This is a genomic window from Shewanella sp. YLB-07, assembly GCF_009377275.1.
The window spans coordinates 57,672-115,342 of record NZ_VOQB01000013.1 but is presented as its reverse complement, the minus strand read 5'-3'; the positions used below and the strand labels follow the sequence as shown (position 1 = coordinate 115,342).

Genomic DNA, 57,671 nt, shown 5'->3' with positions numbered 1-57,671 from the left:
GCTGTAAGTTAGTTTTGAGTGCGAGAAATGAGTCCAGATTACTCTCACTCGCTCACGAGGTTGCCAGTCAAGGACACGAGCCTTGCATTTTTGTCGCAGATGTCACCAGTAAGTCACAATGTCAACAACTCGTCGATACCAGTATCGAGTATTTCGGTCGCCTCGATATCTTAGTCAACAACGCGGGCATGACCATGTGCTCTAAGTTCGATGATCTCATCGAGCTTGATATTCTTGAACGTATCATGAAGGTTAATTACTTAGGCCCTGCCTATTTGACCCATGCAGCCTTACCCGAACTCAAGAGAAATCAAGGTCAGGTGGTTATCGTCGCCTCGGTAGCAGGCCTCACCGGGGTGCCTACCCGTTCAGGATATGCAGCCTCAAAACATGCGGTAATAGGCTTCTTCGATTCACTTAGAATCGAGCTTGTCGATGATAATGTCGCCGTTACCACTATTTGTCCGGATTTTGTCGTCTCTGAGATACATAAACCTGCCCTGGATAGCCATGGACAGCCATTAGGTGGTTCGACTGTGCAGGAGTCGAAGATACTCTCGGCGGAGGAGTGCGCCAAGATGATGGTGCCAGTGATATCCAGTCGAGGCCGACTACTTATCACCTCGATGAGAGGTCGTTTGGGGCGTCTGCTCAAACTGTTTGCGCCACGTTTGATAGACAAGATAGCAAGAAGTGCGGCAGCCTCCGGGCATTAGGCTCAAGAATCATAGGATTCCATATCTATGCCCTTCTGGTCAGGAAGACTAAAACTCTTCAATTAACCATTAAATGGTCATGATTTAGTTGAACGGCTTTTTATTAAAATGCTTGTAGATACAAGGCCAGATATTTATGTATCTGGCCTTGTATAATCAAAGTGATGCTACATTATTTTTTCGTCATCACTTTTTTAGTTAACAACCAAGTTTACTTTTATCAGCCACCAAGCCCTGGGTTGAATATCTCCGGCTTCGATAACGCCACCCGCGCGATATGGCTTAGCAAAATGGACTAAGGTTATTGGTTCCTTAGCTTGATAGGTACCCGCTGAGAGTGATTCATTAAAGGCATCGGTTTTATTGAAGCTTACCGTCACTTCTGAGCGTGTAGGTTGTCTGAGACCCGGACATTCATAACGAATTTTTGCTCCTACGGGATATGAAATTTTACTTCCATCGGGACAATGACTGGTATTTTGTAGTCTGACTGTCACTAAGGTACAACTCAATAAATCTTGAGGATCCTGACAAACTATCACTGTCTTAGTGGCATAACCGCCAGATTCTTGAGCGTTATCACCCATAGTTTCGGCTTCGGAGCGGGTATCAAAGGCTGAAAAGTATGTCTCATCTCCAGCAGCTACATCGATGGGGGACTTTATCGGCAACTCGTTCCCGTCGAATGTGATCACAGCTTGCTCGCCGTTGCCCTCTTCGATAGGTGATAACAGAGAAATATAATCTACTGAGTCCGGTAGATAATTATCTCCTCCGTCATCGGTGGCAGTGATAATCACGTAATTGTTAGAACGGGAACCTGGGTACTTTAGTACTCTCAAAATACCATTACTGCTTAAATCATAAACTTCCGGATTTGGGATATATGCGAACTTATAGTTCAGGATGCCGAATTGATTGGCCAGCTCAGCAGCTGGCATCTCAAGTCCTGGATAATAGCTAGCACTGGGTACCTGCTTAGCAAGGGTCAATCCTGGATGCTTAGCCTTACCGACATTAACCGTTACATTACGAGTCGTATTCTCAAAGTTGCGACTCTCTTCGGTTATCTGTACCTGAGCCGAACCAGCCCCCTGAATTGTCAGTGCACCGCTGCTCGAATCTGCGGTAACCACCTGCCTATCGCTATAATCGACAAAATATTTAATGCTGCTCTGTGTAGCGTTACCCAATATCGCAGGTGAGGTAAGCTGTTTATCCTCTTCATATACCGTATCTATGAGTGTAGAATTCAGGCTCAAGTCAACATTCTCAGCCGCCTTGGCTATCGATACTTGCAGCTGTACTCTGCGGGAGGCGATGCTCGCATTACCCGAATCTGTGAGTGTATAGTAGGTGGTGCCGGCATTTTTGATGGTGACAGTGCGGTCAACAATATTGATGCTGACGACATCAGCCGGTTGACCTCTCTCCAGCTGATAACTCAGTTGTCCAATGACTCCCGAAACTGGAATACTGATCACCTTGTTGGGGGCATAGCTTGCCGAAACGGCTGAAGCTGTCAATGAGCCATCGGCAAAACCGACATCGACAATGAAGTCCGTTGTTTGGCTTAGGTAGTAATCGTTACCATGATCGGTTGCGGTTATCCAGCCTCGACCTGCACCGGTTAATGTGATGACCTTGGTCGTCGGGTCCTGAGTTAACACATTAGCCGTCGATTTAGATGAAATCGCGTAGGTGACAAGCCCCTGATTTCCTTTAGCTACCGGCGTATAAACGGTATTCGCCACATTATTGTGCAGATCATTCTCGACACTGAACTGCTCGTTGATGAGTTTGTTGATAGTCACAAAGAAGTTTATGGTTTGCGGTAAATAGAATAGATCACCATCATCGGTGACACTAATTTCCGCTTTACCGGGTTTCAGTACCGTCATCTCACCCGATTGTGCATCTATGTTCACTACATCCGTCGCACTATCTGTTGCAAGAGAGAAGCTTAACTTGCCCTGTCTGCTTGCGACTTGAGCCGATATCACCTTGTTTTCCTGGTATGAACTCTCAAGATTGACAGAGAAGAGCTGAACCGGTTGAACGCGCTCCACTTTCACATCGGTCACAATCGACATACTCAGGTAGTTAGTGTTACCCGAATCTGTAATTTTTACTTTAGTCGCGCCTACACCGCTGAAACGATATTGTCCGGTTTCACTGTTGATAAAGTTGATCACATCGGTCGACTCGCCATCGAGAATCTCGAAAGTGAGTGTTCCCTGAACGCCGGTTGTTTGCAGTATTAGTTCATCATCAAATCCATAAGGAATGGTCAGAATGCTGGCCTTAAAGCTAGTGTTATTGGCTTTGTTTACCTTGACTTTGAAGCTTTGTTTTGCAATATCTTGATGGTTATCTTCAGGTGTCTGGCTGACGATAACTTCTGTCTCACCGGCTCCCTTAATATTCATCACACCCGTAGTTGGGTGTATCTGCACTACATCTTGATTGGCGTTCTCGGCGACAGTGAAGCTTATCTCATTAGTCGGTGAGCCGGAATAAACAGGCAGTAACGTGCCACCCAAAATTAATGGCTTATTTGTTATGTCTTGATAGGTGGCAAACTGAGAGCTTGCGGCTTCGACGGTAATGGTAAATTGGCTCTCGCTGGCCTGGTAGTTTCGACCACCGTCATCTTTGACCGTGACTTGCGTTTGTCCTGCACCCCATACTATTAACGAGCCTGCGACATCAATTTTGACAACATCATCAGGGTAACCTGGGCTGAGTTCGTAAAGTAATTGACCTTTTGTACCACTGACACCGACTTGGTGACTAGCGCCAGAATCATACTGATAAGTGTAGGGATTCGTCAGTAAAGGAGCTCGGTTGGCTTTATCAATAGTAATATTTAGCGATATGCTAGTGGCTTTATACTGGCTGTTACCACTATCGGTAGCGATTAACCTAGTTTTTCCTGCATTTAATATGGTCAGGCTATTTTGATCTACTCGCACAACGTCATTGGCTGCACCATCTGCCAAGCTGAAACTGAGGTTACCCACAGAGCCACTGAGTGTTGCTGTAAGCTTGCCATTGAGTGAGTAATCGGCTTGAATATCAGGGGCTATGAGCCCTGGATGAATAGATTTTTCTTGTATTGTCGTGCTTGTGTCATCATCTCCGCCACCGCATGCGGTAAGAAGTATGGTGATCATTATTAATAGATATCTCATCAGGCCCCCAGCCAAATATATAAGGAGCGGAAGTATACGCAGATGAAAAGTCTGTAACAATAGTGTTTTATAGTGTATTGGTGATGTTAAAATGTTCGATGTTTGTTTTTTACAATAGTTATGCACTTTGAAGGTATATTAAAATTACGGCTGTTATTTAACCCTTAAAAAACAAAGCACCTAGTAACTGCAAGGTGACTTGATGCTTTGTTATGCAATAAGTGTGCATATTATTCTTGGCGTGATCTCTGTCACACTTCTAAGCGATTATTTTATAATAGATATTAACTTTCCCGTGAAATCGCACGATAAGCAATATCGGTACGGAAATAGACATCATCCCAATGGATAGTATCGACTAAGGCGTATGCGCTGGCTTGCGCCTCTGTCACTGTGTTACCTAAGGCGGTTGCACAAAGCACACGGCCACCATTAGTCACCACATGGCCGTCTTTCATGCTGGTACCGGCATGGAATATTTTGGCGTCATTGTTGCCAAGATTTAAACCTAAGATCACATCATGTTTGCGATACGCTTCCGGGTATCCCCCCGCGGCTAAGACAACGCCTACGGCTGCGCGCGAGTCAAACTCGGCAGTGACCTTATCTAGTTCACCATGTGTAGCCGCGAGGCAAAGCTCTACCAGATCGGATTGAAGACGCATCATGATAGGCTGAGTCTCAGGGTCGCCGAAACGACAGTTGTACTCTAAGACTTTAGCGCTGCCATCAGGAGAGATCATCAGGCCAGCATAGAGAAAGCCGGTATAGACGTTGCCTTCGGCTGCCATGCCATCAACCGTTGGGCGAATCACATGATTTATCGTCCAATCGTGTACGGCTTGAGTCACTACGGGCGCAGGAGAATAAGCGCCCATGCCGCCAGTGTTAGGGCCGTTATCGCCGTTATCACGGGCTTTATGATCTTGGCTGGTGGCCATAGCGAGTATGTTGTTGCCGTCAACCATGACGATAAAGCTGGCTTCTTCGCCCTTTAGGAACTCTTCGACAACCACGCGGGAACCAGCTTCGCCAAACTTGTTACCTTCGAGCATATCTTCGATAGCCGCATCGGCCTGAGCCTGATCTTCGGCGATAATCACGCCTTTACCCGCCGCTAAACCATCGGCCTTGATCACGATAGGAAAATCTGTGCTTGCTGTCATCTCGGTAACATAGGCTTTAGCCGGTTCAATTTCGGTGAAATTTGAATAGGCTGCCGTGGGGATCTTGTGACGAGCTAAGAAGTCTTTGGTGAAGGCTTTAGATGATTCCAGCTGCGCCGCACCCTTAGTCGGGCCGAAGATGGGTAAGCCGGCTTCATTGAAAGCATCAACAACACCCATAGCTAATGGCACTTCCGGACCCACTATGGTGAGCTCAATTTGCTTATCTTGGGCAAAAGCGACCAGAGCCGCAATATCTTCGACATTAATGGCCAGGTTTTCTAACTTAGGTTCAATCGAGGTGCCGGCATTACCCGGTGCGACAAATACTGTGTCAACTTGAGCCGATTGCGCCGCCTTCCATGCAAGTGCATGTTCACGACCGCCGCCACCTATAACTAATACATTCATTTTTTTATCCTTTATCGCTGCTCCATTTTCCCTATCTCAGTGTCAAGCATGCTCGTGTATGGGTATACACTGCGCGTGCTTTCCTTGACCTAGAAATAATGGCTTTGCGCTAAATATTAAAAATTTCAATTTTGTTCGAAATTCTAGGATCTAGGTAAGAGTTCCTAGGAACTTTCACCTTCTTTCAATTAATGACGGAAGTGACGCATTCCGGTAAACACCATGGCCATGCCGTGTTCATCGGCTGCGGCTATGATCTCTTCATCACGAATCGAACCACCTGGCTGTATGATACAGCTGATCCCAGCTGCCGCGGCCGCATCGATACCGTCACGGAATGGGAAGAAGGCATCGGATGCCATCACTGAATCTTGCACTTCCAGTCCTTCATCTGCGGCCTTGATGCCGGCAACTTTTGCGCTGTAGACTCGGCTCATCTGGCCGGCGCCCACACCGATAGTCATGCTGTTCTTGGCATAAACGATGGCGTTAGACTTAACGAACTTAGCCACTTTCCAGCAGAACATAAGATCTTTCATTTCGGCTGCAGTGGGTTGACGCTTACTGACAACTTTAAGGTCATCGATTGCTACCATGCCTTGGTCGCGATCCTGTAGAAGTAGTCCGCCGTTGACGCGTTTGTAATCGAGACTCTTAGTCTTAGTGCCCCATTCGCCACATTCAAGCAGACGAACATTTGCCTTAGCGGCAATGGCATCGCGAGCGGCTTGGCTGACTTTAGGTGCGATGATCACTTCGACAAATTGACGCTCAAGGATAGCGTTGGCGGTTTTTTCGTCTAGTTCACCATTGAAGGCGATGATGCCACCGAAGGCCGAAGTAGGGTCGGTTTGGTATGCACGCTTGTAGGCATCGAGTAAATCACTGCCTATGGCTACACCACATGGGTTGGCGTGCTTAACGATGACACAGGCCGGCTCACTGAACTCTTTAACACACTCGAGAGCAGAATCGGTATCGGCGATGTTGTTGTAAGACAGCGCCTTGCCTTGCAGCTGAATCGCACTGGCAACCGAGGCTTCATCGATATGAGTGTCGACATAGAAAGCGGCCGTTTGATGGCTGTTTTCGCCGTAGCGCAGATCTTGTTTCTTGATGAGTTGAGTATTGAAAGTACGTGGGAATTTAGAGTCTTCAGGACACTCGTCTTTGCTATGGGCAGGGACCATAGTCCCAAAATAATTTGCGATCATGCCATCATAAGCAGCAGTGTGCTCGAATGCGGCAATTGCTAAATCGAAACGAGTCTCAAGAGTCGTGCTGCCTTCATTGTCATTCATCTCTTTGATCACGCGATCGTAATCCCGAGTGTTAACTATGATGGTGGTGTCTTTGTGGTTTTTAGCCGTAGAGCGAACCATGGTCGGGCCGCCGATATCGATATTCTCGACGGCATCAGCCAGAGTACAGCCTTCTTTGGCGACTGTTTCTGCGAAGGGGTACAAGTTAACTGCCACAAGATCGATAGGCTTGATGCCGTTCTGTTCCATGACAAGCTCGTCGATACCGCGGCGCGCCAAGATGCCACCGTGCACTTTAGGGTGCAAGGTTTTGACACGACCATCCATGATCTCCGGATGTCCTGTATGCTCCGATACTTCAATGACAGGCACACCGTTGTCAGCCAAAAGGCGGGCGGTGCCACCAGTAGATAGTAGTTCTACGCCCTGAGCATGTAATGCTTTAGCAAACTCAAGGATTCCGGTTTTATCTGAAACGCTTAACAGCGCGCGACGAATGGGTCTGGCATTATTCATTTTGGGTACAGTGTCCAGTAGTTATATTTAAGGATCTTTCGGAAAACTCAGTGGCGTTAAGGTGTCAAACGCCTCACCACTTTCCAAAAGTCCCTCAATTCTAGCTGCTTTGATGAGCCCCTATTCGTGCGTGCACATTTTACCGTAAAATGGGTTCATAGGCTGTTTTTTTCTGCGCGATTTCACAATACGCACAGGAGAACAAGCATAGGTCATAAATAAGTCGCATAATAACCCTTGACCTTAGATTTAACTCCAAGGTTTATACTTGCCATAAAATTAGAGCCAATTGGACCAAATGGAGCCGAAACATGTATCGAATTGGAGAATTGGCTAAACAGTGTGAAGTGAAAGCCGATACCCTGAGATTTTATGAGAAGCATGGCCTGTTATCGCCATCTTCTCGCACAGATTCCGGTTATAGGATCTATACAGAAAATGATGCAGAGCGGCTGCGTTTTATTCTGCGGGCCAAGGCGGTGGGTTTTACCTTAGCCGAGATCAGCGAATTGCTCTCAATCGAGTTAGATAAATCGAATTGGGCGTGCGCCGATGTGAAGGGCATGGTGGATAGTAAACTCGCTCATGTCGAGGCTAAGATAGCCGAGCTTAAATACTTTCAGGTATCGCTGCAGCGATTATCCGATGCCTGTTGTGGTGGCCCCGAGAGCGCCGAGCATTGTTCCATATTGGAAGCGCTCGAGACCAATACAGATAATATTAAATGTGAGAATCATGACCATCACCATGATGATTCTCAGTACACAAAAAATTGCCAAAGTAAGGGTTAGGTATGTTGTTTGCGAATTTTATTGACCTCTTTTTAGATTCTGCTCCCTGGTTGCTACTGGGGCTATTCTTGGCCGGTATGCTGAAGATGTTTGTGCCCATGGAGTGGATGCAGAAGCAGCTTGGTGGCCATGGATTTAAGACCACGGTCAAGGCGGCTATTCTAGGCGCTCCCTTGCCCTTGTGTTCATGCGGAGTGATTCCTGCTGCTGTTGGCCTACGACGCTCAGGTGCCTCAAAGGCTGCCACGACTTCCTTTTTAGTCTCAACCCCGGAAACCGGAATCGATTCTGTAGCGGTATCTTATGTGTTACTCGGCCCCTTCATGGCCATAGTAAGACCCATAGCGGCCGTCGCGAGTGCGATTGTTGCCGGACTCTTAGTCGGAAGGGATGAGGATCCGTTAACAGATAAAGGTGAGGGGAAAACAAATTCAGCAAAGGTAAGTCCTGGTGCTTCGTCTTGCTGTAGCAGTAAAAAAGACAACCTTGAGCCTAAAGCTAAGAGCTCCTGTTGTAGTTCTGCTTCTAAGGCTGGAGCTAAGACAGAGTCAAAGGCGGCTCCCGTCGTGACTATGACGCCTATAGCTGCCAGTGAAAGCCTGTTGGCGACTCCTATTACGAGCCCTATGACGAACGCTGAATCGACATCTGCGCCAATAGGTAACACAGATTCATGTTGTAGCAGTAAAACTCAAACGCCAGAGAAGGAATCTTCATGTTGCAGCTCAGCCAAGAGTGAGTCGGCTAAAGCTAGTGAAGGTGATGATGAAAGCTGCTGCGAGTCGACCAAGGACATTGCCGCCGAGCTTAGGGGCACGCCTGTGATGAGCCGTATCGGCAAGGGCTTACACTTCGCTGCGACTGATCTGGTACGAGATATCACGCTCTGGTTGTTGATCGGCCTGTTCTTCGCCGCACTCGTGCAAACGTATGTGCCAGCGGATTTCATGGCGCAGTGGGGCGACGGTATCTTAGCCATGTTGGTCATGGTGGTTATCTCTGTGCCTATGTATATCTGCGCCACCGCATCTACGCCTATCGCAGCGGGTTTGTTGCTGGCGGGAGTATCACCCGGCGCCGTACTGGTCTTTATGTTGGCAGGACCTGCGACGAACATAGCCACGCTCGGTGTGGTGACCAAGGAGCTGGGTAAACGTGCGTTATTGGGTTACTTAGGTGGTGTGCTCGGGGTCGCTCTGGTTTCTGGCATCATAGTGAACTATCTGGTTGAAACATTCGGGTTCGTGGTTATGCCTCAAGTAGGTGAAAATCATAATCTGTTGCCCGACGTTATCGTCTATAGCTCAGGGATCTTACTAGCCATTCTTATGGCGAAAGTCATGCTGGAGAAACTGCCTAAGAACTGGTGGCGCAGAGATTGTTGCTCATAGTGAGTTAGCTTGTTGTTAATAGCTGCTTTCATAGCCATATCAAGCCAGCCAGAAAGCTGGCTTTTTATCGGGTAAAAATAATCAGAGATACTTGATTCTCGTATGCTGCAGCTTTTGTTCTAATTAAAAAGTTATGGCATTTATATTCGTTTTGCATTGCTTAGTAATTTCGCTATATCTACATTAGCTTATGTTTTTATCCTTATGTTTCATAAGGGGTTTAAGCTATGGTTAAGCTTCATCTCAGCGTACATTAATTGAAGCCTTTGTGTCTCAATGTCCCCCTATCTTATTAAATTTCGTAAATTTGCTTTTTTTGGTTGCTGCCAGTGATGACTTAGATAGTCCCCCCTGTTGCCTGTTTGTTTTTCGTTCGAAAATGTTATGACTTAGGTCTAGTAATCACTCAAATCATTACAAATAGTAAGGTTTATTCAATATCGTATTCCAAGGGGAGTAAAAGATCTGCATATAAAAATGATGAATTAGGAGTGGCGATGAAAGATGTTAATAAGCGCTATCTGGCGTTGATAGTGGCGGGGGCTATGGGCCTATCTGCATGTGGCAGCGATGGGAAAGATGGTTCGGACGGTGAAGACGGTAAACCAACTCCACCACCAACAGTGGAAGCATCAAGTGTGACTAACGTTGAGATGATTGCTCACACGTTAGAAGAAGGCTTGGTGAGATTTGAGTTTGAAATCACCGATGAAGAAGGCCAATTAATATCGGGTCTCGTAAAAGCCAATGCAGAAGTTGCTGAGTTAACCGAGAAAGGCATTGGTCGTAGTCGTGATGATTTTGAAGGTACGATTCTGGGCGGTAGTGCAAGTGAAGCGACTGAAGGTGCAAGCCTGACTGAAGTTGAGTCTGGTCGCTATGAGTTTGTGGCACCTATGGCTTCAGTTAATGCCGGAACTGAAGGCTTGATCCGCCTAGTTGTTGGTGGTGGGGATAACATCGCTAAGTCTCGTTATATCGTCGTTGCTAAGAGTGATGATATCCATACGACTTCAACAGCGACCTGTCATGCTTGCCATACTGACTATGCGGCATCTTCATTGAAGCATCCTAGCTATACCGCGATTAATCCGGAAGGTAAAACTGATTTAGTCGCAGGCTGTATGACTTGTCACGGTAACATAGCACGTGATGATGGTGGTTATGCGCGTAATACACTGCAGAAAATTGGTCATATCAATCACCAGGAATTTGAGAAGGACTTTGCACCATCTAACTGTTACACCTGTCATGAGAAACCAATCACAAGGGTTTATTCTATGCAGACCTGTACGGATTGTCATGATGCTGCCGATGTAGGTACCAGAGGATTAGCGACTCAGTTCAATGCCTTTAATGAAGGTGAAGATGCGCGCTTATTCCACAAGCAAGTAACCGCACGAGCAGAGTTACGTGATACTCATTATACAAGAACATTGGCTCCATATATTAATGATGGGCTGGAGTGGGAAGAGTATCCAAATGGGGGCTGGTGTACCGATGTCGCTCTCTTTAATACCGCAGCTGAATCCGAAGTTCAGCTAAATATCGCAGCCTTATATTCAGACGGTACCCTTACGTATGCCGGTGCCTATGTTCACGGTTATCAAAATGATTCGTTAGTTGGCCGTCCAAGCCCACGTGGGTCTGAGCAGTATATTGAGAATATTGATGGTAGCCGTTCAATCTGTTATCCGCATCTTGATGGTTTGGAAACTGATTACCGTCTAGCCGGGTTAACGGCCAGTACTCGAGTGACATTTAAACAGCAAGATGAAGATGGCGGTTACGATGGCGTCTCCTTCACTAGTTATTCTGATGTTGTCGATCATGCAGGTCTAAAAATCCAAGCGTTCGAGCGTCGCCACAGTGTGACGGCCGATAGTTGTACGACTTGTCACACTAACGAGACTAATTACCATAAGAATGGTAGCTATAACGAAGGTGGTAAAGACTGTGTCGCTTGTCATAACAATGGCCAAGATCGCAGCGCGAAGAACTCGGCGCCAGGTTTCGGCCCTATGGTTCATAGCATGCACTGGGGAGTGGGTAATACTGCAACCAGTCCTGAGGGTGAAGCAAACTCAGCCGCTAAGTTAAATGCTGAAAATTGTGTGTCTTGTCATGCCGAAGGCATAGACTTAGACGTTATTCCAAACCAGTATATCTTGTCAAAAGCTTATAATGGTGGTGCATCAGGTGTGATGACTAGCCCAATAACGGCTAACTGTTTTGCTTGTCATAATGATGACTCGGCGAAGAACCATATGCTTCAACAAGGTGGCGAAATCAATGTTGAGAAGTTAGAAGATTGGTACACGCTGCCAACTTCAGAGTCTTGTGCAACCTGTCATGCAGAAGGTAAATCATACGGTATCGATAAGTTCCACGTTTTTGAGCGTGCGTTGTAAGCATTGGTCCTATGGGGTGCCTCAGGGTTTAATCTCTCGGGTCCCATAAGATTACCGCTAGTCGCTAATTTGAGTGGTAAACTGGGATGGGAAATGGCTACCCTGCAGGCTGTCACTTCCATCCCCAATCTTAGTTGAGAGGGCCCTTAGGGGCCTTTTTTGTTATCGGAGCTTTACAGGTTTACACATTTTTCGGCTTGAGTATATTGATGAGCGAGTATAAATGACTCGTTTTTTTGCCTGCTATAGGCTAGCTTGCTACCTGATCACTGTATTTATATCGAGAGTTTTTATCTTCTCGTTAGGTGTTAGTGGCGTGAAGTACATGGATTTTAACGATCTTTTTCGATGAATAATTAAGAGGAACACAATGAAAAAGTCTCTTCACCTCAGCGCGCTTGCGCTGGCTGTTAGCTTAGGTTTATCAGCATGTTCTGGAATTAATACCGGAACGAACCAGGTTAATACAGGCTCAGAAGGTACTCAGCTATCTCAGCAAGGGCCTGTTCAACAATACGATGCCAAGACCTTCTTTGAGACAACCACCTATTTCGGTTCGTCTTTTTCAGCTGATGGTAAGTCGATTCTCATTGGCTCGGATCAGTCGGGTATCTTCAACTTGTATAAGCTTGATGCGGCAACAGGGGCACAATCAGCCTTAACCACATTTAAAGACACCACTTATCCAGTTTCCTGGTTCCCCAATGATGACAGAGTTTTATTGACCCAAGATAACGGCGGTAATGAGCTGTATCATCTATTTGTACGTGAGCTTGATGGCAAGATAGTCGATATCACTCCGGGTGAGGAGACTCGTTCTGACTTTGTGAACTTCACTAACGATGGTGAGTACTTCTTTGCGACAACCAACGAGCGCGATCCTAAGTTTATGGATCTATACCGTTATGATGCCAAGACCTATGAGCGCGAGCTAGTATTTAAGAATGAGCTAGGTTTTAACATTTCAGAAGTCTCGAATGATGGCCGTTTTGTCTCTTTGTCTAAGACGCACACCAACAGAGACAGCGATACTTATCTGTTAGATTTCAGGAAGCGCATCGTTAAGCCGACCATCATCAGTCAGCACTCAGATCCAGCCAACTATAATCCGATAACGTTCTCGACCGATGGCAGCGCCCTGTATTACAGCACAGATGCCAAGGGAGAGTTCTCCCAAGTATGGCAGTACGATATTGCCAGCAGTGAGCATAGTCTGGCGGTGAAAGATGACTGGAATGTCAGCTTCGTTTACTTCTCTGAATCTGGCCGCTATCGCGTGTCAGGTGTGAATGCTGATGCCAGTACCCGCATCAGTATTTTAGATACCAAGACGGGCAAAGCGCTCAAGTTACCTCAGTTACCCGATGGCGATCTCAGGAATGTGAACTTCTCTAAGGATGAACAGACCCTCGCCTTCTATATCAACTCGGATACGTCTCCGTCGAACCTGTTTGTATGGCAGCTGGGCACAGATTCTGCTAAACAACTCACCCAAGCCCTGAACCCTAAGATTAACCCAGATGACCTAGTTGCCAGTGAAGTGGTGCGTTTCAAGAGCTTCGATGGCCTCGAGATCCCTGGGTTACTGTTTAAGCCAAAGGGTGCCAGCGCAGAGAATAAACGACCCGCCGTGGTGTTTGTCCATGGTGGGCCAGGTGGCCAGAGCCGCACCGGATACAGCGCTATGCGTCAGCATCTGATCAATCATGGCTACGCCGTGTTTGCGGTGAATAACCGTGGTAGCTCAGGCTATGGTAAGACCTTCTTTCACCTCGATGATAAGAATCACGGCGAGAATGACCTGCAGGATATTATCTACGGTAAGAACTATCTGGAGACATTAGATTGGATCGATAAAGATAAGATTGGCATCATGGGTGGCAGCTATGGTGGCTATATGACGGCTGCAGCTTTGGCCTTCGAGCCGGAAGAGTTTAAGGTGGGCATCGATATCTTCGGTGTCACCAACTGGGTTCGTACTCTAGAGTCTATTCCACTTTGGTGGGAGTCTTTTAAGAAGGCGCTCTATGATGAGATGGGCGATCCCGCCACTGATGGCGAGCGTCATCGCGCTATCTCGCCTCTGTTCCACGCGCAAAACATCACTAAGCCCTTGATGGTCATTCAGGGAGCTAACGATCCACGCGTACTCAAGATCGAGAGTGATGAGCTGGTGGAGAAGGTGAAGCAAAACGGCGTGCCAGTGGAATATGTGGTATTTGACGATGAGGGTCATGGATTCCGTAAGAAGCAAAATCGAATAACCGCCTCTGAAGCTTATGTGAAATTTCTCGATACTTATCTGAAAGGTGATGCAGGTCAGCTTCCTGGTGAGAGAGTAGCGACTAAGTAGATTAAGATTTTCTACTGAATGACGAAGGCACTCTGTTGAGTGCCTTTTCCCTCTACGCCCGTTTTGCCAGATAGACTAATCGGTATTAGCTAAGCGGCAGGATAAAATCATAGATTGACGTTGCACCTATGGTCACATCGACATTGCCAGTTGTGGCTTGATGAATGAAAAATACGGGATCTGTGGCACCAGCTTGCTCCGTTTCCGGATCATCATTGTCGGCGACACAGGTAAAGCCTAACTGATAACTCCCTGCCTCGATAAAACCAAACTCATAGCTGTAACCTGTGATCTCATCTGCCTCGAGTACTGGATTAGCTCTCGCTGCAGCCAGTGGAGCCGTGAGTGTGGCTGCAGGCCTGAAGTCTTCCATCGCCTCGATTAATGTATTTTGAGGATAGAGATAGATGGCTAAGCCGAGATCACTATAGCCTGGTGAAGTGCTTTCACAGGCAGCCAGTACATCTAAGTGAACGTTTCCCGAAATTACGCCGACTTCAGTAATATTAATCAGTTGTACCGAAGTGGGTTTAAGGGTCCAGTAGGCTTTATTGCCATGGGGGGCTTGTAAGCCTTTGGCGAGATTGAATTCGGCAACGTATCTGTTGCTATCCGCGGTAATAGTGACGGCTTTATTGAGAAATAGTCGGCCCGTGTCGGGATCATCTGCACCTATTCCGCCACAGGAGCCGTTATTGTTAGTGACTAGCCCCTCAACAGCTTCACCAACTTTTACATGGGAGCTGGTTTCATCGGCGACTTCTCTGTTCTCCATGTAAATACACATCTGGTATTCGCCTAGAGGGACGCTCTCATCTGTGACTAAATTGGCCACAGTTTGTCCTTGTACTGAGAGTAGATCGACCTGACTGGCGTTGCCTTCATTGTCAGAGACATCGAATGAGATTGAACCATCCTCACCTTTTAATACGACTTGTTTAAAGGCAATATTGACCTTATCGGCCAGAGCGGGGTTATCTGAGACGCCTAGGCTAAATGTTCCTGTAGTGGGATCAGGCGTATCTGGTGTGCTGCTATCACTATCACTATCACTGCCGCCACAAGCTGTGAGCATTCCTGCCAATAAAAGATAGGGGATTGTTTTGGTATATTTCATGATTAATCTGCCACTTTTTTGGATTTGGCTTCTTCTGATGTTCTCTAAGCATTTGTGAGAATGAGTGGTAAGAGGCCTGAGATAGCTAAAGTTTAGATGAGATCAGGGAACTGCAGACTATAAGATTGTGTGGATACTTTTGAGTCTTGTTAGTGCAGGGGGATCAGCAGTTTGAAGTGGTTAACTGAAGAAGGATTCGCTGTTATTGGATAAATAACAGCGAATACAGAGACGTTACTCAGGCAACTCAGCGTTATGGTAGACGTTCTGCACGTCGTCACAATCTTCCAGAGCCGCTAAGAATTTCTCAAACTGCTCAATCACTTCAGGATCTGTGATGTCGGTAAAAGTTTGCGGGACGAAGGTGATCTCTTCCACTTCGAAGCTAATATCTGGTGTCTCTTCGGTCAGTGAGGTCTTGACCTTGAAAAACTCTGTGTGCGGCGCAAAGACACTGACGATACCGTCTTCAACTTCGATATCGGTAACATCCACATCGGCCATCATCAGGGTTTCAAGTATGGCTTCTTCATCTTCGCCCTTGAAGGCAAAGACGGCTTGATGGTCAAACATGTGGCCAACCGTACCCGGTCCACCTAGCTTGGCATCGTTCTTTACGAAGGCTTGACGCACTTCGGTGAAGGTACGCTTACCATTGTCGGTTAAGCAGTCAACGATGACCATGGCGCCACCTGGGCTGAAACCTTCGTAACGAGCTGTGACATAATCTTCGCCGCCGCCGCCTCTGGCCTTTTCGAGAGCGCGCTCGATCACGTGAGCCGGAACCTGATCTTTCTTAGCCTTGGCGATCATTTGACGAAGTGGCAGGTTGCCGTCGGGGTCGAAGCCACCATTCTTAGCGCAAACGTAAATTTCTTTACCGTATTTTGAGTAAATTCTGGTTTTTTGGCCAGCAGTTTTAGCCATAGACTCTTTGCGGTTTTGGTATGCTCTTCCCATCTTGATCTATCTCATTATGCTTAAAAAATTGTCTGCAATGTTAGCAGCTTTAAAACCATTTTTGCAGGGGAGGAGTTTTTAATTTGAGACGCAGGCTCAGATTTAGAAAAATTAGTCGATCTCGCTATAGATAAAGTGCTTTCCTCTCACTCTGCATAAAACAATTTAAACCTAAATTGGATCTATTTTTTCTTCAACTCTGCTTGAAGTATTGGACCAGTATTAACCTTCTTTGTTGATATTTTTCTCGTTTGTTTTCCTGTTTCACCTGATTTTCATGCTGTAAACCTAAGGTCATGGCCTATAAAAGTGGATAAGATCACGTGCTGGCGATGCGCTTTGATACGCTTTGGGGTAATTTGTTTTCCTCTGTACGCCTGTGTTTTGCAAAAGCGAGTTTTGTGTTGCCTGTAGGTTTAGCTTTTAGCGGTATATCTCACTATCTGGGCTTTTTATTCTGGTTGGACTTGCTTGAAATGGCGAGATCTAAGAGTGTTTAAGCCTAAATTAGAGCGTGCCAATAAAGTGAATATGAACATTTATTGTTTCTAAGTTCATCTGGGGTTCATCGAGTAAGTGACTTTAGCTGGTTTCTGTACTTGAAGATTCGCAGGTTTTGTTGGGAAAAATATCACGCCGATACTTTACGAACTGAAGGAAACAAGCATGTCTAAAAAATCCATATTAGTTGCTGCGGCACTATCGACTATGGCATTGAGCCCCTTAGTCCAGGCACAAGAATTTATTACTATTGGAACTGGCGGTGTCACGGGGATCTATTATCCTGCTGGCGGCGGCATGTGTCGCTTAGTTAATCAGAATAACCAAGAACACGGCATGCGTTGTTCAGTTGAGAGTACCGGTGGTTCAGTTTACAACCTCAATACCTTACGAGCGGGTGAGCTTGAATTCGGTATCGCCCAATCTGATCAGCAATACAATGCCATTAAAGGTAAAGGTGCCTTCGCTAATGCCGGGCCCTATGACGATCTACGCTCTGTGTTCTCCATCTACACCGAAGCATTTACTGTCGTAGCCCGTAAAGATGCCAACATTACCACTTTCAACGATCTTAAAGGCAAGCGCGTCAATATCGGTGAACCAGGCTCAGGTCAACGGGCCACAATCGAAGCCATTATGGATGCGAAAGGCTGGACTCGCAGCGATTTTCGTCTTGCATCTGAGTTAAAAGCGGCGGAACAGGCCCAGGCACTTTGTGACAACAAGATAGATGTCATGGTCTATTTCGTGGGTCACCCCAATGGTGCAGTGCAGGAAGCAACAACGTCTTGTGATACAACCGTGGTCAGCGTCGATGACAAGGAAGTTAAGCAGATGGTTGAGTCAACGCCTTACTTTGTCTCTTATGAAATCCCTGGCGGCATGTATAACGGCAACGACAAGCCCGTGACTACTATTGGTGCTAAGGCAACTCTGGTGTCGAGCGCTAAGGTCTCAGATGAATCGGTTTACTGGACGGTTAAGTCGGTATTCGACAACTTCGATAACTTCCGCCGCTTACATCCAGGTTTCGCTAACCTGACCAAAGCAGAGATGTTGGAAGGTAACACGGCGCCACTTCACCCAGGTGCAGAGAAGTATTTCAAAGAGGTTGGCTTAATCAACTAAGCCAGCGAGAAAGAACACATTCTGGTTATTTTTTAGGGCAGTGTGGAGCTTCTACACTGCCCTAGTTTGCCAGCTAGATTTCAAAGAGACTATTTTTGTGATGCCCGTCGGGGGGAGCACAATCAGTTCAAGCAGGTTATCCACATGCAAAAAACACAAGAACAAGGGGCGCTAGGGGAAATGGCCGCCAATAATGACTCCGGAGCTCGGCAATTAAGGGGATTTTCCGGCAAGCTTATCACAGGTATTGCCTTGTCTTGGGCCTTGTTTCAACTTTGGTACGCCTCGCCACTGCCGTTTATTCTAAATATTGGCATCATTAATGACACTCAAGCCAGAGTTATCCATCTGGCATTTGCCATTTTCCTCGCGTTTACGGCATTTCCGGCATTTAAATCGTCGAAAAAACACAGTGTCCCTGCTCTCGACTGGATGTTTGCCTTCGTGGGAGCTGGAGCCACCCTCTATCTTTTCTGGTTCTATGAGCAGTTATCGACTCGGCCGGGCGCTCCGATACCCATGGATATCTATGCGGCTGTTATCGGCATGGTCTTACTGCTTGAGGCGACTCGCCGCGCGTTAGGCCCACCCTTGATGATAGTCGCGGGCTTGTTTCTGGTTTATATCTTCGCTGGCCCCTTCATGCCGGAGGTGATCTCTCATCGAGGCGCGTCACTTTCCAAGGCTGCCAGCCATATGTGGATCACCACCGAAGGTGTGTTTGGCATAGCTTTAGGTGTCTCTACCAGCTTCGTTTTCCTGTTTGTGCTTTTTGGTGCCTTGCTAGAGAAGGCCGGAGCGGGTAACTACTTTATCAAGATGGCATTTTCTTTGCTGGGCCATATGCGCGGAGGGCCTGCAAAGGCGGCCGTGCTGGCATCGGGTATGACGGGACTCATTTCAGGCTCCTCTATCGCCAATGTGGTCACGACCGGCACCTTCACCATACCCTTGATGAAACGTATGGGCATGCCGGCTTACAAGGCTGGCGCAGTCGAAGTCGCCTCATCTTGTTATGGACAAATAATGCCGCCAATAATGGGCGCCGCGGCGTTTCTTATGGTGGAATATGTAGGTATCCCCTATGTCGAGGTGATTAAACACGCTTTTATTCCGGCGATAGCAGCGTATCTGACTTTCCTCTACATCATGCATCTGGAGGCATTGAAGGCTAACCTGCAGGGCATAGCGCGCACCGAACCGCCAGCGCCTTGGAAGATACGCTTGTTGCGCTTGGGTATCACCATCTCCAGCCTGATAATTCTCGCCGGTGTGGTGTATTTTGCACTGGATTTTGTCAAGGGTAATACGGGGGATGCCGCAGTTTGGATCATTTCTGTGGGCACCTTACTGGCATACATCTTTCTGGTTTCCCATAGTGCTAAGTACCCGGATTTAGAGATTGACGATCCTAACTGTACGACGCCTGTACTACCTAAGCTCGGACCTACGGTTAAGTCTGGTCTGCACTTCCTGTTACCTGTGGTCATCTTGGTCTGGTGCCTGATGGTGGAGAAGCTATCGCCTGGTCTTTCGGCCTTTTACGCCACCGCCTTTATGATCTTTATTCTGCTGTCACAGCGACCGTTATTTAGCTTCTTCAGGGGGAAAAATGGAGGAGTGAATGATATCAAGGCGGGCGTTCGAGATCTGCTCGATGGCTTAGAAACCGGGGCCAGAAACATGATTGGCATAGGCGTGGCGACTGCTGCTGCCGGTGTGGTCGTCGGCGCAGTGACTCTGACTGGTCTGGGCCCTGTGATGACCGAGCTGGTGGAGGTGATGTCCGGTGGTAGTTTAGGCTTGATGTTAGTCTTGATTGCGGTGATCAGCCTGATCTTGGGCATGGGTTTGCCGACGACGGCTAACTATATTGTCGTGTCTAGTCTGATGGCGCCAGTCGTGATTAGTTTAGGTGCTCAGCATGGCTTGATTGTGCCGCTTATCGCAGTACATCTGTTTGTATTTTACTTTGGCATCATGGCGGATATCACTCCTCCGGTTGGCTTGGCGGCCTTCGCGGCATCGGCAATATCCAAGGCCGATCCGATAAAGACAGGGGTTCAGGCCTTTAAATATGCCATGTTGACTGCGGTTCTGCCATTTATGTTTATCTTCAATACTGACATCATCTTGGTGGGCATAGACAGTATCTGGCAGATGATGTTCATCTTTAGTTATACCTTGGTAGCCATGTGCCTATTCGCTTCGGCAATGCAGGGTTATTTCGTTACTAACAATAAGCGTTATGAGTCAGTGTTGCTTATTCTGGTGGCCTTTAGTTTGGTTCGTGCCGATTTTTGGGTGGATCAGATACAGGCTAAGTTTATCGAACACCCGGGTAGTGATATCACTCAGGTTGTCGATACGCTCAAGGATGATGAACCATTACGTCTGGTGCTGGGCTATGAAACCTATAAAGGTGAGAGTAAGCAGAGGGTGGTGATACTGGAGTTGCCACAGGCAGATACTGCCCAGCAGCGACTCGATGCAGCAGGCCTGATGCTGATGAAAAATGATAAAGGCCAGACTGTTGTGGATATGGTTGGCTTTGCCAGTAACGCACAGAAGGCGGGCATCGACTTCGATCAGCAAATTCTCGCGGTACAGCAGACGAATGCCCGCTTCGCTAAAGAGTGGATATTCATTCCGGCCCTGATGCTGGCAGGATTTGTTTTCTGGCGTCAGCGCAGGCGAGCCGATGCTGCAACTGAGCTGGGCGTTGAGCCCGTGCCTGGCTACTAAGTGTGTTGACTTAACATCATTGAATCAGCCGCAGAAGTTATTATTTTGCGGCTTTTTATGCCTGTTTAAAAAGTCGGGTATTACTTTTGTGGCATTGAGATGAAGTCCGGAATTTCGAGCAGAATATTATCCGGATTTTGGCTCAGACTTTCATAGAGGAATTCGATAAACACCCGGTATTTTCTCGGTAGATAGGCTCGTTGTGGAAAGCTCATAATGAGCTTAGTCTGGGTCATGGGAAAGTCCTCCAGCAGAGGAATCAGTTGTTTATTATCTAAGGCCTGTTGGGCGATGATATTGGGCACTGTTGCTATGCCTAATCCCTCTATTGCGGCTTCTCTAGCTAAGGTTACATTGTTCACCGTCAGTTGTGCTTCTGGATCTGAAGTTACCCATTTATCTCCGTCAAACAGGGTCCAACTAGCATCTATATGAGCGGATTTTAGCTTGATGGCTTTATGTTGGTTGAGATCTTGCGGAGTCTGTGGGGTGCCATTACGAGCCAGATATTCCGGGCTCGCCATCAGGGTCTTGGCAGTAATAAGCAGATCATAACTCTGTAGCCTAGTATCTGTTGACGAGGTTATCTGAAACAGAATATCCACGTCTTCCTCAATCACATCGACTTTGCGGTTACTGAGTTCGGCCTCTATGGAGATGTCCGGATAACGCCTAAGGAAGCGGGCAAAGATTTTCCCCAAAAATAGCTGCCCCAGCTCTATGGGACAGACAATTCTGAGCTTGCCCTTGATCACCTCTTGGCTGGCGCTGAGTTGAACTTCTGCTTGCTTGAGATCCGCCAGAATACGGTGAACCCGGTTGTAATAGGCCGAGCCTGCCTCGGTCAATTTGAGTTTTCTGGTGGTGCGAAATAAGAGCTGAACCCCAGCATCAGCCTCTAATTCGGCAATCTTACGGCTCACCGTCGCCTTGGTCAGGCCCAAGGCCTTAGCCGCTCCGGTAAAGCTTCCCTGTTCGACGACTTGATCAAACATCTGTACGCGATTGAGATCCATGATTGTTACACCTGTGAAACAGTGGGTAAGATTTTAACTATCTAATAAACATATGGAGACAGTAGTAGACTATGAAATACTAATCAAGGAGTCATGTATGTCCAAGAGTAAATTATTCATTCTAGCGCCACTCTTCATCGCAGTCATAGCGGGTGGTGGCTATTACTGGTGGACTCAGGTGCGCTTCTTCGAATCCACAGATAACGCCTATGTGGAAGCGGATATTTCCAACATCAGCGTCAAGGTGCCCGGTTATGTGGTGATGACCGAGATTACCGATAATCAACATGTAGAAGCTGGCCAGCTACTGGCTCAGCTCGAAGATAATCAATATGAGGCTAAGGTCGCCCAGAATCAGGCGGAGTTGGATAGCACTAAAGCCGAGCAACAGACCTTAGTGGCTAAAGTCAGCCTGCAACAGGCACTGATCTCTCAAGCTCAGGCCGGGGTGATCGCTGCCGAGTCGGATCGTTTGCGTGCACAGCAGCAACTGACTCGTTCGAAGAAGTTAAAGGTAAAGAATTATAGTTCTCAAGACGATGTCGATGAGAGGCAGGCCGGGTTTGAGTCTGCTAAGGCGCATTTGGATGAAGCAAAGGCAGCGCTGATCGCTAAACGCAGAGAGCTCGAGGTGTTTTACGCTCAGCTCGTACAGGCCGATGCCAATGTAGTGCAAGCTCGAGCCGGATTGGATCTCGCTAAGATACAGTTGGCAGATACCCAAGTGCGGGCACCATTTTCGGGTGTGATAGGTAAGCGCGGGGCCATGAAGGGCCAGTATGTGCAGCCTGGTCAGGCGCTCTACAGTTTGGTGCCGGATGGGGCTGTTTGGATCACGGCTAATTTTAAAGAGACCCAGATCCAACATATGCAGCCCGGTCAAACGGTGAAAGTTAGTCTCGATGCGTTTCCCGACAAAACCTTTACAGGTGTTATCGATAGTCTGTCACCCGCATCCGGTGCCAAATTTAGTCTGTTGCCGGCGGAGAATGCCACGGGTAACTTCACTAAGATAGTGCAGCGCATTCCTGTGCGGATCCGTCTAGACCTCAGCGAAGAGGAGGCGAGGGTTGTTCCGGGTTTGAGCGCCGTGGTTAAGGTCGATACCCGCAGTGCTTCCCTAGAGCAGGCCCTCGCTGCTAATTTGGATCGCTAGTCATGAGCGCCGCTGTAGAGTCAGTATCAGAGCCGTCATCCACTGTGACGGTCAAGCCACAGGGCTATGAGAGGGGCAGTCGCCGAGCCTGGATTGCCGTGTTCGGTGGTCTTATCGGCGCTTTCATGGCTATTCTGGATATTCAGATAACCAATGCCTCCATGAAGGAGATTCAGGGCAGTCTTGGCGCGACCTTAGAGGAAGGCTCCTGGATCGCGACCGCCTATCTGGTGGCCGAGATGATCGCCATTCCTCTGTCTGGCTGGTTGAGCCAAGGCCTGTCGGTACGACGCTATCTGCTGTGGACCACAACCGCCTTTATCGGCGCATCGATACTCTGTTCCATGTCCTGGAATCTTGAATCTATGATCGCCTTTAGGGCCATGCAGGGATTCTTCGGTGGCGCCTTGATCCCCTTAGCCTTCAGATTGATTCTAGAGTTTCTTCCCGACGATAAACGCGCCGTGGGCATGGCCTTGTTTGGCGTGACCGCCACCTTTGCCCCGTCTATCGGCCCGACTCTGGGTGGCTGGTTGACCGAGCAATTTAGCTGGCACTACCTCTTCTATATCAATGTTCCCCCAGGGCTTCTGGTGATGGCCATGCTCGCCTATGGTTTGGAGAAGAAGCCGGTGGTATGGGATAAACTGAAAAATATGGACCTGTCTGGCATCATCACTATGGCGCTGGGCATGGGGTGTCTGGAAGTGGTGCTCGAAGAGGGCAATCGCAAAGAGTGGTTTAGCTCAGATCTGATCCGCAACCTGAGTCTGGTTGCCGCCGTCAATATCGCCCTGTTTATCTATATTCAGCTAAAGAAGAAAGAACCTCTGGTTAATCTCAGGCTACTGAGGCACAGAGACTTTGCCCTCTCGACGTTAGCTTACTTTCTACTTGGCATGGCGCTATTTGGTGCCATCTACCTAATCCCGCTATATCTGTCACAGATCCATGACTATAGTCCGCTGGAGATAGGTGAAGTGATCATGTGGATGGGCTTTCCTCAACTGCTGGTATTGCCATTTATTCCTAAGTTGATGGAGCGCTTCGATGGGCGCTATCTGGCGGCATTTGGTTTCGCCATGTTTTCTCTGAGTTACTATATGAACAGTCATATGACGGCGGATTATGCCGGTCATCAGATGATAGCCTCCCAAGTGGTGCGCGCTCTGGGTCAGCCATTTATTCTGGTGCCTATCGGTATCATAGCCACCATGCATATTAAGCCCCATGAAAATGCCTCGGCATCGACGGTACTCAATGTGATGCGAAACCTGGGAGGGGCCTGTGGTATCGCTCTGGTGGCGACCATGACAGATAACCTGTCACGGGAGCATTTGGCTCATATTAAAGAGACATTACCGGCGGTGAGTCCCTTGGCTAATGACTATTTCACTCAAACCACCAATGTGTTTATACAGGCGGGTTCAGATCCTGTGACGGCATCGGCCCAAGCCCATGCCATGCTGAGTCAGACCATGACACAACAAGCCTATATTCAGGCCTATAATGATGTGTTCTACATGTTGGCGGCTCTGCTGTTGATTGCCGTGGTGTCAGTACTCCTGATCAGAAAGCCAGGTAGTAAGGCTTAGATTGCATATTTGGATGTAATAGGCCTGTGATAGACTATTACTTCTATAACTCGGGATAAACATAATGGCTAAAGACTTAAATTTACTGCGTTTGTTGATTATTTTAGCTGAAGAGAAACAAACGGTACTAGCCGCTAAACGCATGAATTTAAGCCAACCGACGATCAGTATTATGTTGAAGAAATTGCGGGATCAATTTGACGATTCCCTCTTTATCAGAGATAAAAACTTTCTTGTGCCGACAAGAAAGTGCACCCAAATTTTATCAAGCTTACCCGATATCTTTATTCAACTAGATAAGCTGTATAGCGATAACACCAAGTGGGATATCTCAGAGCTTAGTGGGGAACTTCATCTCATTCTCTCGCCGCCTCTGATACCGACTCTTGGGGTTCATTTAATAAAAAAACTCACGTCATTAGCCCCCGAACTCACGGTGCAATGTTCCCATTGGAGTCTGAATACGCCGCAACAGCTCGAGCTAAATGCGCAGCATTTCGGCATTACCTATCTTCCCATGGAAACCAATAAGACCTTAATGGAGCAAGAGATCGGCAGCGATGAATTTGCCTTGGTAGTGAGAAAAGACCATCCCCTAAAGGAAGCGACGGTCGAAGCCCTGCTGCCGTACCCTATCTGTATTAGTATTATTCCTGGTGTCACCGGCCCGTCTAAGGCCGAGAAGCTCATTCGTCATTTCAAGCTGAAGAAAAAAATAAGCCTGAGAACCGGTGATATATCCTTGATGACCAATTTAATGAAAGAGAGTGATTATATCGGTATCATGCCGCGCTCACTGCAAGTCTCTATTGGTGACAACTTTCGTTTTCTCCCTCTTCCCCAAGAGTTAGTTCCGAAAGGCTATCAAAGAAAAATTGCATTTTTCTGTCACCAAACAAACCGTAAACAACCCTTAACCGAATGGTTAATCAGGGAGTCGAAAGAGATATTAGCCCAAATTTGCCCTTAGGTTTAGAGACATTCGGCTTCAAACAATGAAACTCGCTATCTCGTTATTTTAATTCAACTAAATTTCTCTATTTAAATTGATAATAGAGAGTATAGAGATAAATTTTAGCGAAAATACGTAAGCTACTCCTATCCACTTGAGAGGAGTAGCTTATGTTTAAGAAACGAATGACCGCCGTTATTGTGGCAACGGTCTTAATGCATTCTATGGGCGTCAGTGCTCATGAAATGAAACCATCCCCCTCGTCTGCAGCCTCCCAGATCCAAGACAATCAAGCCAGCACCTGGCTAGATCAAGAAAGTTACCTATTGGCAACCGATGCCTATTTATGGGGCTCGACCTTAGTTAGGATGGAGCAAGTTGCACGTCAATATACAGATCTATCACAGGCTCAAAATGATACTAGTTATCGTGCGCCTTTAAATCATTTTGGCCATGCCCGTCGTCTTCCTACCGATGAAGATACCGACATGCCCACCGCAAATCGCGATACCTTGTATTCGAGTGCCATTGTCGATGTGTCGACACAGCCAATGATCTTATCGACGCCTGAAGTCGATGACCGCTATTTTGTCATCGACATGTTTGATATGTGGCATAACCTGTTTAAGTACGTGGGAACCCGCACTACGGGAACATCTGCGCAGAAAATTATGATTGTGCCACCAGGTTGGCAAGGCGACGTGCCTGAGGGGGTCACGCTTGTAGAAGCGCCGACCGCTAAGGTTTGGTTATGGGGACGAACTCAGGTCTTTGGTGAAAAAGATTACTCTAAGGTTCATGAGATTCAAGATCATTACACTCTGACACCATTGAGCATGTATCTGTCAGGTGAAATTACCGACGTTACCTCTATTCCTTTATCGCCAAGAGCTGGAGCTGCTAAGGATCCTCTTAGATTCTATGAAGAGCTAGGTGTTTATCTAAAAGCCAATCCTATTCCTGAACGCCAGCAAGCACTATTGGGGCAATTCAAGAAAATCGGCCTGACTGAAAATGGGTTTGATCCCAGTAAATTAACTCAAGCGATGAAGGTGCAACTGGAGAAAGCAGTCAGAGACGGACAAAAAATTGTCGCTGCGCAAACCTCAAATCCAGTTACTCTGACTCAGAAAGATGCCTGGTTCTACTCTTTTGTGCTTGATCAATTTGGTGATGACAACGCCTTACGCTCACTTATTTCGCACCCCTACCTTGGTGGTCAAGGCGCGAAGGAAGCCATGTATCCGATCGCTTTTACCGACTCACAAGGTCAATTGCTAACGGGTAATAAGAACTACAGCATGCACTTTAGGAGTGCGCCGCCGGTTCACTCGTTCTGGTCCGTTACTCTATATGATGCAAAAACAAAGATGTTGATTGGTAATGAAATTAATCGTTTCAGCATCAGCGACCAAACCCCGCTCACCAAGAATGATGATGGCTCGTTCGATCTTGTCCTATCCCATAAAAAACCCACAGGCAGCAGACAGGTCTCCAACTGGCTACCAACAGCCAAAGGAAACTTCTATGCCATCACTCGTTTATATGTTCCATCACAACAAATTCTCGACATGAAGTGGACTGTACCAGCGATTAATCCGTCGAAATAATCGATTAATTGCAGCTATGACTCTTTAAATTTATAGGTACTACTCAATGAAAAAAACCAGCTTAGCCAAGACAGCCTTGGCGATCGCCGTGACCTCTTTTGGCGCTCATGCAGCTCATACACAACCTAACATTGTCACTATTATGATTGATGATGTTAGCCCAATGGATATCTCAGCTTATCACCGTGGTTTAGGGGCAATCGAAACTCCCAATATAGATCGGATTGCCAAACACGGCATGATGGTGAGTGATTATTATGCTCAAGGTAGTTCTACTGCGGGTCGAAGTGCCTTCATTACCGGCCAATATCCTTATCGAACGGGTCTGACAACCGTGGGGCAACCAGGCTCAAATATTGGTTTGCAAAAAGAGGATCCTACCTTGGCTCAGATGCTGAAGGCCAAAGGCTACTCGACGGTTCATGTGGGTAAGAGCCATTTAGGGGATCGTAATAAATTTCTGCCTACAGTGCATGGCTTCGATGAGTTTTACGGTTTCCTGTATCACTTAAATGTCATGGAAATGCCCGAGCAAGCAAACTTCCCTAAAGATCCGAATTTTGTCGGACGTCCACGAAATATGATCCACAGTTATGCCACCGATCATTATGATAAAACCGTACAGGCTCGCTGGGGGGAAATAGGTAAGCAACGCATAGAAGATAAAGGCCCCTTAGGCGCAGAACGCATGAAAACCATTGATGATGACTTTGTGAAGTTTTCCACGGATTGGTTAGATAAGCACGAGTCAACCCAGCCCGATAAGCCCTTCTTTATGTGGTTTAACCCATCGCGTATGCATCAACAAATTCATGTCAAAGATGAGTATTTAGGTTCGAGCGGACATACTGAATACTTCGATGCATTGAAAGAATTAGATGATCAAATTGGGGTGTTGTTAGATAAATTAGATGCCCTCGGAGAAACTGACAATACCATCATCATGTTTACCTCAGATAACGGTATTAACTTAGATCACTGGCCAATGGCGGGTTCGGCTGAGTTCCGTGGCCAGAAGGGGACAACATGGGATGGTGGTTTTAGAGTGCCTATGCTGATTAGCTGGCCAGGACACATTCCCGAAGGGAAGTACACAGGTGGCTTTATGACTTCTGAAGACTGGGTTCCTACCCTAATGGCTGCAGCCACCGGCAATACTAAAATTAAGCAGGAATTACTTCAAGGTAAGAAAATTGGCGACACAAGCTACAAGGTGCATTTAGACGGTTACAACCAATTAGATATGCTGACTAACAATGGAGCGAGTAAGCGTCACGACTTCTTCTTTTATAACGAGCAACATTTGAATGCATTTCGTGTTGACAAGTGGAAAGTGCACTTGAAAACTAAGACCGAGTGGACCGAACCTGCAAAAGCCTGGCCTCTGGGCATCATACTCGATATTAAGGCGGATCCTTTTGAGCGCAGTATCGATACCAACGGTTGGTTTCTATGGATGAAAGAGCGTTCTTGGGTGGTGCCAATATTGCAAAAATCAATTGTGGAGTACAAAAAATCATTGAAAGCTTTCCCTCCTCGCCAGAAGTCGGGTGGGATCGGCATGTCGGATAATTCAGTTAAGTAGGGTATTTGACTGAAGCCTAATCTTGAAAAAAGGAGCATTTCGCTCCTTTTTATTTCTCTTTATGTTTTAAGCAAGGTGTTCGATGAAATATATACCACTATCTCTCTTAGTGATTGCTTTAACTCCATTCTATTGCGCTGCAGCTGCAACTGCTGATGATGTGGACATGTCTGATCCCATGGCTGTGTACACTGGCGGAGATATTAAGGCTGGTGATCAGGGCTTGGGAGGGGCGCTGCAATTTTCTGCAGGCAAGAAGGACTGGGCTGTAATGGGAAAAGTGGAAGCCAGCAACAATTTTGAGACCTATCGCGCTCGTATTTTTACACCAAATAAAATTACTGGTACAGGCATTTATATCGATGCGGGTAAAGATAACCACATCGATGGTTTCAGCTCTAAATACGCCACAGTTGGTGTGTTACAGGTGATTCCTATCAATGATAAACTGAGGTTATATGCTGGGATCACCTATGGCAAGTCTTGGGAAGCTAACCAGAAGTTTCAAGATACCAAGCTAATTAATACTCAGATTTACGCTAAATACAAAATTGATGATAAGTTTTTTATTATGGTATCACCGCAATATAAATACGGTCTGGATGGTGAGGAGTTTCGTGATTTTTATGCCGAGCTTAGCCTAGGATATAAGATAGACAAGAGTAACATCGTTATGTTTACTGGCAGTACCGATCAACAAATGTGGCTGACCTATAAATTCAAAATATAATCGTACTTTAGATTATTGACAGGAGACGGGTGTCTACACCAGAAAGGGAAGAGTTAAAGGGAGTAACTCCCCCCCTTAAGCTGGATTAAGATGCTATCTATGGGGTGATTAGATAAGCGTTGTGTCGGTTACTTATCGGCGGGTTAGTTAAAGGCCATGTTCATGGTAATTCCAAAAAATTGATTCGAGTTATCAAATTGTCCGTTCATGCCATCATTATTAATCTCAGGTTCGCCATAATCCACATAGCTATAATATGTATTGAAGGTGATGTCTTTGGTCCATTGATACGTTACGCCAATACTGTAGCGGTGCTGGGTATCGACAGGTAGGTCAGCACCTTGGTATTCAGGCACATCTAATGGAGAACTCGCATATCCTATGCCAGCTTCCAATCGTACTCTAGACGTTAATTGATAACGAGCGCCCAGGGCGCCAGTCCATACATTGTCAAAATTACGAGCTATTTGAGTCACATTATTGCCATTAATTGATATCCGGGTCGATTCATTATCACTCCATTGTTCAAAACCTAGGCTCCAAACAAGACTCAGAGGTTGAGATAATTGATGCAGTCCGGAGACTTCAACTTGACGTGGGTTCAATACATTTAAACCTGCTAGGCCAGATTTGGCAGAGATGCTTGGATCCAATTGGTCAGGCACATTCGGTAGATCTACCTTGATTGAACTACTATTAAACGTTCCGGTTAAGTCATGTTCCATTCGAGATCTATAGGTAATACCAAAACGTGTATCTTTATTCCACTGATATATGGCGCCAAGGTTATAACCCAAAGACCAACTGTCTGTATTCACATTGGCTTGACCATATAACAGATTTTCTTCAAATGTCGCATAGTCAATTTGAAGGCCTGCACCTAGGGAGAGCTTTGGATTAACTTGATAAGAAACACTTGGATTAAACTGCATTACCGATAATCTGAGATCATTTAAATTTAATGCTCCTCCATAGCTGGTTCCATAGTCTAATGCACTTCCTCCCTGAACTGAGATGCTCATGCCAAGATGCACATCATCATTTAGTTGATGTACATAATAGAGGGAACCATAGGGTTGCAGTCCCCCTGCATTGCCACTATCCAAGCTGGGATCTGATGCATCTTTATAATGAACCCCGAGATCCATCATGGCCAGGTTAACGCTCAGTGCATCGCCATCGAGGTAGCTCATACCTGCGGGGTTCGAATATGCTACCGAGGCATTTTCGGCTATCACAGCACTGCCTGCTCCGGCTGTGCTCACTGTCATGGTACTCATTTCTGGGATTAAGGTGCCGGCCGCGTTTGCCTGACAGGCAAGCAGCAAGGCTGAACTTAATAAAGTTAAGGAGTGTATTTTCTTCATAGAATAATTCTCTTTCTGTGCAAAGTGCCAAACAAAAAGAGTATCTTGAGCGAACACCCAAGATACTCTTCATCGAGACTTATTTAATGATTGGTTAATCTCATTCCATATAAGCCTATTTTAAGTTCAGAGACTTACTCGGAATAATGTCATTACTGTTTGACCACTTGGGGAAGTTGGTAGGTGTTGTCTAATACAGCTTGGGTTGGCTCATACAAGCGCATATGCAAGTAGAATTTTTCTTCCGGTGCGGGTAGCCAATTACATTGTGCATCTAGTGGCTTATCGTGCTGAATGCATACGGTTAATGATCCATTCTTGTTGTAAGTCAGTTCATCTTTACGGCTGCTTGATATCGAGTAGCGGTTAATACTGTTGGGTACCATAAATAAGTGCTTCGCATCGTACATGGTCAATGACCAAAATGCTTTTGCCGGCGCATCCGCTGGCATCGTCATTCTGTATTGATTCTTTCCTGACAGTTGTTGCCCATCATTATCCGTATAACGATTGGGGTATAAGGCTCTCTCTTTAGTATTTAATCCCCCGGCGCGGAAGTTAATACTGGCCCGGCTTAAGAAATCATTACCGTACTTACCTCCCTTAAACATCATCGACCAGCCGTTATTCTTGGTGCCTAAATTTCGGCCTGCGTATTCGATGATCTGTGGTGCAGCATTGAGCGCGCGCATCAGACCTTTTTTCTGATCTGCCGTCAAATTATCTGGGTCGAAGGGTTTATCTCTACCTATGTCTATGTACTTAAATTGATCGACGATAGAGGCATCGGCAGGAATGGGATTATTGCGTAACTCTTTATCAATTAGTTTATACCAGTCTAATCCTTGAGGACGGGCCATAGGAGGGATGCCACCTTTAGCATGGGTTAATTTCACACTTAGGTGCTGCTGTCCAAGTTCTGATAGGGGGTAATTAATGAAGCCATCATGAATTTTTAATGCGGCATTTAAATCTTTATTACCGGCAACTCCAGTTCTTTGAATATACCAGACAAAGGGGGTTCTCGATTCTATGATACCGTCAATTCCATCAGGGGTTTTACCGTCAGCTCCTTTCCAGCCCTTGTTCACTAGCAGGAACTTACCGCCATCTTTACCGACATTATCTTCAATTAAATTGCCTACGGCTTCGGAGTAATCATCCAGCAGTTGCACAATGAAATAACGATTGTTCGTGGGCGGTATTTCAATCACTAAGGGGCCAGTTTGATTTAAATTGATGTGTGATTGTGAATACAAGGTGTCGTTATTCACTGTTGGAACAATTTTGTCATCTGGCCCAGCTAAGCTAACGGTTTTACCCATCATGTTCATAGGTGCCATGCCATTATCCATCGGCGTGTTTACGCTTGTTGAGGTTTGCCTGACTTGCGCTACGGTCAATGGGCCTGCACCGTATATAAAGGCCTGTAGCCCTAAGTTATACGCCAATTCTTCTTGGGGATTTATTGGTGTCAACTCAGCCGAAAATGCCGCTGTGCTGCTTAATAAACTTGCCGCAATGAGTGTAGAAATTATCGCCTTTTTCATATTAACGCCTCTTTCATAGATATCAGCAAAGGCTAGCGACTCTTAGTCGTAATTAACAATTAAAAGAATGAATAACCACTATTAAAAATATCAATTCGACTGGGTCAATAAAATTGCATAAATTAATAACAATCGATAATTTTTATGAAAGAAGGTAATAGGATGACAGTGGCATCTGATCCGGCACCAATAATGCCATATAGCCTTTTTATTAAATCTGAAAGTGCTAAATGCAATTTGGATTGTCACTATTGCTATTACCTCAAAAATGAAGATAAGCAAAAGCCAGGAATGGATGAAGCGACATTAGCGAAAATGATTGTTAATCATATGAAGTCACAACCTGAACAGGCTGGTGTTGTCGATTTTATCTGGCATGGCGGTGAGCCTATGATGAGAGGATTAGACTTCTATCGCTCTGCCATTGAATTACAGCAGCAGCAAAAATCCGCCACACCCATCCAAAACACAATTCAAACCAATGGCACCTTAATTAATGATCGTTGGGCCGCTTTCTTCGCTAAGCATCACTTTATGGTTGGGATCAGCATAGATGGTCCGCAACTTATCAATGATATTGCTCGTATTGATAAAAGCGGACATTCCTCATTCGAAAGAACCATGCGAGGCATGCGTCATCTGCAACAGCATAAGGTTGATTTCAATACACTCACAGTGATTAATAATAAGAGTTATCGCCATGGGAAGCAGATCTATCAGTTTTTAAAGGATAACGGCAGCACTTATCTGCAATTTCAGCCTTGTATCGATCATGAAATGGATCGCAGATTCGATTATGACTGGACCATTTCGGGTAAACAATGGGGACAATTTCTGTGTGAAGTATTCGATGAGTGGGTAGAAAACGACATAGGTAAAATTTATGTCCAATTCTTTGAAAACTGCCTGATGATTCTAATGGGGCAGCAGAGCCAGATGTGCCACCACGCCGATACCTGTGGTCAGCAACTCATGATCGAGTCCAATGGAGAAGTTTTTAGCTGTGATCATTATGGTTATGATGAATACAAGCTTGGTAATATTCACCAGAACAAGGCCTCCTTCTCGGCCATGGTGAGTTCTGAGCAACAAGTCAATTTTGGCCAAGATAAACACGAGTCATTAAGCCAAAAATGTCTGCAATGTGATTTTAAACCTTTATGCAACGGGGGCTGTCCAAAGAACAGAGTCGCTAGTACTGATAATGGTGAAGATCTCAATGTTCTCTGTGAGGGTTATGAAATCTTCTTCAAGCATTCACTTCCTGTGATGTTGAGAATGGTTGATGCAATGCAGAAAGGCTATTCACCGCTGCACTATCGAGTATTTTAAACAGCATATTTAGATTGAAGATGCCTGTGATAGACTGATCTTTTACTTTGGCGGAGAATGAAAATGCAGTGGAATGAATTGGCGTTTAATGCACTCTCGGTCGATGAGTTATATGAGCTGCTGAAGCTTAGGGTAGATATCTTCGTGGTGGAGCAAAATTGTCCCTATCCGGAGCTGGATGATAAAGATAGACACAGTGAAACACGGCATTTACTTGGACGAAATCTTCTGGGTGATATTGTGGCCTATGCGCGAGTATTAGCCCCCGGTGTAAGCTATCCAGAGGTTAGTATTGGTCGTGTGGCGGTGGCGGAGCAAGCCAGGGGAGCTGGTGTCGCCCATCTACTGATGACTGAATCTATGAGGGTCGCTTATACCTATTGGCCCAATGAGAATATTCAGTTAGGTGGTCAGGAATACTTGAAGAGTTTCTATCAGAAGTTAGGCTTCGAGCCTGTGTCCGAGGTGTATCTGGAAGATGGGATACCACATCTGGATATGCTCTATAAAACCGGTAAATAAAAGGAGCACTCCAGAGATTAGTGGAGTGCTCCTCTTTTGGGTATTACCGCAATAAATTGAGGTTTATTCCCTTAGCTGGACCTTAGTGTCGAAATCAACCTCACCCTGCTGGCAGATACTCGCCACTTGGTTATGCTGTGCGATCACCGCTAATGGTCCAGAGGGCAAATGGCGGACAAACAAGAGTCGATATCCGAATCGATGTAGGCTGTATAGCGCCATCTTTTGCTCGGCGCTCATTGAGTGCCAATGTTCGCTTTGCTCCGGGACGGTGCTTCGCCTATCTTGCAGTTGTTGTGCTATTTGCATATTTTTATCTTCACGTATGCAGGCCGATGCTGCCTGTCTGTTTACGCACTTTGTGCGCTCACTTATCCTCGAATTGAGGCTAGGTGAAGTGTTATAGTAACAGCTCATTACTGAACGAAAATTGAACTGAATCATCGTATACTTATTTATAAGTAGATAAAAGTCTTTCTTGAGAGCGAGTTCACAGTTTATTAGGTGTGAGTTTATTAGAAGAGGTTAACTTGCTGAATTATATCGAGCCTGTGTTTCGTCCCCCATCTGAGTGGAAGTCACTTATTTTGCAGGTGACTAATGGTTGTAGCTGGAATAAATGCAGCTTCTGCGACATGTACACGGCACCACAGAAACGCTTTCGCGCCCAGAAACTGGATAAAGTGGCCGATGATATTAAGGCGGTGGCTCGTCGGGGAGTGAGTGTAAGTCGTGTTTTTCTGGCTGACGGCGATGCCATGAGCCTGCCTTTTTCCAGACTGGAAGAGATCTGTTTGTTGATCAGGGAGCACTTGCCTCAAGTCACGAGAATAAGCAGTTACTGCTTGCCGAGAAACTTGAAAAACAAGAGCCCAGAACAGTTGCTTAGATTGAGGGAGCTAGGCTTGTCTTTGCTCTATATCGGCTGTGAGAGTGGCGATGATGAGGTGCTCAAACGCATCGAAAAAGGAGAGACCTATGCGTCCTCTCTAGAGGCGCTGAATAAGATAAAGGCTGCCGGTATTAAGTCTTCTGTGATGATTCTCAACGGACTTGGTGGTGTCGACTTGTCCCATCAACATGCGATAAACTCGGCTCGATTGATGAATGCGGCTCAGCCAGAATTCCTTTCGACTCTAGTCGTGACGCTGCCTTTGGGCACACAGAGAATGGATAAGGCTTATGACGGCCTTTTTCAACTGCCCGATCAGATGGGATTGTTCAGGGAGATGCATACCCTGTTGCAGAATTTGGAGTTGAATAAAACGATATTTCGTTCGGATCATGCATCGAATTATCTGGTGCTTAAAGGTGTATTGGGCAAGGACAAGAGCGAGTTGCTTGCCCAAGTTGAGGGTGCGATACATAGACCTCAGGAAACCATACTCAGGCAGGAATGGCAGCGGGGTCTCTAGCTGCCTAAGTTAGGCTGTGTTTTGCACTTCTGGGATCTTGTGGGTCAGTCTCTGAGGCTGCTGCTCGATCTGAAAGAGTCGGTTATACTCAGGCAGTAATCTTTAAACCATTGGATGAGTGGGTCCTTATGGACTCTTGCGTGCCAATACAAAGCACTCTCAATTACTGGCATCTCTTCATGGTGAATGAAGGCCAGTTTATCTTGCCAATAGGTATTATGGATAATGGTATCGGAAAGAAAAGCGATATGTTTTCCCGCCAGTAATCCATTTCTGAGAACCAACATAGAGCTACTGGAGAAGCTGACTTTTCGAGTCAGGTTATGGGCCTGCACTAACTGATTAACCTGTGTCTCGGCTGCACTGGAGGATGAATACTCCGCTGTATCGAAACTGAAAATCTCCTCCAGACTAGGCTTGACCAACTGATTGATGGGATGATCCGGACTGGAAGCGATACAAAACTTATCTCTGGTGATATGACGACCGTATATGTTTGCCGGGGGCACGACTTTACCTCCGGCGCAGAGGTCAATTTCCCCTGACTCTAACATGGCAAACATATCTTTAGGTTGATGTAAGAACTCCAATTCGACATTAGGTGCCGTTTGCATCACCATCTTGAGTATCTGAGGGACAATTTCGGACGTCATGCTATCGATAAATGCGATTCGAATGACGCCATGTACTTCTTTAGGATCGAAGGTTTTTTGCAATATTAATCGACTGCTCATTTCCAGCCATTCCAGCAAGTTGGGTAATAAAGCCAGCGCCTTCTCCGTCGCCTTAATGCCTTGACCATGTTTAATAAACAAGGCTTCGTCGAATAAATGGCGTAGTTTCTTTAAATTTTGACTCATGGCTGGTTGAGATATATCGAGGCGTTCGGCACTCTTGGAAACGCTCTGCTCCTCGATCAACACTGTCAGGCTCAGCAGTAGGTTAAGATCGCAACGTTGAATTATTTTTAGATCCGAGTGGTTCATTTAATGACATCTTTATCGGTTAACTGTTCAATAAGAATCGATGAAATAAGCGTTCTAAACCATTTCTGCAATTTACTATTTCGATGATGTATGTTCCAGCACACTTTAAGCTCCAACTCGATAGGCTCCCCGAGCCAGATAAAATCTTCTGTATTACGCTCCTTTAGCACGCCAGTTGAGAAATGAGGTACCAAGGTTGCCGTTTTGGGTGCTGTCAAGGCCTGTATCATAGTGCCTAAAGAGCCCGATGATAGTGAGTAAGATGCATCCTCGGCGTTGATGGTCTTCAGCGCATTGATGACATGGATCTGATTATGTTCCTGATACAGGTATCTCAGAAGTTGAAATGGACTCTCATCGCTGACATTGTCACCTCGATGTAAGCTTTCACTATATTGAGCCGCATTCTTATCGAGTGTCACCATCTGCCAAGGGTAATGAGCAATGACTCTACTCTTTATTGGTTTAGGTACATTGTCATAAAAACCGACAATAAGATCTATGTGCCCACGTCTGAGCATCTTAAAACCTTGGGTCTTCTGGGTGACATATTCAAGCTCTATGCCTGGTGCATACTTGTCCAGATCTTTAATTAAACGTGTAATACACAGCTGAGCGATAACGTCATTCATCATGACTCTGATCCGCCCCTGCGCAGTGGCCGGATCGAATTCATCTCCCTCTAGTATGCTGATGACTCGATTGAGCAGAGGCTTGAGATCTTGCTCTATAGCCGTCGCCTTGTTGGTGAGTGTCATGCCGTTGTGGCTCTTCACCAACAGAGGATCTTCGAACATTAATCTTAGGCGTTTGAGCACCTGACTCATGGCTGATTGAGATAAGCCAAGCTCTTTCGCTGCTTTTGTTACATGTGCTTCTTTTAACAGCACAGATAAGGCGATCAATAGATTTAGGTCACATTCTTTAAGTAGATCGAAATTTCTTTTTAATGGCATCCAGCAGCTCTAAGGTATGATCTCATAACTGTTTGACTATAGATGAAAAAATGATTTCAGCATAGATATAAGACGTGAAAAAAGGCCATCCTTGGCCTTAGGGGTCACAAACTTGCATCTTAACCAAGTGTATTGATTAAGAGGGATAAATTCTTTCCTTTTAGCCTAAATCCTTTTAAAAGTTCCATCTTGTTTAACAGCCCAAATATCCTTACCTAGGCTCAGGCATTCCGCCTGATTAAACTGTGTTATCCGTATCTGGTACAAATTCATCGTTTATATTAATTTCACTTCAAACCAGTACGTCCTGGTTCTGGTGCATCCCGCATGAATGAAGTAACTCGTTCCATCTGCTTCTGACTTACACATCTTGTGTAACTAGCTTCCTGCCTAGCCGAAGTCTATCTATCCATGTTCAACAACCTATTATCCTTAATAGGTTGTCTTCTGGCCTCTAGCATTTCCTTTCCAGAGATAGTGAATCCTTTCTATAGTCAGATACTCAATCCTAGAGTGGTCGGGTCCATATGCTCTGACAAATTTGTGCGCTAACACACTAAAGGCCTATCCCTGGCCTCCAGAGTTACATCTCAAGTCTAAGATGCAATAACTTGGCTTTCACTGGTTAGAGTGATGATAACGCGACGTTCGAGAGCTCGCTCTTGAGTCGAGTTAGCATGAGCATCTTGCTCACCAGATGCCTGGTGATCTAGCTGCTGAACTTCAACGCCGTGAGACGTCAGGTAGTCTTCAACATGCTGTACACGTGCTTCAGAAAGCTTCTGGTTGTAGCTTGCATCGCCTTGATTATCAGCCTGGCCGATAAGCATGATGGCATCGCTGTCATTCTTCTTAGAGAGACGAACGACTTCGTCAAGTTTCGCCTGAGCTGTACTGCTTAGCTCTGAAGAATCAAAACCGAACAGTACGGCAATGCTGCTCTTTTCAACTTTCGTCTCGTAGACTGGCTCTGGACGTGGTGCAGGCTTAGTCTCTTTGATCACTGCTGGTAGTACGGCCGCAGTCTGAGTTGGAGTCACACCGAAACGGTAAGTCATTTGAATGCCTACAGTTTGTGCATCCATATTTGCCGTGTTCCATGCATTTTCATCGATACCTGCAAAGCGGCGGTATTTAGCTGATATAGCTAGAGAGTCTGTGATGTTGTAACCAACACCTGCACCGAAGTAAGCAGCGGTATCTGTATCACTGACATATTGGTCAGCAGTCATCTGATGGGCGATGTGGTATTGATAAGCACCGGCTTCACCAGTTAAGAACCACTTTTCGTTAAGTGGAAGTGTGCCAACTAAGCCCAGTGTAAAACCGTCGACTTCGATGTTTTGGCCATTGTCGGTACGCATATGATTATCATCAAGAGTACCAAGGTCTTGCCAGCCAGCTTCTACGGCGAAGTATTTGTTTAGCTGGTAACCTAGGATAGCGTTCCAGGCTAAGTCACTATCGTCACCTAGGTAATCGCCTGTTACATCAACACCCTCGAAGTTGCTCTGGCCTGCGCCGGCACCTATGTACCAAGTGTTGTCGACATCTGCTGCGTTTGCATATGAGAAAACGCTCATCAGTGCGATAGCTAGTAGTGATTTTTTCATCTTTGTGCTCCCTAATGGAAATTTCAAAATCATTATGTGTTTTGTTTCTATGGGACGCATTTTGGGGGAAACTGCGGATTTGATCGATAGAGTATCTCTTATAATGATTATTTGAATTTATTATATATAGGGTCAAACCCTTGTGGTGCTTAAGATTCACTTAAGCTTTTAAGTGATTTTATTTTGGTGATAGTTTTGTTTGAATAGAGGTATACATAACAAGTTTTTGTTCATCTTATTGAATTTTATGCGATTTAAGTTGGTTTAATCTTGTCTTGTATATTATTGATGAGATTTAACTCCTTATTAATAGTAAGCCTTAACTTAATATTAATAAGGAAAACGAATTAACGTGTGATCTGGCCTGTAGAGAAATAGGCTCTATATATGGCTATCTTTCGATGTGGACTTCTCTTACCGGGCATGGGATCTCGATGCCAGCGGTGTTGAGTGCCTTATAAATGGCTAAGTTGGTTTGGTACTTATCCTGATAATAGGTCTGTGTCGGCACCCAGTAACGTATGCCTATTTCGATACCTATACTGTTGAAGCCATTGATGCCCACATGAGCGCCCTTGTCCTGATATACATTAGGGCTTGCGGCTAAGATCTCTTCAGCCAGTGCCGTGACCTGCTCTGGATCGGATTTATAACTGATGTTGAACTGAGTTTCGACTAGCTTGTTGGCAAAGGAGTTATGCAGTATCTCGCCGACTATATGTTTATTGGGTATATTTATCTGCTCCCCCTCCTCATTGGTTAGCACTGTCATGCCCAAGAAGATATCTTTGACTATACCCGTGACCTCTTTCACTGTGATGGTATTACCCACCACAAAAGGCCGGGTCACTATGATAGTGATACCTGCCGCGTAGTTAGACAGCATGCCCTGTATTGCCAAACCTGCGCCGAGAGAAGCGGCACCTATCGCAGCAACCATAGGCGTGATACTGATCCCCAGTTTGCCTAAGGAGATGATGGCCACCATGATGATGATCAGTATGCGTACCAGATTACTGACGAAGCTGCTGAGGGTGAGATCTATGCCGTGTTTTTCAAACTGTCTGGTGACTAGGTTTGAGACTTTAGCTGCGAGCCAAAGACCTATCAAGAAGATGAAGAGTGCACCCACTAGGCGGAAACTGTATTGCACTAAAAATTCGGTGATCAGCGAATATACATTTTGTAGTTGCTGGATCTCCTGTTGTAGATGATCTTCCGTCATAACTTGTCCTTTAAAATAACTGCAGAGCTAGATGCTGAGGCTGGATGATCATGTTACCCATATCTGTTGATATTTGTAGTTATATTGTTAGTAATTTGCCGGCTTTCCAGTTGGCATCTTGTGCAACTTGAGATTCAACGTGAAGAAGATCATGAATTGGTGCGACGCTTGCGGTGATATCAGCTGGGGTAGGATACTCTGTTGCCTTATATGACTTAATTCAGGAGCTAATAAATCATGAGAGCACTTATTTTTGCCATCTGTACCCTGTTTGCTGGCTTTGCTCAGGCATCTTTCTATGCCGAAGGCGAGCTTATCTCCTCGTTCCAACTGCAAGATCAGTTTGAAAATGAAGTGGTAGTGTCTTCTGGTACTGAGGTGCTGTTGTTTAGCCGCAACATGAAAGGTGGCGATATCATCAAGGAAGCCCTCGAGCTGCTCAAGGACGGTAATGAACAAGGCCAGGATCATTTAGTGTATGTGGCGGATATCAGTGGCATGCCTTCATTGATTGCCAGGTTCGTGGCTATTCCTCAGATGAAAGATCTGCCTTTTTCCATGGGGCTGGATAGGGATGGAGATGTAACTAAGATGCTACCCGGTGAGAAAGATAAGGCGACATTGATCAGATTAGATAAGCTTAAAATAGTCGATGTGATAATTTTTGATTCTAGTGAAGCCTTGCTCAAAGCATTGAGATAACCTAAGCAGTATTTTTGTTGTGGCCGTTTTAGTGCTTATACCGATTGGTATTTTATGAGTGCGGGGTAAAAACGACGATAAATTGAATGGGCGCTTAGCGCCCATTTTTAGTGACGAGTCACGGCAAGCGTTCTACATTATCCGGCTTTTTTCAGGATCGAAAATATCTCTTCTTTCAGATGCAGTTTTCTTTTTTTCAATTCATGGATCTGACTATTTGAATCGCTGGCGCTGTGCTGCTCAAGCTCCTTAATCTGATGATCTAGCGCATTATGCTTGTTAAAAGCCTTTAGAAAGTGGGCGTCATCACTCTTAAGTTGAGTGATTAGTTCTCTGTATTCCGGAAACATAGTTTGTATCCCTCCTGCTGTTTTTTCTTCTGGTTTAAGTTTAAATTAGCTCAGTTTTTTACCGATGAATGTGATCTGCGTCAACTAGGCTAACATTAATTAATTTGAACTGGCTGGCCCTATGGGAGTGCCTATATTACTGAGTTTTATGGGCATCTATGCTAATTAGACTCGATAGACCAAAGAATTGTTTTCGTAACTGGATTACATCAAAATATTTACCTGTTGCCAGAAAAAGTGTGATCGAGTTAACCTTATCTGCTTCGATACTAGGTTAAAGTCGAAATTAGAAGAATTTTATAATCAAAATTGAAAGGGGTTTTCATAATGTCTGATGTATTTCATTTAGGCTTGACTAAAAAAATGTTAGATGGAGCAAGCTTGGCGATAGTGCCAGGGGATCCTGAGCGGGTAAAGCGCATCGCCGAATTGATGGAAGGGGCGACATTTCTAGCCAGCCATCGTGAATATACCAGTTACCTGGCATACATAGACGGCAAAGCTGTGGTTATCTGCTCTACGGGTATCGGTGGTCCATCGACGTCTATTGCCGTTGAAGAGTTGGCTCAACTGGGGGTGACGACCTTCTTACGCGTCGGCACTACGGGTGCAATTCAACCTCAAGTTAATGTTGGTGATGTGATTGTGACACAAGCATCGGTACGTTTGGATGGTGCAAGCTTGCACTTCGCTCCTATGGAGTACCCTGCCGTAGCTAACTTTGAGTGTACTACCGCTATGGTAGCTGCATGTCGCGAAGCTGGTCTTGAGCCACATATCGGTATTACCGCATCCTCAGATACCTTCTACCCAGGTCAAGAGCGTTACGATACAGTTTCAGGCCGAGTGACACGTCAATTCAAAGGCTCGATGCAAGAGTGGCAGGACTTGGGCGTGTTGAACTATGAAATGGAATCATCGACGCTATTTACCATGTGTGCTTCTCAAGGTTGGCGTGCGGCCTGTGTTGCGGGTGTTATCGTGAATCGTACTCAGCAGGAGATCCCTGATGAAGCTATGATGAAAAAAACTGAGGTGAGCGCCATCTCGATCGTTGTTGCCGCGGCGAAGAAGTTACTGGCTTAATAGCATGAGTTAGAGCTAGTTAGCCAGTAATACAGATATAAAGAAGGCGCCTCAGGCGCCTTCTTCGTTATTATGGATTAGAAATGGTATTTGGCGATCACCGAGTAGGTGTTCTGATCTATGCCGTCAACACCATATTTGTTCTGCCAGTAGTCATATTCGATACCCACAAATAGTTTATTTTTCTTATGCTCGCCGAAGATAACGGCACCGAGATCGTATTTTAACTGAGGATTGAAGTGGAAGTTCTCTTCATAACCTTGGTTGTCTGTTGCGAATACCCAATCGATATATCCATCGAAAACGATAGTGGAATTACCCACGGGAAAATCCATTCTAAATGCGGGGGTTACTTGCCAGCCGTCGCTGATGTTGCCACTGCTGATGGCATGGCGACGATAGGTGTTAAGGGTAAAGTAGGTGAAGTAAGGGATTTTTATATCCATGCCCAGACCGTATAAGAAGCTCTTTACCGGTCCTTCACCCTCTTCGAAAGTCATGGCCAATGATAGATCTGTTATCGGGCCGAAGCCAATCTCTTGGCCTAAGATTTTCCCCGCGCTTAAGCGTGTGGAAATCTCACCATAGGTGGTACTGGTTTTGTCGACATTTGAGCCATTGAAGTGAGTCACATCCTGAAATGCGAACCAATCACCATATTTCCAGCCGCCGGTAGTCTCGAAAGTAAAGGTGGTGAGTTTATCGGAAGGAGCAAGGTCGTACTCCTCACCATATAGAGCGGTCACACTTGCATCCCACCAGTGTATTAAGTCTCCGGCTACCGCTTGTGGTGCCGCTAGCATTGCTAAATAAAGCCATGTCTTGTTCATCTCAAACCCTCTTTATACGCCTATATGGCATATTTTTACTTGTTATATTAAGTGCTTATTGTTTTTGCAGGGAGTTAAATTCACTCTTTCCTGCTCGTAAGTTTCTACTCGAAGCATCTAAGGTAAAGTATCGTCAGCACTAACTAGGTGCTTAGCGGGGCTGAAATTTTTTGTTTCAGCCAGAGCCAGAGTATTAACAAAAATAACAATAATAAAAAATCAATGATGAGACCATATTTTTTGATTTCACTGAGTAAAACGAGATAATTATTGATAGTTTGTCATCAGACTTGATTAAAGATTGGTTATTAGATTGGTTGTTGTACGCAGAGTAAGGGGCCAAGGTATAAGATGTATCTCGACAGAGTGCTGTTATGTCGAGATATAGCTATCCCTCCAGGGTTATGAGCCTGAAGGGATATTTTTATGCTGGACCGTCAACGGCCAACATGCCTTCCCAGACTATTTTACGGTAACGTTCGGGGTTGGTATTTCCTTCGGTGCTAAAAATCATCACCACAGAATCCTGATTAAGATCAACAGATGTAGCAATAGAGTGAATTTCTGCGGCTTGTGTGGCTAATAAATACAGCAGTCCCATATTAATAGCCCCAGACTCACCACTTATTATTGCTGTGTCATCTTTAAGAGGGTTACCTAAGATACGCATACCAGTTGCGGAGACATTATCTGAAACGGAAGCAAAAAGGTCGCTGCAATCGCGTAGTATCGGCCAGGTCACCGGGTTAGGTTCACCACAGGCCAGTCCTCCCATGATCGAGTTTAAATCACCGCTAACACAAGTGATATCACCGTTTTTACTGGTGCCAGAGCGATAGATACAGTCTGCGGCGGCTGGTTCAGAAATAATAGTCTTAAAGTTATCGGGCCCCAATTTATCGCACAAGTAACCTAATACTCCACCGGCCATAGCACCCACACCTGCCTGAAGCATAACGTGAGTCGGCACTCCCTGAGGCATAGCAGCTGCTTGTTCCAGCGCCTCATCTGCCATGGTCATGTAACCTTGAGATATCCAGGTTGGAATTTGTTCATAGCCATCCCAGGCGGTATCTTGAATTAACATCCAGCCATTTTCATCTGCTGTGCGGCTTGCGAAACGGACGGTATCATCATAATTGACATCGGTAACAATACACTCGGCTCCCAACGCCTTGATGCGATCAACATTGGCTTGTGCTGCACCTTTTGGCATATAAACTACGGCTTTTTGGCCCATTTCTCGTGCAGCCCAAGCGACGCCCGTTCCATGGTTACCCGCAGTTGCAGTAGTAAATACCATAGGTTTATCTAGCTTAGATGACACCGTTTTTAAATCGATAGCTGAAATGTCCACACTCAGATGATTGGCCAATACACGGCCAAGGGCATAAGAGCCACCCAGTACTTTAAAAGCATTGAGCCCAAATCGATGGGATTCATCTTTAACTAAAATAGCTTTTACGCCCAGTTGTTTAGCTAGCTGGGGTAACGAGATTAAAGGGGTCGGTGCATAGCCTGCAATTTTACTGTGAAATTGTCGGGCTTGCTGGGCAATATCTTTATTAAAAAGAGGGCTGGTTTTACCGTTGTAGAAACGGTTTTCAGAGATGTTAATCATAATTATCACTTCTAAAAAATAAGAATAGAGGCCATTTATCATGGCCTTGTACGCCGTTTATTACTTGATAAAAGCGATGGCTTCAACTTCTACCAGTGCATCTTTAGGTAAACGGGCGGCTTCAACACAAGAGCGTGCTGGTGCAGCTTCGGTGCCAAAAACTTCGGTGTAAACTTCGTTAAATTCCGCAAAGTTTTCCATATCAGATAGAAAACATGTTGTTTTTAAAACCGAGCATAATGATGCCCCGCTCTCTTCCAGTACGGCTTTTAAGTTTGCCAAAGACTGGCTTGCTTGCTCTTTGATACCGCCTTCAACAAAGGCCATTGTTTTGGGATCGAGGGGCAGCTGTCCAGATGTAAATACCAGCTCTTTGAATGCTGAACCTTGTGAGTAAGGGCCAATTGCAGCAGGGGCTAGTTCAGTGTGGATTGTTTTTTTCATGGTGTATCTCTTATTTTCAATGGTTATGATTTGAACTCGCGAATGTATTTATATATAGCGTGGCGAGTTATCCCTAAACGATTGGCTACCATAGCCGTCGCATCTTTTAATTCAAACAGGCCATTCTCAAGCAGTACCTTGGTAATTTGCTTGTTCTTGCTTTTAAGGTTCACTGACTGATCATTTTCAATTTTTTGTATCGCATGTTTCAGGGCTTGCTCAATTACATCCGTTGCATTTGAACTAAAGTTTTCACTGACTATCCCAGTCCTAGTCGCTACATCCGGCATTAATGTTTTAATAATTTCAGGAAAAGGATGTGACAAGTTCATATTGATACAGAATAATCCAACCGGCTTATTATTCTTTCCTGCTAATACACAGGTTGTTGATTTTAATTGATCGCCATCTTTGCTGTTGGTGAAATAGCATTTAGGAGTGACTTCTCCGCTTTGTTCAAATTCACGCAGCATTTTCAAACCCACATCTGTGATGGGGGAGCCCACTTTACGCCCTGTATGGTGGCCGTTAACTATTTTTACCACTGATTTTTCTAAACTCTCAAAAGAGTGAATGACCACTTCGCAATGAGGGCCTATGAAATCAGCAATTGTTTCGGCTAATCTAAAATAGGAGTTTAAAAACTCTCTGTCTTCATTGGTATATTCGGCGATAAAAGATCTATATATGACCGGGCTCATTCTAGGTCACTATCGTGAACAGAATATAATGTTACTTTGATAATCAAGCTTATCACTCCTCGATATTAAATTAACTTTATGTAACTAATGTACTGTTATTTTAATCTACACTCCAGTCTTGAATGTAACCGCAAGGTAACGTCAAATGTTAAGCTTGTGATAAATAAGATTAATGGGTTTTATTCTGTTTTCTTTTCAGTTGAATAAAGTTAACTGAAATGTTGCGGTTACAAAAGTTAACTTTAAATATATTTGTGTTCAGTGTAATTGTGTAAATAAGGTTAACAATAGTCTTGTTGACTCATAGCTAATAACAATAATAAAGAGGTTTAACATGGCTAATTATTTACAGCGTGGTTTTGAACTATCCGAATTTGAAAATAGAGCCAAACGGGCTCAAAGAATCATGCATGAGAATAAGTTAGATGCGATGATTTTTACAACTGAGCCAAATGTCCGTTACTTTACTGGGTTCCATACTCAGTTTTGGCACAGTCCGACTCGACCATGGTTTGTCATTGTGCCGTTAGAGGGTAAGCCTATCGCGGTCATTCCAGAAATAGGTGCCAGTGGTATGAGATCTACCTGGATTGAGAGCATCATTACCTGGCCTTCTCCACAACCCCAAGATGATGGGGTTAGTTTGCTTGCCGATACCCTGACTTCACTGCCAAGCCGTTATGGTCGTGTTGGGGCCACATTAGGCATAGAGTCACACCTTCGCATGCCAGTGAATAACTATCTTGAGCTCCAGTCTTTAGTGAAAAAAGAATTTGTGGATGTGTCGCTACTTGTACATGAACTGCGCCAAATTAAGTCTCAGGCTGAAATTGCTAAAACCCGTGAAATTTGCCGTATCACTAATCTTGGCTTCGACAAGATCCCTCGCTATGCCCGTGTTGGTATGAATGAGCGTGAGATCTGTAAACAGTTTCGCATTGATATGCTTCACGAAGGTGCCGATGAGTGCCCCTATATTATTGCGGGTTCTGGTCCTGATGGCTATGACAGCATCATCATGGGCCCGACAGATCGGGTTATCGAGGAGGGTGATGTTTTGATCATAGATACCGGAGCCGTGCGTGATGGCTACTTCTCTGATTTCGACAGAAATTGGGCGTTTGGTTATGCGAGCGAACAAACCAAGGCGGCATATCGTGCGACTTATGAAGCCACAAGCAAAGGCTTTGAAGCTGCTCGTCCGGGGGCTACAACAACGGACATCTATCTGGCGATGTGGGGGGTGTTAGAGGCTAATGGTGCCTTAGGTAATGATGTTGGCCGACTAGGGCATGGCCTGGGAATGGAGTTAACCGAACGTCCATCTAATACCGCTTCCGATAATACCGTTCTGAAACCCGGCATGGTGATGACGTTGGAACCGGGCATGGTTTATGCGCAAGGTAAATCTATGGTTCATGAAGAAAACATAGTGATTACAGAAGACGGTGCCGAATGGCTAAGTCAGCGTGCTGAACCAGAACTTGTCATCATTAAATAAATTACGGGAGAGCTTTATGATTACCAATAAAGAAAGTATGACTCAAGGACGAATGTTATTTATAAGTACGATGAGCTTTATCGGCTTAATTGTAATGTCTGGAATTATATTTCCGGATCAATTATATACCGTAGGTATTGGTACCATGAACTATTTGACGGATACGTTTGGTTGGATATACATGGCCGGCTCCTTCACATACGTCATGGTGATGTTTTATTTTGCATTTAGTAAATACGGCAGCATTAAGTTTGGACCGGATGATGCGCAACCTGAATTCAGTACCTTCTCATGGATAGGCATGTTGTTTTCTGCCGGAATGGGGACTGTGATGTTGTATTGGGGGGTCGCAGAGCCTGTGTATCACTATATGAACCCATTATCGACTACAGGTATTACTCCCCAGACAGCAGCCGCCGCTGAGTTTGCAATGAAACAAAGTTTTATTCACCAAGGTATCCAGGCGTGGGCTGCATTTTCCGTAGTCGGTTTAGTACTCGGCTATTTAATGTACCGTAAAAATGAAAATGGCCTTATCAGTAATATATTAATTCCATGGGGCAGAGATAAAGCCAATGGCACTTTAGGCAAGATCATCAATATTGTTTGTGTGTTTGGTGCCATCGCCGGAATATCCACTTCCCTAGGTCAGAGTGGGCTTTCTTTAAGTGTGAGTTTTTCTTACCTATTTGGCACGCCTGATTCGGCTTGGCTCACATTCATCTTGGTCGGGGTAATTGTCGTTATTACCATAGCTTGTACGACAACTGGACTGGAAAAGGGGATAAAAATACTATCCGATTGCAATGCTTATTTATTGATTGGATTAATTATTTTGGTTGCAGTTGTTGGTCCAACAACCACTATGATTAATGTTTATTTTGACACAATAGGTAACTACTTAAATGATTTCTTCCAAGATAGTTTGATGTTACCTACATTCGCCGCCGAAGAGGAAGCATCGTGGATCAGAGGTTGGCCAATTTACTATTATGCATGGGCTATTGCATGGGCCCCCTTTGTAGGACCATTTATTGCTCGGGTTTCGAAAGGACGAACTGTGAGGGAGTTTATCTTAGGTTCAATGCTTATCCCTTGTATTGGAATTTTTATCTGGGTGGCTTTCTTTGGCACCATAGGAATTCAATCAGAACCTGAAGTGCTTGCGGCCGCTGCAGCCTCCTCAAAAGCGGCAACATTTATTGTGCTGGAAGGATTCCCTATGGGAACCGTCATCTCTATTGGTGTTGTCATTGCTTTGTTTACTTGTTTCATCACCTCACTGAATAGCTCCACATATACGCTGAGTAGCATGTGTGAAGATGGCACTGATAATCCAAGTAATAAAATGAAAATCATCTGGGTTATTGCACAAGCTGCTATGGCACTGACTTTAATGATGGGAAGTAAAACGGGCATAGATCTATTACAAAGTATCAGTTTGATCTTCGCGCTGCCCCTGATGTTCGTGTTGTTTTTATGCATAGTTAGCACTTTCAAGATGTTCAGAGCTGAGTTTTCTGAAGACCAGATTGAAGTAGAGCCTAGTCAGCAATCCAGCCCTGTAGTTGATGCGGCAGCTCAAGCTGAAAAAGCCAGTTAAGCCTAAGTAGAATAATATGCCCTCTTGTTGAATTGACATGGGGGAAATAAATACATAAAGCAGAGATTTTTGATGACTATACAAGAGCAAGTTGTAAACTGGCGTCGCCATATCCATAAGCACCCCGAGTTTGGTTTTGAAGAGGTGTTAACGTCAGCTATGGTGGCTAATAAACTGGAAGAATTTGGTATCGAAGTGCATCGTAATATAGGTAAAACCGGTCTCGTTGGCATTTTGAAATGTGGTGACAGTGAACGCTCTATTGGACTACGTGCCGATATGGATGCCCTTCGTATTGAAGAAGTAAACTGTTTTGAGCATGCGTCACAGCATACTGGATTGATGCATGCATGTGGCCATGATGGCCACACTGCGATGTTACTCGGGGCCGCACACGAGCTAGCTGCAACACGTAATTTTGATGGCACTGTGTACTTCATTTTTCAACCGGCAGAAGAGCATGGTGTCGGTGCTAAAGCCATGATAGCCGATGGCTTGTTTACCAAATGGAAGATTGATGAGGTATATGCGATGCATAACCTCCCAGGAGTCCCGGAAGGCGATTTCATCACTCGTCCCGGCTCCTTGATGGCAAGCGAGAGTAGTTTTGAAATTAATGTCATAGGGACTGGTGGTCATGCTGCTTTACCCCATATGGGAACAGACCCCATAGTGGTCGGGGCGAGTATAGTTACCGCTTTACAGACTATTGTCTCCCGTAACTTGAGTGCGGTAAATGAAACAGCGGTAATTTCGGTAACTGAATTCACCACCAATGGCACGGTAAATGTGATCCCAACACAAGTGACGATTAAGGGAGATACTCGCAGCTTTACCGATGAGGCTTTAGCAAAGATTGACGCCACGATTGAGCGTATTGTTTCAGGTCAGTGTATATCGGCAAATGTGACTTATGAGTATCATTTTAATAATAGCTTCTTATCGACAATTAATAGCAAAGAGCAAACCACCTACGCTGTTAATGCTGCCCAGAAAGTTGTTGGTGTCGAAAACGTGAATGCTAATTGCGAACCTTTAACCATAAGTGAAGATTTCTCCTTTATGCTTCGCGAAGTCAAAGGTTGTTATATATTACTCGGCAATGGTCAAGGTGAGTGTGGCGGTACCGCATTACATAACCCTGGCTACGACTTTAATGATAATATATTAATGAAGGGTGTTAATTACTGGCAGGAATTGGTAAGTAGTAGACTTAATGAAAATAATTTTGGCTTAGATAATTAATATTGGCTAAGCGTAACGACTAGTCTCACCGTTAACCAATTTTCCCTATGTACTAGGAAAGTTATTGATACCTTGTAGGTACTATACTATTAATAAATAACTTGTTAGATATATTTAATCGTTAGATTTTGTTGCTTCAAATTAAATTAAATTAAATTAAATTAAATTGATTTTTAACTTGGATTTATAAAATCTGGGGGTTGACTTGTGTCAAATAAAAATAATAAGGTGATAATAATGAAAGAAAATAAGTTTGTGTTATCTATTTTGGCTAGTGTGGTCTCCTTGTCCTTGATGAGTATTTCAGCGCAAGCTGAAGACGGGATAAGTATTGGTGGGACAGTGCGTGTTAATTATGAATATAAAGATTACGACGAAAGCTCAAAGGATAAAGCTGGCGATCTCACATTCGATATGGCAGCCATTAAATTTGATGGTAAGAAGGGGGATTGGGGATTAGCAGCTGAATACCGTTTCGCATCCAGTACAGATTACATTAGATATGGCTATGGTTACTATGAGTTGAATGCTGATTGGCAGTTGCAATTTGGAATAAATAAAGTGCCATTCGGTAATCCTGAATTTATTTCTAATAGTTTCTGGTTCGGTTTACCTTATTACCTTGGTTTTGAAGATGATCATGATGTAGGTATAAAAGCCGTTTATGAACATAATGGCTGGCATACGGATATGGCTTTCTATAAAAATGCCGAATATGGTGCAAGTGAAAACAAGCGTTACGCAACGGATCTCTATAGTGGAACGATTAATGGTACTGAGTATAACAATGAAGAAACTAATCAGTTGAATCTGCGTCAGACCTACACCTTTGTATATGATGGCATTTCGACTACTTTAGGCGGCTCATTTGAAGTGGGGCAAATCTACAACAGTAAAACGGGTAATAACGGTGATAGGTATGCGGTCGCAACTCATATGAATGCTAGTGTCAATGGCTGGAATTTGCAGCTACAAGCCATGCAGTATGAATTCGATGCGGCTGATAGCTTAGATGAGAATAAAATCGGTGTGTCGGTACTCAGTTGGCAATATGAAGTTGCCTCTAAGGGACAAATTTACAGTGTGAATTTTGCCAAAACAATCAAAACTGATTGGGGTAGTCTGAAATTCTACAATGATTTTGGCTTGATGACTCCTGATGTACTTGATACGAGTTATGATAACAGCATGCAAAATGTCACTGGGCTAGCTATCGCTTCAGGCGCGACTTATACCATGGTAGATTTCATCATGGGTAAGAATATGACCTTTTCTACAGCGAATAACGATCATGTTGGCTTACCTGAAGTGGGTGATGATTGGGACAAGCGTATTAACATCAATTTTGGATATTATTTCTAAGTTTCATCACAAGGCAGAGGATAGTTGCACGTCCTATGCAGCGTTAACATTTCCCTTGTTGTAATCTTGTCCCGAACTCAATGACTATCCTAGCTAGATCAAATCGTGTTCGTATCAAGTTCTTGATTCGGTCCGTATTCCTGTTATAGACGCTAATTCAGCTAATGCTTTAATTCATATAATCAATTTATTAACTTGTTGTAGTGCAGAGTATATACTTTTCGCGACATATTATGTCGCGAAAAGTGCTAACTGCTGATATAGTGGTTTTTTACCGAAACCATGATTTCAGGGGGAAATATGGAGTTTTCTAATCCCATCATCATCTGGGCCTGTCTGGGTGTTTTTTTGATGCTGGCAGAGATAATTATCCCGGGTGGTATTGTCATCTTACTTGGCGGCGCATGTTTAGTGGTTGCCGGAGCGCTCGCTGTCGGGTTCGTCGATGGAATCGTGCAGGCGTTGACCCTGTGGTTCATTGCATCTATCGTCCTATTGCTGAGCTTTAGACAAGTGACTCAGAAATTAGTCGGTGGAGATGTTCATGTGGCCAGCACCGACGAGGAGCTGGAGCTCTATAACCAAATAGCTTTAGTTAAAGAAGCCATAGGACCGGCGCAGAAACAGGGTCGTATCGAGTTTCAAGGAACTGAATGGTCAGCCCTAGGTGATGGCAGCGAAATAGCAGCCGGAACTCGAGTGCGTATCATCTGCAGGGAGAATATAGCCTTTGTTGTCGAGCCCTACCAAGGGACTGAATACACCAAATAAGCCGAGATCTAATTAACAACAGATTAATCAATAAGTAAGGATGGAATCTATGTTTGTGTTTACCCTATTTGTGCTGTTTATCTTTTTTCTTCTCTATAAGTTAATGTTGATCGTCCCCATGCGCGAAGTGAATGTTATCGAGCGTTTAGGAAAGTTTCGTGCCGTACTACAACCAGGGTTTCATTTTTTGATCCCCTTTTTCGACAGGGTCGCATATAAGCATGAGATCCGTGAGCAGGTCTTAGATGTGCCACCCCAGAGTTGTATCTCGAAAGACAACACTCAGCTCGAGGTCGATGGTTTAGTCTATCTCAAGGTGATGGATGGCAAGCTTGCCAGTTACGGCATCGAAAATTATCGCCTCGCAGCGGTTAATCTAGCCCAGACAACTATGCGTTCTGAGATAGGTAAATTGAACTTGAGTCAGACATTTTCTGAGCGAGATAGCCTCAACGAGTCCATCGTTCGTGAGATAGATAAGGCCTCCGCTTCATGGGGTATCAAGGTGCTTAGGTATGAGATAAAGAACATCACTCCCTCGAGACACGTTATTCATACGTTAGAGAAGCAGATGGAGGCAGAGCGAAGTAAGCGCGCCGAGATCACTTTTGCCAATGCCGAAAAAGCGGCGATGATCAACCTATCTGAAGGTGAGAGACAAGAAGCAATCAATGTTTCCGAGGGGCAGAAGCAGAAGCGTATTAATGAGGCTAAAGGCACGGCTCAGGAGATCAGCATAGTCGCCAAGGCGAAAGCGGAAGGCATGAGAATGTTGTCGGCTGCATTGGCCGTGAATGGCGGTAATGATGCGATGAATATGCAGTTAAAAGAACAGTTTATTGTCCAGTTAGGTAAGATTTTGGAGGAGGCCGATGTCTCCGTTGTGCCAGCTGAGATGGCTAAGTTGGAAGGTTTTTTTGAGGGAATGGAACAGGTGACACATGCCGTAAGCTCCTCTTCGACAAAGACTAATACAGTGAAAGGAGCTCGCTCATGATTGCAGGAATAGATACAGATTTTATCGTGTTGGGTATTTGGGGACTTATCTTCGCCGTCTTCATCATCAAATTATTTCAATCTATTCGCTTAGTGCCAACGAAATCGGCTTATATCGTCGAGCGCTTAGGTAAGTACCACGCTACCTTAGACGCAGGCTTTCATGCCTTGATTCCCTTCGTCGATAAGGTGACTTACATTCATGATCTAAAAGAGGAAACTATAGATGTGCCACCTCAGGAGTGTTTCTCAAGCGATGAAGTAAATGTTGAGGTAGATGGGGTGATCTATATTTCGGTGATAGATCCGGTTAAGGCTAGCTACGGAGTCACAGATTACCGTTACGCCGCCATTCAGTTAGCCCAGACGACGACGCGTTCTGTTATAGGTACTTTAGCCTTAGATCGCACCTTCGAAGAGCGTGATGTGATTAGCGCTAAAGTGGTCGAAGTGTTAGATCAGGCGGGAGCCACATGGGGCATTAGAGTCCATCGTTATGAGATCAAGAATATTACCCCACCCGATACGGTAAAAAAAGCCATGGAGATGCAGGTGAATGCCGAGCGTGAACGCCGTGCCTTATTAGCCAAGAGTGAGGGTGACAAGCAGAGTAAGATCAATCGCTCTGAGGGTATCAAGGCTGAGATGATTAACCTTTCTGAAGGTGAGATGCAACGTCGCATCAATGAAGCTGAAGGTAAAGCTGAGGAGATCTTAGCTATTTCTCACGCCACCGCCGAGTCTATCGAGCGTATAGCCGAAGTGATCTCTGCCCCAGGGGGACAGAATGTGGTGCGAATGCAGCTAGGGGCTCAATATCTTAAGCAACTCGATGGTTTGAGTAATAACGCCAGTAAAATCGTGTTACCAGGCAATATGATGGACTTCGATCATTGGATGGACGGCATCGGCCTCAAGGAAGAGAATTCCAAAGTCTAGTTAGCTATATAGCGAATGCTATTAATAGCTTGAACTCATATTAAAAAGGCGTGCTCGACTCGAGCACGCCTTTTTTGTACTCATTGTTCCGTCCGGAATTAGTGACATGGTCGTTAATCTCGATGATGAATTAGCTCGATTTAAGGTTAGACTGAAAGAAGAGAAGCTTGCTAAAGTCGAGCATAAGCAAGGGTATAGTGGCGGCGGACTTGGAGGTCTAATGCTAGTTTTCTAAGTTTAACTGTCTTTTTCAGGCGGTCTCACTACCGGACTTAAGGCTAAGGTGAATTTATTGTCTTTATATCACATTGAGGCTCAGGGTTAGACATGAGCAACTTGACGACTGGACTTGGCTTGCTGAAGAAATAACCCTGAGCATAATCACAATTGATGCTCTTAAGGTAATTGAGTTGGGCTTCTGTCTCGACTCCTTCTGCAACCACTCCTATTCCCAGGGCATGAGCCATGGCCACCATGGCCAATACTAACTCCTTGTTCGCTGTGCCAGTCTCTATATCGTGGATAAAACTTCTATCTATTTTAAGTACGTTAAAAGGGTAGGTTCTCAGATAGTTAAGTGAGGAGTAGCCTGTGCCGAAGTCATCCATGGCAATTGAAAATCCCGCCTTACTCAGGGCTTCTAGCGCCACGGTAATATAGTCATGACCACTGAGTAAGACCCCTTCGGTGATCTCCAACTCTATGTCTTTAGGCGACATCTTGGATTGATTAACGTTATCTATGATAAACGACACTAGATCTGGGTCTCTAAATTGGCAGGGAGACAGGTTGATGGCAATTCGAAATGGACTCTGATGTTTCTTCTTCCACAATGTAGTAGCGACTATGGCCTGTAGGAAAACAAACTTTCCCAGTGGAATGATCGCACCTGTTTGCTCGGCAATGGGGATAAATTCTTCCGGTGATATGCTGCCTAATGCCGGATTGCTCCACCTCAGTAGAGCCTCGGCTCCCATGATGATGTTGTTGGTAATATCTACTTGGGTCTGATAGTAAACCTCGAACTCCCCGCGCTCCAAAGCACCATGTATCTGCTCCTCAATGGCGAGTCTTCTGGACACTTCCTTGTTCATTTTATCAGTGAAATAGGAATAGGTATTTCTGCCTTTTTCTTTGGCATGATACATGGCCGAGTCCGCATTTCTTAGCAACTCCGAGGCGTTTTCTCCATCGTCTGGGTAGATTGATATGCCGATACTGGCCGTTAAGATAAGCTCGCGTTCTCCCACCAAAAAAGGCTTCCTAAAGCTATCGATTAGGTGCTCGGCTACGGGCCTAGCATCCGCAGCTTGTTTGAGTCCATGCAGTAATATGATGAATTCATCACCGCCTAAACGGCCAACGGTATCTCCGTTTCGAATGGAGCTAAGTAGCCTCTTGGCCGACTCGATGAGCAACCTGTCTCCGGTCTCATGACCCAGTGAGTCATTGATCTTCTTGAAATCATCGAGATCGAGAAATAAGACCGCAATATTCTCTTGGGAGCGTTCGCTCTCCTCCAGCATTTGAGATAAGCGTTCCAAGGCGAGAAAACGGTTGGGGAGATCGGTCAATGTGTCATAGTGGGCTTGATGTCGAATCACCTCCGCCGCTTTTTCTCTGTCAGTGGTATCCAGAAAAGTCACGACGGCACCTATTATCTTATCTTCACGCTCTATGGGGTAGGACCAATATTCGGAGGTGAAACCACTGCCGTCGGCTCGCCATAGTTTTTCTGAGTTGATATGCACGCCTTGTCCTGAGCGTAATACATTAAGAATGGGACAATCTTCGACATGATAAGGAGTCAGATCTGCATGTTTATAGTGTATGAGTTCATGCATATTCTTGCCTAATAGCTCATTAATATCCCTATAGCCTAGCATCTTGATGCAGGTGGGATTGGCGAAGATACACTCTCCTTTGAGATCGATACCGTAGATGGCCTCGGCAGTAGAGTTCAAAATATCTGTGACTAAGAGTTTCTGCTCCAGAGTGGCTATTTCGGCTTGCCTACTCAGCTCGAATCTTTCTTCTAGCTGGGTGGCCATATCGTTGAAGGACTGGCCCAGCAGCGCGATCTCTCCCTGACCCTTGATCTGGCAGCGAACACCTAGCAGCCCATCCGCCAGACTCTTTGAACCTGTGACCAAGTGTCGGATCGGTCGGGTAACGAACAGGTCGAGAAACAGGCTTATTGTCAGCATTGCGAGCAGTAAAAATAGACCTATAGGAATGCTAAACAGGCTGACTTTCGACCAGATCTGTGCTTGTTCGGAGCTAAGGTCGTAGGCGACGAAAATAGCTCCGGTACGGGTGGGGCGGATCTCATTGGCTGCACGAGCGAGAATCAGTGGATAGTAAGCAAAGATTTGATGACCATTCTCCGAAAGCCGAATATCCATCTGTTTATTTTTCTGTACTTGGATAAAACGTTTCATCTCAAAAAATGGCAGAACTGTGTTGGCCATCAGTCCTTTAATGGCGAATCGAGTCGAGTGTAATATTTTGCCATTCTCATCGAGAGATAACAGGGTCTTATAGCGAGTATTTACGCCTCTGGCCGACAATGATTGTTCGGCTTCCTGTGGGCGATTGCTGCTGAGTTGTTTTTCCATCTGCCTTTGCAGGGCTGAAATATCTTTACGGATAAAGTTCAGACTCGAATTTACCAGCTCAGCCTCGAGAGCTTTGTAGGATTGCAATACAACAAATCCCCCTAAGGCACTAAATGTGAATAATATAAGCCCGGGTAACCAGAGCCTTAGAGAGAGGGTTCTTATTCCCTTCATGGGTTTACTTCTAAGGTGAAGCGATCACTTGCCAGCGCCTTAACGGACACTTTACGGCTCAGCAGTCGCCGTTCATGCATGAAGATGGACAATTCGCTGGCAATCTCCTCTAGTTTCGATGTCTCTCCCCTGAGAAGATCTAGGTTCTCGGCTAAGCTGGGCAAGTGCAGACCTTGGTAGCTATGAAGGATTTCTCTGGGAGTCAGCTGTAATCTGGCCTTCATTAATTCAGCTGCAGCTTGAGGTTTTTGCTTGAAGTAATCTATCGCCTGGAAATAACCTTTAATTAGCTGCTCTAGTGCTTTGGGGTGAGAGTCGAGAGCATCAGAATGTACTGCGAGCACATCGATGATCCTCCCCGGGATTTGGCTACTATCGAACAGTTGATTGGCTCCCAGAGCGAGAATGTTGGTTCTATTGGGCTCGAAGGTGACCACGGCATCGGCCTGAGTGTAG

45 protein-coding genes and 1 pseudogene (2 of these 46 cut by a window edge) are annotated in these 57,671 nt (G+C 45.3%); 26 read left to right on the top strand and 20 right to left on the bottom strand.

Annotated elements, in window-relative coordinates; genetic code table 11:
* Nucleotides 1-716, top strand: partial view of an SDR family oxidoreductase gene (locus FS373_RS23890; protein WP_144048330.1) — the 3' portion only. The gene continues 88 nt to the left of window position 1, outside the view; the window shows 716 of its 804 coding nt (coding positions 89-804); the start codon falls outside the window, past its left edge; the stop codon is at nt 714-716.
* Between the two features lie 194 nt (nt 717-910).
* Here the strand turns inward: FS373_RS23890 and FS373_RS23885 are convergent, their stop codons facing one another.
* From FS373_RS23885 to purH, 3 genes are all read right to left on the bottom strand, one after another.
* The gene (locus FS373_RS23885; RefSeq protein ID WP_152830776.1) at nt 911-3,910 is read right to left on the bottom strand and encodes a hypothetical protein; all 3,000 of its coding nucleotides are present in this window, start codon (nt 3,908-3,910) and stop codon (nt 911-913) included.
* Nucleotides 3,911-4,194: 284 nt separating this feature from the next.
* The gene (gene purD, locus FS373_RS23880) at nt 4,195-5,487 is read right to left on the bottom strand and encodes a phosphoribosylamine--glycine ligase (RefSeq protein ID WP_152830775.1); all 1,293 of its coding nucleotides are present in this window, start codon (nt 5,485-5,487) and stop codon (nt 4,195-4,197) included.
* A 188-nt stretch (nt 5,488-5,675) separates the two neighbouring features.
* On the bottom strand, nt 5,676-7,265 hold the full coding sequence (purH, locus tag FS373_RS23875; RefSeq protein ID WP_144048326.1) for a bifunctional phosphoribosylaminoimidazolecarboxamide formyltransferase/IMP cyclohydrolase: 1,590 nt from the start codon (nt 7,263-7,265) through the stop codon (nt 5,676-5,678).
* Nucleotides 7,266-7,576: 311 nt separating this feature from the next.
* Between purH and zntR the strand changes: the two genes are divergently transcribed.
* From zntR to FS373_RS23855, 4 genes are all read left to right on the top strand, one after another.
* Nucleotides 7,577-8,056, top strand: a complete 480-nt coding sequence (gene zntR / locus FS373_RS23870; protein ID WP_144048325.1) for a Zn(2+)-responsive transcriptional regulator — start codon at nt 7,577-7,579, stop codon at nt 8,054-8,056.
* Between the two features lie 2 nt (nt 8,057-8,058).
* Nucleotides 8,059-9,447, top strand: coding sequence for an SO_0444 family Cu/Zn efflux transporter (locus tag FS373_RS23865; protein WP_144048324.1), 1,389 nt, complete (start codon nt 8,059-8,061; stop codon nt 9,445-9,447).
* Nucleotides 9,448-9,944: 497 nt separating this feature from the next.
* Nucleotides 9,945-11,858 (top strand): multiheme c-type cytochrome, encoded by a 1,914-nt coding sequence (locus FS373_RS23860; RefSeq protein ID WP_152830774.1) that lies wholly within the window; start codon nt 9,945-9,947, stop codon nt 11,856-11,858.
* A 370-nt stretch (nt 11,859-12,228) separates the two neighbouring features.
* A complete protein-coding gene (locus tag FS373_RS23855) occupies nt 12,229-14,211 on the top strand; it encodes an alpha/beta hydrolase family protein (RefSeq protein ID WP_152830773.1) in 1,983 nt (660 codons plus the stop codon).
* A gap of 85 nt (nt 14,212-14,296) precedes the next feature.
* Here the strand turns inward: FS373_RS23855 and FS373_RS23850 are convergent, their stop codons facing one another.
* Both FS373_RS23850 and FS373_RS23845 read right to left on the bottom strand, forming a co-directional pair.
* Nucleotides 14,297-15,328, bottom strand: a complete 1,032-nt coding sequence (locus FS373_RS23850) for a DUF4382 domain-containing protein (protein WP_152830772.1) — start codon at nt 15,326-15,328, stop codon at nt 14,297-14,299.
* A gap of 234 nt (nt 15,329-15,562) precedes the next feature.
* On the bottom strand, nt 15,563-16,288 hold the full coding sequence (locus FS373_RS23845; RefSeq protein WP_144048320.1) for a YebC/PmpR family DNA-binding transcriptional regulator: 726 nt from the start codon (nt 16,286-16,288) through the stop codon (nt 15,563-15,565).
* A gap of 666 nt (nt 16,289-16,954) precedes the next feature.
* On the opposite strand from FS373_RS23845, the gene FS373_RS23840 reads away from it, so the two are divergent.
* Both FS373_RS23840 and FS373_RS23835 read left to right on the top strand, forming a co-directional pair.
* Entirely contained in the window at nt 16,955-17,917 is a 963-nt protein-coding gene (locus tag FS373_RS23840) for a TAXI family TRAP transporter solute-binding subunit (RefSeq protein WP_152830771.1), read from the top strand.
* 144 nt (nt 17,918-18,061) lie between these two features.
* Entirely contained in the window at nt 18,062-20,662 is a 2,601-nt protein-coding gene (locus FS373_RS23835) for a TRAP transporter permease (protein WP_152830770.1), read from the top strand.
* Between the two features lie 80 nt (nt 20,663-20,742).
* Here FS373_RS23835 and FS373_RS23830 read toward each other — a convergent pair whose 3' ends face one another.
* Entirely contained in the window at nt 20,743-21,678 is a 936-nt protein-coding gene (locus FS373_RS23830; RefSeq protein WP_144048317.1) for a LysR family transcriptional regulator, read from the bottom strand.
* 97 nt (nt 21,679-21,775) lie between these two features.
* Here FS373_RS23830 and FS373_RS23825 point away from each other — a divergent pair, with 97 nt between their 5' ends.
* From FS373_RS23825 to FS373_RS23800, 6 genes are all read left to right on the top strand, one after another.
* The gene (locus tag FS373_RS23825; protein WP_144048316.1) at nt 21,776-22,834 is read left to right on the top strand and encodes an HlyD family secretion protein; all 1,059 of its coding nucleotides are present in this window, start codon (nt 21,776-21,778) and stop codon (nt 22,832-22,834) included.
* A gap of 2 nt (nt 22,835-22,836) precedes the next feature.
* Nucleotides 22,837-24,429, top strand: a complete 1,593-nt coding sequence (locus FS373_RS23820; protein ID WP_144048315.1) for a DHA2 family efflux MFS transporter permease subunit — start codon at nt 22,837-22,839, stop codon at nt 24,427-24,429.
* A gap of 64 nt (nt 24,430-24,493) precedes the next feature.
* The gene (locus FS373_RS23815) at nt 24,494-25,399 is read left to right on the top strand and encodes a LysR family transcriptional regulator (protein WP_152830769.1); all 906 of its coding nucleotides are present in this window, start codon (nt 24,494-24,496) and stop codon (nt 25,397-25,399) included.
* Between the two features lie 152 nt (nt 25,400-25,551).
* On the top strand, nt 25,552-26,991 hold the full coding sequence (locus tag FS373_RS23810) for a DUF1254 domain-containing protein (protein WP_152830768.1): 1,440 nt from the start codon (nt 25,552-25,554) through the stop codon (nt 26,989-26,991).
* Between the two features lie 46 nt (nt 26,992-27,037).
* Nucleotides 27,038-28,576, top strand: coding sequence for a sulfatase-like hydrolase/transferase (locus FS373_RS23805; RefSeq protein WP_144048312.1), 1,539 nt, complete (start codon nt 27,038-27,040; stop codon nt 28,574-28,576).
* An 82-nt stretch (nt 28,577-28,658) separates the two neighbouring features.
* Nucleotides 28,659-29,306, top strand: a complete 648-nt coding sequence (locus FS373_RS23800; RefSeq protein WP_144048311.1) for a hypothetical protein — start codon at nt 28,659-28,661, stop codon at nt 29,304-29,306.
* Nucleotides 29,307-29,449: 143 nt separating this feature from the next.
* On the opposite strand, the gene FS373_RS23795 is transcribed toward FS373_RS23800, so the two are convergent.
* On the bottom strand, nt 29,450-30,673 hold the full coding sequence (locus FS373_RS23795; protein WP_144048310.1) for an OmpP1/FadL family transporter: 1,224 nt from the start codon (nt 30,671-30,673) through the stop codon (nt 29,450-29,452).
* A gap of 152 nt (nt 30,674-30,825) precedes the next feature.
* Nucleotides 30,826-32,223, bottom strand: a complete 1,398-nt coding sequence (locus tag FS373_RS23790; protein WP_144048309.1) for a DUF1254 domain-containing protein — start codon at nt 32,221-32,223, stop codon at nt 30,826-30,828.
* Nucleotides 32,224-32,385: 162 nt separating this feature from the next.
* Here FS373_RS23790 and FS373_RS23785 point away from each other — a divergent pair, with 162 nt between their 5' ends.
* The gene (locus tag FS373_RS23785; protein ID WP_194165927.1) at nt 32,386-33,555 is read left to right on the top strand and encodes an anaerobic sulfatase maturase; all 1,170 of its coding nucleotides are present in this window, start codon (nt 32,386-32,388) and stop codon (nt 33,553-33,555) included.
* A gap of 63 nt (nt 33,556-33,618) precedes the next feature.
* Entirely contained in the window at nt 33,619-34,077 is a 459-nt protein-coding gene (locus FS373_RS23780; RefSeq protein ID WP_144048308.1) for a GNAT family N-acetyltransferase, read from the top strand.
* A 63-nt stretch (nt 34,078-34,140) separates the two neighbouring features.
* On the opposite strand, the gene FS373_RS23775 is transcribed toward FS373_RS23780, so the two are convergent.
* A complete protein-coding gene (locus FS373_RS23775) occupies nt 34,141-34,386 on the bottom strand; it encodes a hypothetical protein (RefSeq protein ID WP_152830767.1) in 246 nt (81 codons plus the stop codon).
* Nucleotides 34,387-34,607: 221 nt separating this feature from the next.
* Between FS373_RS23775 and FS373_RS23770 the strand changes: the two genes are divergently transcribed.
* Nucleotides 34,608-35,492 (top strand): radical SAM protein, encoded by an 885-nt coding sequence (locus FS373_RS23770; protein ID WP_152830766.1) that lies wholly within the window; start codon nt 34,608-34,610, stop codon nt 35,490-35,492.
* Nucleotides 35,493-35,536: 44 nt separating this feature from the next.
* Here FS373_RS23770 and FS373_RS23765 read toward each other — a convergent pair whose 3' ends face one another.
* The 4 genes from FS373_RS23765 to FS373_RS23750 form a co-directional block, all read right to left on the bottom strand.
* The gene (locus FS373_RS23765) at nt 35,537-36,478 is read right to left on the bottom strand and encodes a LysR family transcriptional regulator (RefSeq protein WP_144048305.1); all 942 of its coding nucleotides are present in this window, start codon (nt 36,476-36,478) and stop codon (nt 35,537-35,539) included.
* Nucleotides 36,475-37,434, bottom strand: coding sequence for a LysR family transcriptional regulator (locus tag FS373_RS23760; protein ID WP_144048304.1), 960 nt, complete (start codon nt 37,432-37,434; stop codon nt 36,475-36,477). Before FS373_RS23760 ends, FS373_RS23765 begins: the two co-directional genes overlap by 4 nt.
* Nucleotides 37,435-38,030: 596 nt before the next feature.
* Nucleotides 38,031-39,047, bottom strand: coding sequence for an outer membrane beta-barrel protein (locus FS373_RS23755; protein ID WP_152830765.1), 1,017 nt, complete (start codon nt 39,045-39,047; stop codon nt 38,031-38,033).
* 391 nt (nt 39,048-39,438) lie between these two features.
* Nucleotides 39,439-40,272: a mechanosensitive ion channel family protein gene (locus FS373_RS23750; RefSeq protein WP_152830764.1), complete on the bottom strand. Its 834-nt coding sequence runs from the start codon at nt 40,270-40,272 to the stop codon at nt 39,439-39,441.
* Nucleotides 40,273-40,509: 237 nt separating this feature from the next.
* Between FS373_RS23750 and FS373_RS23745 the strand changes: the two genes are divergently transcribed.
* Nucleotides 40,510-40,974, top strand: a complete 465-nt coding sequence (locus tag FS373_RS23745; RefSeq protein WP_144048301.1) for a hypothetical protein — start codon at nt 40,510-40,512, stop codon at nt 40,972-40,974.
* A gap of 137 nt (nt 40,975-41,111) precedes the next feature.
* Here the strand turns inward: FS373_RS23745 and FS373_RS23740 are convergent, their stop codons facing one another.
* On the bottom strand, nt 41,112-41,324 hold the full coding sequence (locus tag FS373_RS23740) for a YdcH family protein (RefSeq protein ID WP_144048300.1): 213 nt from the start codon (nt 41,322-41,324) through the stop codon (nt 41,112-41,114).
* A 327-nt stretch (nt 41,325-41,651) separates the two neighbouring features.
* On the opposite strand from FS373_RS23740, the gene udp reads away from it, so the two are divergent.
* Nucleotides 41,652-42,410: a uridine phosphorylase gene (udp, locus tag FS373_RS23735; protein WP_144048299.1), complete on the top strand. Its 759-nt coding sequence runs from the start codon at nt 41,652-41,654 to the stop codon at nt 42,408-42,410.
* Nucleotides 42,411-42,487: 77 nt separating this feature from the next.
* On the opposite strand, the gene FS373_RS23730 is transcribed toward udp, so the two are convergent.
* From FS373_RS23730 to FS373_RS23715, 4 genes are all read right to left on the bottom strand, one after another.
* Nucleotides 42,488-43,240, bottom strand: coding sequence for an ion channel protein Tsx (locus FS373_RS23730; protein ID WP_152830763.1), 753 nt, complete (start codon nt 43,238-43,240; stop codon nt 42,488-42,490).
* A 424-nt stretch (nt 43,241-43,664) separates the two neighbouring features.
* Entirely contained in the window at nt 43,665-44,861 is a 1,197-nt protein-coding gene (gene dpaL / locus FS373_RS23725) for a diaminopropionate ammonia-lyase (protein WP_152830762.1), read from the bottom strand.
* 60 nt (nt 44,862-44,921) lie between these two features.
* Nucleotides 44,922-45,305, bottom strand: a complete 384-nt coding sequence (locus FS373_RS23720; RefSeq protein ID WP_144048296.1) for a RidA family protein — start codon at nt 45,303-45,305, stop codon at nt 44,922-44,924.
* A gap of 23 nt (nt 45,306-45,328) precedes the next feature.
* Nucleotides 45,329-46,006: a helix-turn-helix transcriptional regulator gene (locus FS373_RS23715; protein WP_144048295.1), complete on the bottom strand. Its 678-nt coding sequence runs from the start codon at nt 46,004-46,006 to the stop codon at nt 45,329-45,331.
* Nucleotides 46,007-46,340: 334 nt separating this feature from the next.
* Here FS373_RS23715 and FS373_RS23710 point away from each other — a divergent pair, with 334 nt between their 5' ends.
* The 8 genes and pseudogenes from FS373_RS23710 to FS373_RS32245 form a co-directional block, all read left to right on the top strand.
* Entirely contained in the window at nt 46,341-47,507 is a 1,167-nt protein-coding gene (locus FS373_RS23710; protein WP_152830761.1) for a M24 family metallopeptidase, read from the top strand.
* A gap of 16 nt (nt 47,508-47,523) precedes the next feature.
* Nucleotides 47,524-49,110, top strand: a complete 1,587-nt coding sequence (locus FS373_RS23705) for a BCCT family transporter (RefSeq protein ID WP_144048294.1) — start codon at nt 47,524-47,526, stop codon at nt 49,108-49,110.
* A gap of 72 nt (nt 49,111-49,182) precedes the next feature.
* A complete protein-coding gene (locus FS373_RS23700; protein WP_144049139.1) occupies nt 49,183-50,355 on the top strand; it encodes a M20 aminoacylase family protein in 1,173 nt (390 codons plus the stop codon).
* A gap of 237 nt (nt 50,356-50,592) precedes the next feature.
* Entirely contained in the window at nt 50,593-51,717 is a 1,125-nt protein-coding gene (locus tag FS373_RS23695) for a hypothetical protein (protein ID WP_152830760.1), read from the top strand.
* Between the two features lie 300 nt (nt 51,718-52,017).
* Complete coding sequence (locus FS373_RS23690; protein WP_144048293.1) at nt 52,018-52,488, top strand: NfeD family protein; 471 nt, start codon at nt 52,018-52,020, stop codon at nt 52,486-52,488.
* A gap of 49 nt (nt 52,489-52,537) precedes the next feature.
* Nucleotides 52,538-53,485, top strand: coding sequence for an SPFH domain-containing protein (locus tag FS373_RS23685; RefSeq protein ID WP_144048292.1), 948 nt, complete (start codon nt 52,538-52,540; stop codon nt 53,483-53,485).
* Nucleotides 53,482-54,423: an SPFH domain-containing protein gene (locus tag FS373_RS23680; protein WP_144048291.1), complete on the top strand. Its 942-nt coding sequence runs from the start codon at nt 53,482-53,484 to the stop codon at nt 54,421-54,423. Before FS373_RS23685 ends, FS373_RS23680 begins: the two co-directional genes overlap by 4 nt.
* Nucleotides 54,424-54,520: 97 nt before the next feature.
* Nucleotides 54,521-54,658: pseudogene (locus FS373_RS32245) on the top strand (rhombotarget lipoprotein); the annotation flags it as partial.
* 43 nt (nt 54,659-54,701) lie between these two features.
* Here the strand turns inward: FS373_RS32245 and FS373_RS23670 are convergent.
* Both FS373_RS23670 and FS373_RS23665 read right to left on the bottom strand, forming a co-directional pair.
* Nucleotides 54,702-57,128, bottom strand: coding sequence for an EAL domain-containing protein (locus tag FS373_RS23670; RefSeq protein ID WP_144048290.1), 2,427 nt, complete (start codon nt 57,126-57,128; stop codon nt 54,702-54,704).
* Nucleotides 57,129-57,211: 83 nt separating this feature from the next.
* Nucleotides 57,212-57,671, bottom strand: the 3' end of a protein-coding gene (locus tag FS373_RS23665) for an ABC transporter substrate-binding protein (RefSeq protein ID WP_185976909.1). The gene runs 572 nt beyond the window's last position; only the last 460 of its 1,032 coding nucleotides appear in the window; its start codon lies off the right edge, out of view — the gene reads right to left on this strand; it ends in the stop codon at nt 57,212-57,214.

Excerpts from the sequence above, each read along its gene's own strand:
- FS373_RS23710 (WP_152830761.1), top strand. The coding sequence starts at position 46,341 with ATGGCTAATTATTTACAGCGTGGTTTTGAACTATCCGAATTTGAAAAT.
- FS373_RS23820 (WP_144048315.1), top strand. The coding sequence starts at position 22,837 with ATGAGCGCCGCTGTAGAGTCAGTATCAGAGCCGTCATCCACTGTGACG.
- FS373_RS23840 (WP_152830771.1), top strand. The coding sequence starts at position 16,955 with ATGTCTAAAAAATCCATATTAGTTGCTGCGGCACTATCGACTATGGCA.
- purH (WP_144048326.1), bottom strand. The coding sequence starts at position 7,265 with ATGAATAATGCCAGACCCATTCGTCGCGCGCTGTTAAGCGTTTCAGAT.
- FS373_RS23780 (WP_144048308.1), top strand. The coding sequence starts at position 33,619 with ATGCAGTGGAATGAATTGGCGTTTAATGCACTCTCGGTCGATGAGTTA.
- FS373_RS23715 (WP_144048295.1), bottom strand. The coding sequence starts at position 46,006 with ATGAGCCCGGTCATATATAGATCTTTTATCGCCGAATATACCAATGAA.
- FS373_RS23680 (WP_144048291.1), top strand. The coding sequence starts at position 53,482 with ATGATTGCAGGAATAGATACAGATTTTATCGTGTTGGGTATTTGGGGA.
- FS373_RS23720 (WP_144048296.1), bottom strand. The coding sequence starts at position 45,305 with ATGAAAAAAACAATCCACACTGAACTAGCCCCTGCTGCAATTGGCCCT.
- FS373_RS23835 (WP_152830770.1), top strand. The coding sequence starts at position 18,062 with ATGCAAAAAACACAAGAACAAGGGGCGCTAGGGGAAATGGCCGCCAAT.
- FS373_RS23845 (WP_144048320.1), bottom strand. The coding sequence starts at position 16,288 with ATGGGAAGAGCATACCAAAACCGCAAAGAGTCTATGGCTAAAACTGCT.
- FS373_RS23685 (WP_144048292.1), top strand. The coding sequence starts at position 52,538 with ATGTTTGTGTTTACCCTATTTGTGCTGTTTATCTTTTTTCTTCTCTAT.
- FS373_RS23865 (WP_144048324.1), top strand. The coding sequence starts at position 8,059 with ATGTTGTTTGCGAATTTTATTGACCTCTTTTTAGATTCTGCTCCCTGG.
- FS373_RS23700 (WP_144049139.1), top strand. The coding sequence starts at position 49,183 with ATGACTATACAAGAGCAAGTTGTAAACTGGCGTCGCCATATCCATAAG.
- FS373_RS23745 (WP_144048301.1), top strand. The coding sequence starts at position 40,510 with ATGAGAGCACTTATTTTTGCCATCTGTACCCTGTTTGCTGGCTTTGCT.
- FS373_RS23765 (WP_144048305.1), bottom strand. The coding sequence starts at position 36,478 with ATGAACCACTCGGATCTAAAAATAATTCAACGTTGCGATCTTAACCTA.
- dpaL (WP_152830762.1), bottom strand. The coding sequence starts at position 44,861 with ATGATTAACATCTCTGAAAACCGTTTCTACAACGGTAAAACCAGCCCT.
- FS373_RS23775 (WP_152830767.1), bottom strand. The coding sequence starts at position 34,386 with ATGCAAATAGCACAACAACTGCAAGATAGGCGAAGCACCGTCCCGGAG.
- FS373_RS23730 (WP_152830763.1), bottom strand. The coding sequence starts at position 43,240 with ATGAACAAGACATGGCTTTATTTAGCAATGCTAGCGGCACCACAAGCG.
- FS373_RS23805 (WP_144048312.1), top strand. The coding sequence starts at position 27,038 with ATGAAAAAAACCAGCTTAGCCAAGACAGCCTTGGCGATCGCCGTGACC.
- udp (WP_144048299.1), top strand. The coding sequence starts at position 41,652 with ATGTCTGATGTATTTCATTTAGGCTTGACTAAAAAAATGTTAGATGGA.
- FS373_RS23815 (WP_152830769.1), top strand. The coding sequence starts at position 24,494 with ATGGCTAAAGACTTAAATTTACTGCGTTTGTTGATTATTTTAGCTGAA.
- zntR (WP_144048325.1), top strand. The coding sequence starts at position 7,577 with ATGTATCGAATTGGAGAATTGGCTAAACAGTGTGAAGTGAAAGCCGAT.
- FS373_RS23705 (WP_144048294.1), top strand. The coding sequence starts at position 47,524 with ATGATTACCAATAAAGAAAGTATGACTCAAGGACGAATGTTATTTATA.
- purD (WP_152830775.1), bottom strand. The coding sequence starts at position 5,487 with ATGAATGTATTAGTTATAGGTGGCGGCGGTCGTGAACATGCACTTGCA.
- FS373_RS23855 (WP_152830773.1), top strand. The coding sequence starts at position 12,229 with ATGAAAAAGTCTCTTCACCTCAGCGCGCTTGCGCTGGCTGTTAGCTTA.
- FS373_RS23850 (WP_152830772.1), bottom strand. The coding sequence starts at position 15,328 with ATGAAATATACCAAAACAATCCCCTATCTTTTATTGGCAGGAATGCTC.
- FS373_RS23795 (WP_144048310.1), bottom strand. The coding sequence starts at position 30,673 with ATGAAGAAAATACACTCCTTAACTTTATTAAGTTCAGCCTTGCTGCTT.
- FS373_RS23740 (WP_144048300.1), bottom strand. The coding sequence starts at position 41,324 with ATGTTTCCGGAATACAGAGAACTAATCACTCAACTTAAGAGTGATGAC.
- FS373_RS23825 (WP_144048316.1), top strand. The coding sequence starts at position 21,776 with ATGTCCAAGAGTAAATTATTCATTCTAGCGCCACTCTTCATCGCAGTC.
- FS373_RS23695 (WP_152830760.1), top strand. The coding sequence starts at position 50,593 with ATGAAAGAAAATAAGTTTGTGTTATCTATTTTGGCTAGTGTGGTCTCC.
- FS373_RS23810 (WP_152830768.1), top strand. The coding sequence starts at position 25,552 with ATGTTTAAGAAACGAATGACCGCCGTTATTGTGGCAACGGTCTTAATG.
- FS373_RS23830 (WP_144048317.1), bottom strand. The coding sequence starts at position 21,678 with ATGGATCTCAATCGCGTACAGATGTTTGATCAAGTCGTCGAACAGGGA.
- FS373_RS23860 (WP_152830774.1), top strand. The coding sequence starts at position 9,945 with ATGAAAGATGTTAATAAGCGCTATCTGGCGTTGATAGTGGCGGGGGCT.
- FS373_RS23800 (WP_144048311.1), top strand. The coding sequence starts at position 28,659 with ATGAAATATATACCACTATCTCTCTTAGTGATTGCTTTAACTCCATTC.
- FS373_RS23755 (WP_152830765.1), bottom strand. The coding sequence starts at position 39,047 with ATGAAAAAATCACTACTAGCTATCGCACTGATGAGCGTTTTCTCATAT.
- FS373_RS23885 (WP_152830776.1), bottom strand. The coding sequence starts at position 3,910 with ATGAGATATCTATTAATAATGATCACCATACTTCTTACCGCATGCGGT.
- FS373_RS23760 (WP_144048304.1), bottom strand. The coding sequence starts at position 37,434 with ATGCCATTAAAAAGAAATTTCGATCTACTTAAAGAATGTGACCTAAAT.
- FS373_RS23690 (WP_144048293.1), top strand. The coding sequence starts at position 52,018 with ATGGAGTTTTCTAATCCCATCATCATCTGGGCCTGTCTGGGTGTTTTT.
- FS373_RS23785 (WP_194165927.1), top strand. The coding sequence starts at position 32,386 with ATGACAGTGGCATCTGATCCGGCACCAATAATGCCATATAGCCTTTTT.
- FS373_RS23790 (WP_144048309.1), bottom strand. The coding sequence starts at position 32,223 with ATGAAAAAGGCGATAATTTCTACACTCATTGCGGCAAGTTTATTAAGC.
- FS373_RS23750 (WP_152830764.1), bottom strand. The coding sequence starts at position 40,272 with ATGACGGAAGATCATCTACAACAGGAGATCCAGCAACTACAAAATGTA.